51 protein-coding genes (2 of these 51 only partly in view) are annotated in these 56,687 nt (G+C 62.2%); 24 read left to right on the top strand and 27 right to left on the bottom strand.

Going from position 1 to position 56,687, the window contains the following annotated elements; all coding sequences use genetic code 11:
- The 10 genes from J9870_RS17270 to J9870_RS17225 form a co-directional block, all read left to right on the top strand.
- Nucleotides 1-341, top strand: the 3' portion of a protein-coding gene (locus tag J9870_RS17270; RefSeq protein ID WP_210639201.1) for a TIM barrel protein. The gene continues 481 nt to the left of window position 1, outside the view; the window shows 341 of its 822 coding nt (coding positions 482-822); its start codon lies off the left edge, out of view; the stop codon is at nt 339-341.
- A 166-nt stretch (nt 342-507) separates the two neighbouring features.
- Entirely contained in the window at nt 508-2,439 is a 1,932-nt protein-coding gene (gene iolD / locus J9870_RS17265; protein ID WP_210639200.1) for a 3D-(3,5/4)-trihydroxycyclohexane-1,2-dione acylhydrolase (decyclizing), read from the top strand.
- 29 nt (nt 2,440-2,468) lie between these two features.
- On the top strand, nt 2,469-3,479 hold the full coding sequence (locus J9870_RS17260; protein WP_210639199.1) for a Gfo/Idh/MocA family oxidoreductase: 1,011 nt from the start codon (nt 2,469-2,471) through the stop codon (nt 3,477-3,479).
- 261 nt (nt 3,480-3,740) lie between these two features.
- Nucleotides 3,741-4,793: a Gfo/Idh/MocA family oxidoreductase gene (locus tag J9870_RS17255; protein WP_210639198.1), complete on the top strand. Its 1,053-nt coding sequence runs from the start codon at nt 3,741-3,743 to the stop codon at nt 4,791-4,793.
- 143 nt (nt 4,794-4,936) lie between these two features.
- Entirely contained in the window at nt 4,937-5,089 is a 153-nt protein-coding gene (locus J9870_RS17250; protein WP_186710408.1) for a hypothetical protein, read from the top strand.
- A gap of 51 nt (nt 5,090-5,140) precedes the next feature.
- On the top strand, nt 5,141-6,067 hold the full coding sequence (locus J9870_RS17245) for a sugar ABC transporter substrate-binding protein (protein ID WP_210639197.1): 927 nt from the start codon (nt 5,141-5,143) through the stop codon (nt 6,065-6,067).
- Nucleotides 6,068-6,140: 73 nt separating this feature from the next.
- Nucleotides 6,141-7,694 carry a sugar ABC transporter ATP-binding protein gene (locus J9870_RS17240; RefSeq protein ID WP_210639196.1) on the top strand — a complete coding sequence of 518 codons (1,554 nt, stop codon included), beginning with the start codon at nt 6,141-6,143 and terminating at the stop codon, nt 7,692-7,694.
- Between the two features lie 34 nt (nt 7,695-7,728).
- On the top strand, nt 7,729-8,751 hold the full coding sequence (locus tag J9870_RS17235; protein WP_210639195.1) for an ABC transporter permease: 1,023 nt from the start codon (nt 7,729-7,731) through the stop codon (nt 8,749-8,751).
- A gap of 327 nt (nt 8,752-9,078) precedes the next feature.
- Nucleotides 9,079-9,483, top strand: a complete 405-nt coding sequence (locus J9870_RS17230) for a TraR/DksA C4-type zinc finger protein (RefSeq protein ID WP_003202859.1) — start codon at nt 9,079-9,081, stop codon at nt 9,481-9,483.
- 181 nt (nt 9,484-9,664) lie between these two features.
- On the top strand, nt 9,665-11,272 hold the full coding sequence (locus tag J9870_RS17225) for a methyl-accepting chemotaxis protein (RefSeq protein WP_210639194.1): 1,608 nt from the start codon (nt 9,665-9,667) through the stop codon (nt 11,270-11,272).
- 195 nt (nt 11,273-11,467) lie between these two features.
- Here the strand turns inward: J9870_RS17225 and J9870_RS17220 are convergent, their stop codons facing one another.
- The 3 genes from J9870_RS17220 to J9870_RS29555 form a co-directional block, all read right to left on the bottom strand.
- Entirely contained in the window at nt 11,468-11,704 is a 237-nt protein-coding gene (locus tag J9870_RS17220; protein ID WP_210639193.1) for a DUF2789 family protein, read from the bottom strand.
- Nucleotides 11,705-11,791: 87 nt separating this feature from the next.
- Complete coding sequence (locus J9870_RS17215) at nt 11,792-12,022, bottom strand: hypothetical protein (protein WP_210639192.1); 231 nt, start codon at nt 12,020-12,022, stop codon at nt 11,792-11,794.
- A 132-nt stretch (nt 12,023-12,154) separates the two neighbouring features.
- Nucleotides 12,155-12,391 (bottom strand): hypothetical protein, encoded by a 237-nt coding sequence (locus J9870_RS29555; RefSeq protein WP_246883015.1) that lies wholly within the window; start codon nt 12,389-12,391, stop codon nt 12,155-12,157.
- A gap of 427 nt (nt 12,392-12,818) precedes the next feature.
- Here J9870_RS29555 and J9870_RS17210 point away from each other — a divergent pair, with 427 nt between their 5' ends.
- From J9870_RS17210 to J9870_RS17200, 3 genes are all read left to right on the top strand, one after another.
- Nucleotides 12,819-13,268 (top strand): hypothetical protein, encoded by a 450-nt coding sequence (locus J9870_RS17210; protein ID WP_210639191.1) that lies wholly within the window; start codon nt 12,819-12,821, stop codon nt 13,266-13,268.
- Nucleotides 13,269-13,450: 182 nt separating this feature from the next.
- On the top strand, nt 13,451-14,461 hold the full coding sequence (locus tag J9870_RS17205; protein WP_210639190.1) for an ABC transporter substrate-binding protein: 1,011 nt from the start codon (nt 13,451-13,453) through the stop codon (nt 14,459-14,461).
- A 126-nt stretch (nt 14,462-14,587) separates the two neighbouring features.
- Complete coding sequence (locus J9870_RS17200) at nt 14,588-15,025, top strand: DUF3995 domain-containing protein (protein WP_210639189.1); 438 nt, start codon at nt 14,588-14,590, stop codon at nt 15,023-15,025.
- Nucleotides 15,026-15,125: 100 nt separating this feature from the next.
- Here J9870_RS17200 and J9870_RS17195 read toward each other — a convergent pair whose 3' ends face one another.
- The 7 genes from J9870_RS17195 to J9870_RS17165 all read right to left on the bottom strand — a co-directional run bounded on the left by J9870_RS17195 (nt 15,126) and on the right by J9870_RS17165 (nt 22,412).
- Complete coding sequence (locus J9870_RS17195) at nt 15,126-15,479, bottom strand: Na+/H+ antiporter subunit G (RefSeq protein WP_210639188.1); 354 nt, start codon at nt 15,477-15,479, stop codon at nt 15,126-15,128.
- A complete protein-coding gene (locus J9870_RS17190) occupies nt 15,476-15,754 on the bottom strand; it encodes a K+/H+ antiporter subunit F (RefSeq protein WP_003202841.1) in 279 nt (92 codons plus the stop codon). Before J9870_RS17190 ends, J9870_RS17195 begins: the two co-directional genes overlap by 4 nt.
- The gene (locus tag J9870_RS17185) at nt 15,751-16,239 is read right to left on the bottom strand and encodes a Na+/H+ antiporter subunit E (RefSeq protein WP_210639187.1); all 489 of its coding nucleotides are present in this window, start codon (nt 16,237-16,239) and stop codon (nt 15,751-15,753) included. The genes J9870_RS17190 and J9870_RS17185 overlap by 4 nt, the downstream gene beginning before the upstream one ends.
- Nucleotides 16,236-17,921, bottom strand: a complete 1,686-nt coding sequence (locus tag J9870_RS17180) for a monovalent cation/H+ antiporter subunit D (protein WP_210639186.1) — start codon at nt 17,919-17,921, stop codon at nt 16,236-16,238. The genes J9870_RS17185 and J9870_RS17180 overlap by 4 nt, the downstream gene beginning before the upstream one ends.
- A complete protein-coding gene (locus J9870_RS17175; protein WP_003202835.1) occupies nt 17,918-18,262 on the bottom strand; it encodes a Na+/H+ antiporter subunit C in 345 nt (114 codons plus the stop codon). The genes J9870_RS17180 and J9870_RS17175 overlap by 4 nt, the downstream gene beginning before the upstream one ends.
- Entirely contained in the window at nt 18,262-21,186 is a 2,925-nt protein-coding gene (locus J9870_RS17170) for a monovalent cation/H+ antiporter subunit A (protein ID WP_210639185.1), read from the bottom strand. The genes J9870_RS17175 and J9870_RS17170 overlap by 1 nt, the downstream gene beginning before the upstream one ends.
- A gap of 221 nt (nt 21,187-21,407) precedes the next feature.
- Nucleotides 21,408-22,412, bottom strand: coding sequence for a DMT family transporter (locus tag J9870_RS17165; protein ID WP_210645313.1), 1,005 nt, complete (start codon nt 22,410-22,412; stop codon nt 21,408-21,410).
- 12 nt (nt 22,413-22,424) lie between these two features.
- On the opposite strand from J9870_RS17165, the gene J9870_RS17160 reads away from it, so the two are divergent.
- A complete protein-coding gene (locus tag J9870_RS17160; protein WP_210639184.1) occupies nt 22,425-22,988 on the top strand; it encodes an XRE family transcriptional regulator in 564 nt (187 codons plus the stop codon).
- A 15-nt stretch (nt 22,989-23,003) separates the two neighbouring features.
- Nucleotides 23,004-24,452 (top strand): FAD/NAD(P)-binding protein, encoded by a 1,449-nt coding sequence (locus tag J9870_RS17155; RefSeq protein WP_210639183.1) that lies wholly within the window; start codon nt 23,004-23,006, stop codon nt 24,450-24,452.
- Nucleotides 24,453-24,495: 43 nt separating this feature from the next.
- Here J9870_RS17155 and J9870_RS17150 read toward each other — a convergent pair whose 3' ends face one another.
- From J9870_RS17150 to J9870_RS17140, 3 genes are all read right to left on the bottom strand, one after another.
- Nucleotides 24,496-25,611: a Gfo/Idh/MocA family oxidoreductase gene (locus J9870_RS17150; RefSeq protein WP_210639182.1), complete on the bottom strand. Its 1,116-nt coding sequence runs from the start codon at nt 25,609-25,611 to the stop codon at nt 24,496-24,498.
- 220 nt (nt 25,612-25,831) lie between these two features.
- A complete protein-coding gene (locus J9870_RS17145) occupies nt 25,832-26,599 on the bottom strand; it encodes an SDR family oxidoreductase (RefSeq protein ID WP_003180553.1) in 768 nt (255 codons plus the stop codon).
- A 24-nt stretch (nt 26,600-26,623) separates the two neighbouring features.
- On the bottom strand, nt 26,624-27,691 hold the full coding sequence (locus J9870_RS17140; RefSeq protein ID WP_210639181.1) for a phosphotransferase family protein: 1,068 nt from the start codon (nt 27,689-27,691) through the stop codon (nt 26,624-26,626).
- Nucleotides 27,692-27,877: 186 nt separating this feature from the next.
- On the opposite strand from J9870_RS17140, the gene J9870_RS17135 reads away from it, so the two are divergent.
- Complete coding sequence (locus tag J9870_RS17135; RefSeq protein ID WP_109755997.1) at nt 27,878-28,273, top strand: DUF4280 domain-containing protein; 396 nt, start codon at nt 27,878-27,880, stop codon at nt 28,271-28,273.
- Nucleotides 28,274-28,557: 284 nt separating this feature from the next.
- Here the strand turns inward: J9870_RS17135 and J9870_RS17130 are convergent, their stop codons facing one another.
- The 10 genes from J9870_RS17130 to tssB form a co-directional block, all read right to left on the bottom strand.
- A complete protein-coding gene (locus J9870_RS17130) occupies nt 28,558-29,100 on the bottom strand; it encodes a toxin-antitoxin system YwqK family antitoxin (protein WP_210639180.1) in 543 nt (180 codons plus the stop codon).
- Between the two features lie 13 nt (nt 29,101-29,113).
- Nucleotides 29,114-31,123, bottom strand: a complete 2,010-nt coding sequence (gene tssI / locus J9870_RS17125) for a type VI secretion system tip protein VgrG (RefSeq protein WP_210639179.1) — start codon at nt 31,121-31,123, stop codon at nt 29,114-29,116.
- A gap of 35 nt (nt 31,124-31,158) precedes the next feature.
- On the bottom strand, nt 31,159-31,728 hold the full coding sequence (locus J9870_RS17120; protein ID WP_210639178.1) for a hypothetical protein: 570 nt from the start codon (nt 31,726-31,728) through the stop codon (nt 31,159-31,161).
- A gap of 56 nt (nt 31,729-31,784) precedes the next feature.
- The gene (gene tssH, locus J9870_RS17115; protein ID WP_210639177.1) at nt 31,785-34,328 is read right to left on the bottom strand and encodes a type VI secretion system ATPase TssH; all 2,544 of its coding nucleotides are present in this window, start codon (nt 34,326-34,328) and stop codon (nt 31,785-31,787) included.
- A gap of 1 nt (nt 34,329) precedes the next feature.
- Nucleotides 34,330-35,355 (bottom strand): type VI secretion system baseplate subunit TssG, encoded by a 1,026-nt coding sequence (gene tssG, locus J9870_RS17110; protein WP_210639176.1) that lies wholly within the window; start codon nt 35,353-35,355, stop codon nt 34,330-34,332.
- Nucleotides 35,319-37,109, bottom strand: coding sequence for a type VI secretion system baseplate subunit TssF (tssF, locus tag J9870_RS17105; RefSeq protein WP_210639175.1), 1,791 nt, complete (start codon nt 37,107-37,109; stop codon nt 35,319-35,321). Before tssF ends, tssG begins: the two co-directional genes overlap by 37 nt.
- Entirely contained in the window at nt 37,093-37,536 is a 444-nt protein-coding gene (gene tssE, locus J9870_RS17100; protein ID WP_210639174.1) for a type VI secretion system baseplate subunit TssE, read from the bottom strand. Before tssE ends, tssF begins: the two co-directional genes overlap by 17 nt.
- A gap of 12 nt (nt 37,537-37,548) precedes the next feature.
- Nucleotides 37,549-38,046 carry an Hcp family type VI secretion system effector gene (locus J9870_RS17095; protein ID WP_210639173.1) on the bottom strand — a complete coding sequence of 166 codons (498 nt, stop codon included), beginning with the start codon at nt 38,044-38,046 and terminating at the stop codon, nt 37,549-37,551.
- A 228-nt stretch (nt 38,047-38,274) separates the two neighbouring features.
- Nucleotides 38,275-39,756 (bottom strand): type VI secretion system contractile sheath large subunit, encoded by a 1,482-nt coding sequence (gene tssC / locus J9870_RS17090; RefSeq protein ID WP_210639172.1) that lies wholly within the window; start codon nt 39,754-39,756, stop codon nt 38,275-38,277.
- Nucleotides 39,757-39,786: 30 nt separating this feature from the next.
- On the bottom strand, nt 39,787-40,347 hold the full coding sequence (gene tssB / locus J9870_RS17085; protein WP_210639171.1) for a type VI secretion system contractile sheath small subunit: 561 nt from the start codon (nt 40,345-40,347) through the stop codon (nt 39,787-39,789).
- Between the two features lie 224 nt (nt 40,348-40,571).
- On the opposite strand from tssB, the gene J9870_RS17080 reads away from it, so the two are divergent.
- From J9870_RS17080 to tssA, 5 genes are read left to right on the top strand one after another with little or no spacing between them, the layout of a single operon-like run.
- Nucleotides 40,572-41,021: a type VI secretion protein gene (locus J9870_RS17080; RefSeq protein WP_210639170.1), complete on the top strand. Its 450-nt coding sequence runs from the start codon at nt 40,572-40,574 to the stop codon at nt 41,019-41,021.
- A 51-nt stretch (nt 41,022-41,072) separates the two neighbouring features.
- Entirely contained in the window at nt 41,073-42,404 is a 1,332-nt protein-coding gene (gene tssK, locus J9870_RS17075) for a type VI secretion system baseplate subunit TssK (protein WP_210639169.1), read from the top strand.
- Between the two features lie 18 nt (nt 42,405-42,422).
- Nucleotides 42,423-43,184, top strand: coding sequence for a DotU/TssL family secretion system protein (locus J9870_RS17070; RefSeq protein ID WP_210639168.1), 762 nt, complete (start codon nt 42,423-42,425; stop codon nt 43,182-43,184).
- Entirely contained in the window at nt 43,181-47,005 is a 3,825-nt protein-coding gene (locus J9870_RS17065; protein WP_210639167.1) for a type VI secretion protein IcmF/TssM N-terminal domain-containing protein, read from the top strand. The genes J9870_RS17070 and J9870_RS17065 overlap by 4 nt, the downstream gene beginning before the upstream one ends.
- Nucleotides 47,002-48,090, top strand: coding sequence for a type VI secretion system protein TssA (gene tssA / locus J9870_RS17060; protein WP_210639166.1), 1,089 nt, complete (start codon nt 47,002-47,004; stop codon nt 48,088-48,090). Before J9870_RS17065 ends, tssA begins: the two co-directional genes overlap by 4 nt.
- Here tssA and J9870_RS17055 read toward each other — a convergent pair.
- Entirely contained in the window at nt 48,087-49,040 is a 954-nt protein-coding gene (locus J9870_RS17055) for a 2-hydroxyacid dehydrogenase (RefSeq protein WP_210639165.1), read from the bottom strand. The genes tssA and J9870_RS17055 overlap by 4 nt on opposite strands.
- A 392-nt stretch (nt 49,041-49,432) precedes the next feature.
- On the opposite strand from J9870_RS17055, the gene J9870_RS17050 reads away from it, so the two are divergent.
- Nucleotides 49,433-50,713: a serine/threonine transporter gene (locus J9870_RS17050; protein WP_210639164.1), complete on the top strand. Its 1,281-nt coding sequence runs from the start codon at nt 49,433-49,435 to the stop codon at nt 50,711-50,713.
- A gap of 257 nt (nt 50,714-50,970) precedes the next feature.
- Here the strand turns inward: J9870_RS17050 and acnB are convergent, their stop codons facing one another.
- Nucleotides 50,971-53,571 carry a bifunctional aconitate hydratase 2/2-methylisocitrate dehydratase gene (acnB, locus tag J9870_RS17045; RefSeq protein ID WP_210645311.1) on the bottom strand — a complete coding sequence of 867 codons (2,601 nt, stop codon included), beginning with the start codon at nt 53,569-53,571 and terminating at the stop codon, nt 50,971-50,973.
- A 408-nt stretch (nt 53,572-53,979) separates the two neighbouring features.
- Between acnB and J9870_RS17040 the strand changes: the two genes are divergently transcribed.
- Nucleotides 53,980-54,450 carry a DUF1289 domain-containing protein gene (locus tag J9870_RS17040; protein WP_210639163.1) on the top strand — a complete coding sequence of 157 codons (471 nt, stop codon included), beginning with the start codon at nt 53,980-53,982 and terminating at the stop codon, nt 54,448-54,450.
- Nucleotides 54,451-54,558: 108 nt separating this feature from the next.
- On the opposite strand, the gene J9870_RS17035 is transcribed toward J9870_RS17040, so the two are convergent.
- Nucleotides 54,559-55,422 (bottom strand): universal stress protein, encoded by an 864-nt coding sequence (locus tag J9870_RS17035; RefSeq protein WP_210639162.1) that lies wholly within the window; start codon nt 55,420-55,422, stop codon nt 54,559-54,561.
- Nucleotides 55,423-55,581: 159 nt separating this feature from the next.
- Between J9870_RS17035 and miaE the strand changes: the two genes are divergently transcribed.
- On the top strand, nt 55,582-56,187 hold the full coding sequence (gene miaE, locus J9870_RS17030) for a tRNA isopentenyl-2-thiomethyl-A-37 hydroxylase MiaE (protein ID WP_210639161.1): 606 nt from the start codon (nt 55,582-55,584) through the stop codon (nt 56,185-56,187).
- A gap of 135 nt (nt 56,188-56,322) precedes the next feature.
- Here miaE and J9870_RS17025 read toward each other — a convergent pair whose 3' ends face one another.
- On the bottom strand, nt 56,323-56,687 hold the 3' portion of the coding sequence (locus J9870_RS17025) for a GFA family protein (RefSeq protein WP_210639160.1). It continues 124 nt past the right edge of the window; the window shows 365 of its 489 coding nt (coding positions 125-489); the start codon falls outside the window, past its right edge — the gene reads right to left on this strand; the stop codon is at nt 56,323-56,325.

Below are 56,687 nucleotides of genomic sequence, written 5' to 3'. Positions count from 1 at the left end.
TCAAGAGCATTGGCGGGCTTGATGTGTTTCGCCTGGTGCATGACACCTTCCACCATCATCTGGCGGGCGAGCGGGAATTCTTCCCCGAACTGACCGGGCTGGTGCACATCTCCGGTGTCGAGGATGCCCAGGCGCCGTTGGCAACGATCCGGGATGGTCATCGGGTGCTGGTGGGCGAGGCCGACATCCTCGGCAATGCCGCACAGATCGAGGCGTTGCGGGTCGGAGGCTATGAGGGCTACCTGTCCTTTGAGCCGTTCGCCGAGAGCGTCCATGAGCTGGCCGACATTCGCCAGGCGTTGGGGGCAAGCATGAATCACCTGCAGAGCTCCCAGGCCTGACCTGATTTCCTGAACGATGGAGAACCCCCTGTGGGAGCGAGCTTGCTCGCGATGGCGGCAGCACATCCAACATCAAAGCCGCCTGACCCACCGCTATCGCGAGCAAGCTCGCTCCCACAGGGGACTGAGCCAGCCGCTGAATTTGCATTCCAGACAAGGTGCAAGCATGACCACAACACGACTGACCATGGCCCAGGCCCTGGTGAAATTCCTCGATAACCAGTACATCGAGGTCGATGGCGTCCAGAGCAAGTTCGTCGCCGGGGTCTTTACCATCTTCGGCCACGGCAATGTATTGGGCCTGGGCCAGGCGCTGGAGCAGGACAGCGGCGACCTGGTGGTCCATCAGGGCCGCAACGAGCAGGGCATGGCCCACGCCGCCATCGGCTTCGCCAAGCAGCACCTGCGTCGCAAGATCTACGCCTGCAGCTCGTCGGTCGGCCCCGGCGCGGCGAACATGCTGACCGCCGCCGCCACGGCGACGGCCAACCGTATTCCGTTGCTGCTGTTGCCCGGCGACGTCTACGCCAGTCGCCAGCCGGACCCGGTGCTGCAACAGATCGAGCAGTTCCACGACCTGAGCATCAGCACCAACGATGCCTTCAAGGCCGTGAGCAAATACTGGGACCGCATCAACCGCCCCGAGCAATTGATGACCGCCGCGATCCATGCGATGCGCGTGCTGACCGACCCGGCCGAAACCGGCGCGGTGACCCTGGCGTTGCCCCAGGACGTACAGGCCGAAGCCTACGATTACCCGGATTACTTCCTGCAAAAACGTGTTCATCGCATCGACCGTCGCCCGGCCACCGAGGCGATGCTCGGCGATGCCCTGGCGTTGCTCAAGGGCAAGCGCCAGCCGTTGATCATCTGCGGTGGCGGCGTGCGGTATTCCGGAGCGAATGCCGCGTTGCAGGCCTTTGCCGAGCGCTTCGACATTCCCTTCGCCGAGACCCAGGCCGGCAAGAGCGCCGTGGTTTCCAGCCACCCGCTGAACGTTGGTGGCGTCGGCGAAACCGGTTGCCTGGCGGCGAACCTGTTGGCCAAGAAGGCCGACCTGATCATCGGTATCGGCACTCGCTACAGCGATTTCACCACAGCATCGAAATGGTTGTTCCAGCACCCTGATGTGCAATTCCTCAATTTGAACATCAGTCCGTGCGATGCCCTGAAACTCGACGGCGTGCAACTGCTGGCCGACGCGCGTTCGGGCCTGGAGGCTCTCTCGGCCGCGATGGGCGACTATCGCGCCGAATGGGGCGGGCAGGTCGCCGATGCCAAGGTCCAGTTGGACGCCGAAGTGGACCGCGTCTATCAAGCCGACTTCCAGACCGAGGATTTCGTCCCGGAAATCAACGATCACATGGACCCGGCGGTGTTTCGTGAATTCATCGAGCTCACCGGTTCCTGCCTGACCCAGAGCCGCGTGTTGGGCACGCTCAATGAAACCCTGGAGGATGACGCCATCATCGTCGCCGCCGCTGGTAGCTTGCCCGGCGACTTGCAACGCAGTTGGCGCAGCAAGGGCGTGAACACCTATCACCTCGAGTACGGATATTCATGCATGGGTTACGAGGTGAATGCGGCACTGGGGGTCAAACTCGCCGAGCCCGACAAAGAGGTGTACGCCTTGGTGGGCGATGGCTCCTACATGATGCTGCACTCGGAATTGGCGACCTCGATCCAGGAGCGCCGCAAGATCAATGTGGTGCTGCTGGACAACATGACGTTCGGTTGCATCAACAACCTGCAAATGGAACACGGCATGGACAGCTTCGGCACCGAGTTCCGCTTCCGCAACCCTGACACCGGCAAGCTCGACGGCGGTTTCGTGCCGGTGGACTTTGCCATGAGTGCCGCGGCCTACGGTTGCAAGACCTACAAGGTGAAGACCCTCGACGAGCTACACGCGGCCCTGGCCGATGCGCGGTTGCAGACGGTTTCCACGCTGATCGACATCAAGGTCCTGCCCAAGACCATGATCCACAAATACCTGTCGTGGTGGCGGGTCGGCGTGGCGCAAGTCTCTACCAGTGCCCGCACCGATGCGGTCGCCAAGACCCTTAACGAACGACTGGCCAAGGCCCGTCAATATTGATTGCCCCACCAATACGAAAGGAGTTTTCCATGTCTTTGAAGCTGGGCGTCATCGGCACCGGGGCCATCGGCCAGGACCACATCCGTCGTTGCAGCCAGACCTTGCTCAACAGCCAGGTGGTGGCGGTGACCGACATCAACCTGCAACAAGCGGCCAAGGTCGTTGCCGATCTCAAACTGACCGCCGAGGTCTACCCCGACGGTCATGCGCTGATCAAGGCGCCGGACGTGGAGGCGATCCTCGTCACCTCCTGGGGCCCGAGCCACGAAGAGTTCGTGCTGGCGGCGATTGCGGCCGGCAAACCAGTGTTCTGTGAAAAGCCCCTGGCCGTCACGGCCGAAGGCTGCCGCAAGATCGTCGAGGCCGAAATCGCCCACGGCAAGCGCCTGGTGCAGGTCGGTTTCATGCGCCCATACGATGAAGGTTATCGGGCACTCAAGGCGGTGATCGACAGCGGGCAGATCGGTGAACCGCTGATGCTGCACTGCGCCCACCGCAACCCGAGCGTGGGGGAAAACTACAAGACCGACATGGCCATTACCGACACTTTGATCCATGAACTGGATGTGCTGCGTTGGCTGCTGGCCGATGACTATGTTTCGGTGCAGGTGGTGTTCCCGCGCAAGACCAGCAAGGCCCACGCCCATTTGAGAGACCCGCAGATCGTCCTGCTGGAAACCGCCCGGGGCACGCGCATCGACGTGGAAGTGTTCGTCAACTGCCAGTACGGCTACGACATCCAGTGCGAAGTGGTGGGGGAGACCGGCATCGCCAAACTCCCGGAACCGTCCCAGGTGCAACTGCGCAGCGGCGCCAAGCTGTCCAATGCGATCCTGATGGATTGGAAGGACCGCTTCATCGCGGCCTACGACGTCGAATTGCAGGCCTTCATCGACGGCGTGCGCGCCGGGCAGGTGGGCGGGCCGTCGGCCTGGGATGGTTTTGCCGCGGCGGTGGCGGCGGATGCCTGTGTTGAAGCGCAGCAGAGCGGGCAGATCGTCAAGGTCGAACTGCCTGAGCGGCCGCGTTTCTACGGCTAACCACAATCCCCCTGTGGGAGCGGGCTTGCTCGCGAAAGCGTAGTGTCAGTCGACCTCAAGGTTGAATCTACCGCCATCTTCGCGAGCAAGCCCGCTCCCACAGTCGACCGTGTTGCCTCGAAGGTACTCGGTCAATTGTGGGAGCGAGCTTGCTCGCGATAGCGGTGGGGCAGGCGACATTGATGCTGGCAGGCCTGACGCCATCGCGAGCAAGCTCGCTCCCACAGGGGCTGTATTCCAACCGTGATCTAAGGAGCTTTCATGCGAATCGGACTAGTGGGCTACGGCAAGGGCGGGCGGTTTTTTCATGCTCCGCTGATCAGCAGCCTGCCGGGGGCTACGTTCGTCGGTGTGGTGACCCGGTCCGCTGAGCGGCGCCAGCAACTGGCGAGTGATTACTCGCACGTCCAGGCCTTTGACTCCCTCGAACAACTGGTCAAAGCGGGCGTCGATGCGGTGGTGGTGTCCACGCCGCTGGACGCGCGCCCGGCCGTGGTGATGCAAGCCATCGAACTCGGCGTCGCCGTGGTCAGCGACAAGCCGTTTGCCCCTGATGCCGCCCAGGCCGAGGCGATGGTGCTGGCGGCCGAACAACGCAACGTGCCCTTGAGCGTGTACCAGAACCGTCGCTGGGATTCGGACTTCCTCACCCTGCGCAAACTGCTGGCGTCCGGTGCCCTGGGGCAGGTCGTTCGTTTTGAATCCAGCGTCGAGCGCTATTCGCCAGCCTCGGTGGGCAAGGGCAGCGGGGGGGGATTCCTGCGCGACCTCGGCAGCCACTTGGTGGACCAGGCGCTGCAACTGTTCGGGCCGGTGACGCGGGTTTATGCCGAGCTGGACTACCGGCAGCCAGGCCAGGTGTTCGACAACGGCTTCTTTATGTCCTTGACCCATGCCAACGGTGTGATTTCCCACCTGAGTGGCAATTGCGTGCAAAACGCCCCGCGTCCGCGTTTTCGGGTCAGTGGCACCCAGGGCTGCTATACCGTCGAAGGCCTGGACGGCCAGGAGGCCCAGGCGCTGGCGGGATTGAGCCCGGCGACCGAGGGCGAACGCTGGGGCGCTGAAGAGCATCGGCGTTGGGGCTGGTTCGAACACGGCACCGAGCGCGAGCGGGTGACCTCGGAGCGCGGCTGTTGGCTGGCGTTCTATCAGCGTCTGCAAATTGCGTTACAGGGCTCTGGTCCACTGCCGGTGGAGGCCCGTGATGCCTTGGCGACCACGCGCATCCTGGACGCTGCAAGGCACAGCGCCGAGCAGGGCGAAGTGGTGATTCTGGCCACGCCAATCGGCCATGGAACAAAAAACGAATAAAATTCTAAAATGAGTTGATATGGAAAATATTTTCCAATAAAGTCGATTCCAGGTTACCGACAATCCTGTCCGCCTCCTGCCAGGCTCAGCCTTGAATGGATGAAGGACGAAACAAAAACAAGAAACACAGCTAGGTACCGTCGATGAAAACCTTCAGCCGCTCTGCGTTTCACCTGCCACATCTGCTACGCCTGTCCGCAGTCCTTCCCCTGTTCGAATCCCTGTGTATCCAGCGCAAGGGCGCCATGGTGTGTTGCATGCCCGGCGCGCCCATCGTGCGCTTGCCCCGTTCCTGATCCGCTACGCCTTATCCATAAGACCAACAAAAAAGTGGAGAAAGACCGTTCATGAAGACCAAGACCCGTATCGCCTCGTTGGCCCTGTCGTTGATGCTCACCAGCGGCGCTGCCCTGGCGGACCTGAAGATCGGCGTCAGCATGTCCCAGTTCGATGACACCTGGTTGACCTACCTGCGCGAATCCATGGACAAGAAAGCCAAGTCCCTGCCGGACGGCGTCACCCTGCAGTTCGAAGACGCCCGCAGCGATGTGGTCAAGCAATTGAGCCAGGTGGAAAGCTTTATCAGCCAGAAGGTCGACGCGCTCATCGTCAATCCGGTGGACACCGCCGCGACTCAGCGCATCACCAAGGCCGCCGTGGCCGCCGGTATCCCCCTGGTCTACGTCAACCGCCGCCCGGATGATCCGAAGTTGCCGGAAGGGGTGGTCACCGTGGCCTCCGATGACCTGGAAGCCGGTCGCATGCAGATGCAATACCTGGCCGACAAGATGGGTGGCAAGGGCGACATCGTGATCCTGCTGGGTGACCTGGCCAATAACTCCACCACCAACCGTACCAAGGGGGTCAAGGAAGTACTGGCCAAGTACCCGGGCATCAAGATCGAACAGGAACAGACCGGCACCTGGTCCCGCGACAAGGGCATGACCCTGGTCAACGACTGGCTGACCCAGGGGCGCGACTTCCAGGCCGTGGTGTCCAACAACGACGAGATGGCCATCGGCGCCGCCATGGCCCTCAAGCAAGCGGGTACCAAGAAAGGCAGCGTATTGATTGCCGGGGTCGATGGCACGCCGGACGGCTTGAACGCCATCAAGAAAGGCGACATGGCGGTCTCGGTGTTCCAGGACGCCAAGGGCCAGGCCGATGGCTCGATCGACACGGCGGTGAAAATGGTCAAGAAACAGCCGGTCGAGCAGGCCGTCTGGGTGCCGTATCGCCTGATCACGCCGGAAAACGTCAATCAGTTCAAGTGACGTTTAACGTACTGCTACCACAACAATAAACAGGCAAGGTCGCCCGCTGACCTTGCCGAGGGAGTACCTGATCATGTTCGCTTCAGCGACTGCTTCGAGCGCCCCGGCGATGACCTTCCGGCCGGACGTAATACCTGATGAACCGTATCTGCTGGAAGTCGTCAATGTCAGCAAAGGCTTTCCCGGCGTGGTGGCCCTGTCCGATGTACAGCTGCGAGTACGCCCCGGTTCCGTGCTGGCCCTGATGGGCGAGAATGGCGCGGGCAAATCCACCTTGATGAAAATCATCGCCGGCATCTACCAGCCGGACGCCGGTGAACTGCGCCTGCGTGGCAAGCCGGTGACGTTTGACACGCCCCTGGCGGCCTTGCAGGCCGGCATCGCGATGATCCATCAGGAACTGAACCTGATGCCGCACATGAGCATCGCCGAAAACATCTGGATCGGCCGCGAGCAGCTCAACGGCCTGCACATGGTTGATCATGGTGAAATGCATCGCTGCACCGCCAGGCTGCTGGAACGCCTGCGGATCAACCTCGATCCTGAAGAGCAAGTGGGCAACTTGAGCATTGCCGAGCGGCAAATGGTCGAGATCGCCAAGGCCGTCTCGTACGATTCCGACATCCTGATCATGGACGAGCCGACCTCGGCCATCACCGAGACGGAGGTCGCCCACCTGTTCTCGATCATCGGCGACCTCAAGGCCCAGGGTAAGGGCATCATTTACATCACCCACAAAATGAACGAAGTGTTCACCATCGCCGATGAAGTGGCGGTGTTTCGCGACGGTGCCTACATCGGCCTGCAACGGGCCGACAGCATGGACGGTGACAGCCTGATTTCGATGATGGTCGGGCGCGAATTGAGCCAGTTGTTCCCGGTTCGGGAAAAACCCATCGGCGAGTTGGTGCTGTCGGTGCGCGACCTGAGCCTGGACGGCATCTTCAAAGGCGTGTCCTTCGACCTGCATGCCGGGGAGATCCTCGGTATCGCCGGGTTGATGGGCTCTGGCCGGACCAATGTGGCCGAGGCGATTTTCGGCGTGACCCCGAGTACCGGCGGTGAAATCCTGCTGGACGGCCAACCGGTACGCATCAGCGACCCGCACATGGCCATCGAGAAGGGCTTCGCGCTATTGACCGAGGATCGCAAGCTCAGTGGCCTGTTTCCGTGCCTGTCGGTGCTGGAGAACATGGAAATGGCCGTGCTGCCCCATTACGTCGGCAACGGCTTCATCCAGCAGAAAGCCTTGCGCGCCTTGTGTGAGGACATGTGCAAGAAACTACGGGTCAAGACCCCGTCCCTTGAGCAGTGCATCGACACCTTGTCCGGCGGCAACCAACAGAAAGCGCTGCTGGCCCGTTGGCTGATGACCAACCCGCGCATCCTGATCCTCGACGAGCCGACCCGCGGCATCGATGTCGGTGCCAAGGCCGAGATCTACCGGCTGATTTCCTACCTCGCCAGCGAAGGCATGGCGGTGATCATGATTTCCTCGGAACTGCCGGAGGTGCTGGGCATGAGCGACCGGGTCATGGTGATGCACGAAGGCGACCTGATGGGCACCCTCGACCGCAGCGAAGCGACCCAGGAACGAGTCATGCAATTGGCTTCAGGCCTGTCCTGATGCCCGTCAGTCCAGATAAAAAAGGTGAATGGCTATGAACGCGATACTGGAAAACAAACCTGCGGCCGCACCGGCCAGGGCGCGTCGGCGATTGCCGACGGAACTGAGTATCTTCCTGGTGCTGATCGGTATCGGCCTGGTCTTCGAGATGTTCGGCTGGATCATGCGCGACCAGAGCTTCCTGATGAACTCCCAGCGCCTGGTGCTGATGATCCTGCAAGTGTCGATCATCGGCCTGTTGGCCATCGGCGTGACCCAGGTGATCATCACTACCGGTATTGACCTATCGTCCGGCTCGGTGCTGGCGCTGTCGGCCATGATCGCCGCCAGCCTGGCCCAGACCTCGGACTTCGCCCGCGCGGTATTTCCTTCCCTGACGGATTTGCCGGTGTGGATCCCGGTGGCGGCCGGGCTTGGCGTTGGCCTGCTGGCCGGGGCGATCAACGGCAGCATCATCGCCGTGACCGGCATCCCGCCGTTCATTGCCACCCTTGGCATGATGGTCTCGGCCCGGGGCCTGGCGCGTTATTACACCGAAGGCCAGCCGGTGAGCATGTTGTCCGATTCCTACACCGCCATCGGCCATGGCGCGATGCCGGTGATCATCTTCCTGGTGGTGGCGGTGATCTTCCACATTGCCCTGCGCTACACCAAATATGGCAAATACACCTACGCCATTGGCGGCAACATGCAGGCGGCACGTACGTCGGGCATCAACGTCAAGCGCCATCTGGTGATCGTCTACAGCATCGCCGGGTTGCTGGCGGGGCTCGCCGGGGTGGTGGCCTCGGCGCGGGCGGCGACCGGCCAGGCCGGCATGGGCATGTCCTATGAGCTGGACGCGATTGCAGCAGCGGTGATTGGTGGCACCAGCCTGGCCGGTGGAGTGGGGCGCATCACCGGGACGGTGATCGGTGCACTGATTCTCGGGGTGATGGCCAGCGGTTTCACCTTCGTCGGGGTCGATGCCTATATTCAGGACATCATCAAGGGGCTGATCATTGTGGTGGCCGTGGTCATCGACCAGTACCGCAACAAGCGTAAACTCAAGCGCTGAACGTGCCCGTCCTGCGACAAAGCGCCACGCCTGACCCGCGTGGCGTTGCCATTTGTCTTCTTAATACAGCTATTGCACCGAATTTCTTGTTATAAACGCACTCCGATGACCGCCGAAAGCCTGTCAGAGAACATTTGAAGGGGGTGTCGGACATTTTCCCTATGTTTTCAGTTGCTGAGGCCTCGACTCGGCCTTAGACTGCCGCCCCTCGTAAATTGAGTGCCGGGTGGCGCTTGGAAGAGACGGCGCCTTCTCGATGAGCGTGGCAGCTGCGCTGCGAGACGCTCCATAATTCGCCTTAATGCACGTTTTTTTATAGAGATATCAATGACAAAGGAAAAGTTGCTGGCCATGCCGGCGGATGACTACATGAATGCCGAGCAGCTGGCTTTCTTCACCAAGCTGTTGCAGAACATGAAAGTCGAAACCCACGAGCGCATCGAACAGAACCGAATCGCCATTGAGAGCCTGGACACCCCGGCTGACCCTGCAGACGCTGCTTCCGTAGAAGAAGAGCGGACCTGGCTGGTCAACGCCATCGATCGCGACCAGCGCATGCTGCCTCAACTGGAGCAGGCCCTGGACCGCATCAACGACGACAGCTTTGGCTGGTGCGACGACAGCGGCGAGCCAATCGGCCTCAAGCGCCTGCTGATCAGCCCGACCACCAAGTACTGCATCGAAGCTCAAGAACGTCACGAGCAGATCGACAAGCACCAGCGTCAGGCCTGACCCAGCGGTTCAAACAAGGATCGCAGCCTTCTTACCAAAGGCTGCGATCTTTTGTTTTCGTCTATCGGCTGTTTGTCGACTACCGTTGATTTGCTGCAAGAACACGACTAATGGACCATGGATAATGGCTAGGTAGTGGCGTTTAATGCAGTCATAACAACGAGAAGTGTGGGTGACGAACATGGCGACAGACGGATCTCTGGCGGGTGCGGTGCCTGCCTCGGTGCCTGGGACAAAAAACGCAGCACGCTGGCTGACACCGACCCTGCAAAGTCTCGCCTTGACCTTGCTGCTGTGCGGCATGGCCCTGGGCGGCTGGTCGTTGTACCTGGTCCTGCCCCTGGTGATGTTGATCGTCTGGTTGCCGCGCTTGCGCTCGCGCATGAGTACGACGGCGGAACCGGCGGCGGTCGACAAACTGGCTGAATTGACCCGCGATTTGTCCTACACCACCAGCCATAACGCATTGTCGGCGGCCGGTGTTGCCTATTCGGTCAAGCAACTGGCCGGCAAGGTCCAGTCGCAACTCGACGCCGCCGCGCAAATCGTCAGCAACGCCGAATCGATGATCGCCACCGAGCAAGCCACCTCGCAGCTCAGCCAGCAGGCCCTGGGCGCCGCCAGTGAGGCTCATCGCAGCAGCGTGGCCGGGCGCAGCGAACTGGTGGAGTCCATCAGCCGCATGCACCAGCTCAGCCAGCGCGCAAACGACAGCCGCGAGTTGATCGAGGCCTTGAGCGTGCGCAGCGATGAAATCCAGCGGGTCAGCCTGGTGATCCAGTCCATTGCCAGCCAGACCAACCTGCTGGCACTGAACGCGGCCATCGAAGCGGCACGCGCCGGTGAGCATGGCCGTGGATTTGCGGTAGTGGCCGATGAGGTGCGCGGCCTGGCCGGGCGCACGGCGGCAGCGACCGGTGAGGTCGGGGTGATGGTGGCGGACATCCAGCAGCGCACCGCGCAGGTGGTGGAGCAGATCCGGCAATTGGCCACCGACCTGGACAGCGGTGTGCAACAGGTCGAGCACACCGGCCAGCATCTGGAAAACATTGCCCGGCTCGCAGAGGGGGTGGAGACTCAGGTCAGCGCCATCGCCCAGGGCACCGATACCAACCGCGAACAACTCGACAGCCTGTTCCATGCCATCGAGCAGATGCGCGGTGACCTGTCCATCAGCGATCAGCAGACCCAGCGCCTCGCCGAGGCGGCGGTACAGATGGAAGGCCAGGCCGAAACCATCAGCGAACGCCTGGCCGAGGTTGGCCTCGACGATTATCACCAGCGGGTCTATGACCTGGCACGGGAAGGGGCGAGCCAGATCGCCGCGCAGTTCGAGGCCGACATCGACCAGGGCCGTGTCAGCCTGGAGGATCTGTTCGACCGTAATTACCAGGCCATCCCCAATACTCAGCCAGCCAAATACCAGACTCGTTTCGACCGCTACACCGACCAGGTGCTGCCGGCAATCCAGGAGCCATTGCTCGCCCGCCATGAGGGCCTGGTGTTTGCAATTGCCTGCACCCAGCAGGGTTACGTACCGACTCACAACAAGGTCTTCAGCCAGCCGCTGACCGGCGATCCCCAGGTGGACACGCTGAATAATCGGACCAAGCGCAAATTCTCCGATCGCACCGGGATTCGCTGCGGCAGCCACCAACAGCCGGTGCTGTTGCAGACCTACACTCGGGACACGGGGGAATTGATGCACGATCTTTCCGTACCGATCATGCTCAAGGGGCGTCACTGGGGTGGTTTGCGGTTGGGTTATAAACCGGAGAAGCCGCGGTAGCTCAACTCGAACAAACCTGCAGGTGTGCAGGCTATCGATCGTTCCCACGCTCCTGCGTGGGAATGTCGCCAGGGACGCTCCGCGTTCCGCTTCTGGAAGGTGACGCAGAGCGTCACGGGATGCATTCCCACGCAGAGCGTGGGAACGATCAACCCATAAATCCCCTTGCCATCGGGGACTCATGGGGTTTGGATGCTATTTCCCGTCGTGCAGGCGCACGTTCAGTTGATCCACCAGTACCGCTTCTTCGCCGTCGGCGAGGAGCCATTCCTGAAGCAGGTCTTTCTGCTGGTCCGACCAGAAATCGGCTTCCACCAGTTTGATCTCCGGCGCCAGCGGGTGCGCCATGATGAAATCGTCGATGGCTTTGCCTTCCGAGGGCAGGCCTAGTTGGTCGAACAGGGTATTGAGTGCGTAGGATGGCTGTTCCATGGGGGACTCCTTTGGGCGGGCGCCGTCATGGCGCCTCGGTTGCTTCCCTCTATCTGAGGCACGCGCCCGTCAGGAGTTCGATCGGACTCAGGCTTTCAAGGCCCCTTCATCCACCGCAGTCTTCAGCGCCTTGGCCGCTTCCCTGGCGGCCTCGGCGGCGATGTCCGCGGTCTTGAACCAGCGATCCTTTTCCACCTGGTGACAAGTGACGGTGGTCAACGGTGGTTTGGCGCGCATCACAATGACGGCCTGGAACTCGCCTTCGACCTCTCTGGCTTCGCCCCGGATAAAAAATTCGCCAATATCAAATTCCGTCACGTCGCGCCTTCTCTTCAAAAGTCATGGTGTTGGTGCGCGATCCGCCGATAGGAGACGGTCTTCGCGGGCGGGCAGTATGGCAGCAGTTGCCTGTCGGCGGCTGAGTTAAGTCATGGACGGGCGTATATGAACTCAGGCGCTGCGTTCCAGACGCCTGGCCAGGAAACAAGCTTCGTTATGATCGGTGCGGAATCCTCTTACGCGTCCAGTCGACGTTTCCTCAATATGAAAGAAGCACTTGCCGGCCAGAACGACCCGATAGCGCGGTTGAATCAACGAGACTGGAAGGCAATCGACCCTGTCGGACGTGTCGTGGGGGGGCACGATGCAAGGGGCTACGGGTTGGTCCAGGGGGGTGAAAGTGGCCATGTGAATTCCTTTTCTATGGTTTACCGACGAATTGTCGAGTACTTCGGGTAGTCTCCACGCCTGCGGCTGCTCTAGAATCGGCAGCACCGTGTAGACGGTTGTGCCTATCTAAAGCAATTTTTTTTGGGCTCGATGTCAGAAAAATGCTTTTTTAAGTGGGAAATTTCCCTAAAGTTAGTAGTCCCATCTTTTCCGATGCTCAGAGTGGCGTTTTCCTTCAGCCTCTGACGACCCCTCGGGAAAGACGGCGAGAGCGGCAATCCTTTAGTCTCTTCTCGCCTGGGGCAGGGCGCGCCGTTTACCTCGAATTTCAGTTACAGGTCCATTGCGACAATACAGTCGGCACGGGTTCTCGTGGTCCGTCCTTTTCCGAGGGCGGGCCGTTTTCAAAGATGGGGATGTTTCCTTGGCAGTAAGTAATCTCGACATGCATGCGTTATTTGTACTTGGTGACCTGCGGGCAAAACTGGTCAAACAATTCCAGTCACGTTTCGTCTACATCACCGAGCAGACCGCCGAAGGTATCTATGTTGCCGAAATCGACACCGAGTCGGCCCTGGTGGTCGATGACAAGCCCAGGCTTGAACTCAAGGTAGGTGATCACTTTCGCGCAGCGGTATTGCCCAGTCGCGAGGGCGGCAAGTTTGAAATCAGGTTTCGTGAAATCAAACTGACGGTCTACGGTCTTGGGGACTACGCCTTCGTCACCACCCCCGCAGGCCATGCGATCCTGTTCAAGGAAGGCCATAGCGTGGTGACCGTGTTCGCGGCCAATGAACAGCTGCAAGAAGGCTTGACCAAGACCTTGAAGGCGGTCACCGCCAAAGCCGCCAAGTGGCGCAAGGGCGAACTGGTGACGTTCAAGGCCAGCGAGTGATGTCTGCTGTGTACCGGTGAGTGTCGGGTTTGCAGGGGCTTCGGGCGCTCAGGACTGGTAACAGTTTTAACAAGATATCGCTGGAACCTCGGCTACAGTCAGTTGACTGAACTATTCAGAGGCTTGCGTTCGCTGACGCAGGGCCGTTCAGCTATTGCTGTGTCTGGTACGAGGTACAAAGCATGAAACGAGTTCGACAATGGCTGGCTGCCTGGGCCACCCTCGCTGCGTTGGTTTCGCCACTTCCGGCGTCGGCCGCTTCAGCGCCGATCCACTTTGCCGACTTGAACTGGGAAAGTGGCAGCCTGATCACCGATATCCTGCGGATCATCGTTGAAAAGGGCTATGGGCTTGCGACCGACACATTGCCGGGTACCACCATTACCCTGGAAACCGCCCTGGCCAATAACGACATACAAGTGATCGGTGAAGAGTGGGCCGGGCGCAGCCCGGTGTGGGTCAAGGCCGAGGCCGAAGGCAAGGTGATTGCCCTGGGCGATACGGTCAAGGGGGCGACCGAAGGCTGGTGGGTGCCGGAATACGTGATCAAGGGCGACCCGGCCAAGGGCATCAAGCCCCTGGCACCGGACCTGCGCAGCGTTGAAGACCTGGCGCGCTACAAGCACGTGTTCAAGGACCCGGAAAGCCCCGACAAGGGCCGCTTCCTCAACAGCCCCATCGGCTGGACGTCCGAAGTGGTCAACAAACAGAAACTCAAGGCCTATGGCCTGTCCGACAGCTATGTGAATTTCCGCAGCGGCTCGGGGGCGGCGCTGGATGCGGAAATCAGCTCGTCGATCCGCCGGGGCAAGCCGATCCTGTTTTATTACTGGTCGCCCACGCCGTTGCTCGGACGTTTCAAGCTGGTGCAACTGCAGGAGCCACCGTTCGATGCCGAGGCCTGGAAAACCCTGACCGACGCCGACAATCCCAATCCGCGGCCGACCCGTTCATTGGCCTCGAAGTTGTCTATTGGCGTCTCCGCGCCGTTCCAGAAGCAACACCCGGACATTGCCGAATTCTTCAGCAAGGTTGACCTGCCCATCGAACCGCTGAACAAAGCCTTGGCCGAGATGAGCGAGAAGCACACGCCTCCCCGTGAAGCTGCCGAGGCGTTTCTCAAGGCTCACCCGCAGGTCTGGCAGGCCTGGCTGCCCAAGGATGTGGCCGACAAGGTGTCTGCCAGTCTCTAGCGTTGAGGAGAACTCTTGATCCTGGGCAATGAGTCAGTGGCTGGGATCTGGCAATCTGCGCCGGTCCCAGCGAAATGCCAAATTCCAGCTAGGATGATTGTTCTACCTTTCTCAGGAGGCTGGCGAATGACGCTTTTATTGGCTCGGTCGCTGGTTGCAGTGTTTGCAACCATCAGCTTGATTCATTTGTATTGGGCCCTCGGCGGGCGATGGGCAGCCAAGGCAGTGGTGCCTCAGGTGCCGGTGAAGCAGGGGGAAGCGCTGCGACCGGCGTTCGACCCCTCCGGCTGGCTGACCCTGCTGGTGGCGCTTGCGCTGCTGATGATTGCAGTGTTGGTGAGCCTGCGGGTTGGCCTGCTGGCGCCGCCGGTCACTCATCGGGCATTGCAGTGGCTGATCAGCGCGATTGCCTTGCTGATGTTCGCCCGGGCCATTGGCGAGTCGGAGCTGGTGGGTTTTTTCAAGGAAGTCAAAGGCTCGACCTTCGCCAGGCTTGATACCTGGGTCTACTCGCCGTTGTGCGTCGTACTCGGGGCTGGGTTGCTGGCGGTGGCCTGGGCCTGAGCCACTCAATCATCAGCCGATCACAATTGTGGCGAGGGAGCTTGCTCCCGCTGGAGGGCGCAGCCCTCGCCACAAAAGCTGTACCGGTTCGAAGTATCTGTCAGTCGGTTCTGCGGCTACTCACCTCCGCAGGCACATCATCCCCCGCCATGCGCTTGCGAAACAACGCCGCCCGGGCCAGCAGCAGGGTGGTCACCGGTACGGTGATTGCCAGCAGGATCGGGATCAACCAGGCGTGCAGCACCGGCCCGGACTTGAGCGCCGAGAAGTAAATGATCGAGGCCAGCGCTACGCACCAGGCGCCCAGCGTGGAAGCCAGGGCCGGTGGGTGCATGCGTTGGAAATAATCCTTCAAGCGCACCAGGCCGATCGCCCCGATCAAGGCGAACAGGCTGCTGAGCACCAACAGGATCGCCACTGGGATTTCGACCCACAACGACAATTCACCGATCATTCGATCACCTCGCCACGCAGCAGGAACTTGGCCAGGGCAAACGAGCCGACAAAGCCGAACAAGGCAATCAGCAACGCTGCCTCGAAATAGGTGTCACTGGCATAACGAATGCCCAGCACCAGCATCATCAGCATCGCCACGATGTACAGGTAGTCCAGGGCCAGTACCCGATCCTGCGCCGAAGGCCCCTTGAACAGCCGCCACAGGGTCAACACCATTGCCAGGGAGAACAGGAACAGGCTCAACAGGATCGCATTGGACAACAGCGGGCTCATTCGAAAATCTCCGTCAACGGGCGCTCGTAGGTGGCTTTGAAATGCGCGATGAATGACGCCTCGTCTTGCAGGTCGAACACATGCATCAGCAGGATGCTGCGATCCAGCGCCAGTTCCGACCAGACCGTCCCGGGCACCACCGTGGTGATCATCGACAACGCCGCCAGGCCGTTGGCATCGCGCAGGTCCAGCGGCACCTTGATGAACCGCGAGCGAGGTGGGCGGCGCCCGGCGTTCAGCACGCCCCAGGCCACTGTCAGGTTCGAGGCCAGCACGTCGCGGCCTACCAGCAAGAACAAGCGCAACACCACCCATGGCCGCCGGATGCGGATGGGCCGCGGGCGCAGCGGGCGCATCATCAAAGGTGCCAGCAAGCCCAGCGCGGCACCGAGCAGCAAGTGTCCGGCGCTGAGGGACAGGTTCAATACCAGCCACAGCAACCAGAGCGCCAGGGACAGCCACGGCGCGGGAAACAGGCGCTTCATGGTTGCACCTGCGGCAATGCGGTGCTGGCCTGGGGATTGGGCACGGCGCGGGTGGCCAGAACCGCCATCACATAGTGTTCAGGGTTGTTCAGCGCATCGGCGGCGGACTGGGTATAGCGCAGCAACGGCTCGGCCTTGAAGGTCAAGGCGATGCCCAGGCCCAGCAGGACGATGATCGGCAGGCATTCGAACGGCCGCAGCAACGGCGACGGACGCTCCTGTGGCGTCCAGAAGCGCTGGATGCCCAGGCGCGAAAATGCGATCAACGAGGCCAGCCCCGACAGGATCAACAGCGCCAGCAGGCCCCACGCCTGGTTCGACACCGGCGCCCCGGCGCTGGCCCCCAACCCCTGGGGATTGAGCAACGCGCTCAGCAGCCCCAGCTTGCCGATGAACCCCGAGAGCGGCGGCATGCCGATAATCAACAGTGCGCAGAAGATGAAACTCAAGCCGAGAAAGGCCATGGTCCAGGGAATCACTTGGCCGACCACGGCTTTCTGCTCGTCGTCGAGGTTGATGCCCTTGGGCGGTTGCAAGGACTCCAGCGGTCGCGGCAGCGTGTCGAAGTCGTCGTCCAGGCCCGCTTCATTGGCCGAGCGCGAGCGTTCGACCAACTCGGCCAGCAGGAACAGTGCGCAAAGCGCCAGGGTCGAGCTCACCAGATAAAACAGCGCCGCGCCCACCAGGTTCGGCTGGGCAAAACCAATGGCCGACAGCAAGATTCCGGCCGAGACCAGGATACTCAGACTGGCCATGCGCTCCAGGCGTTGCGCCGCGAGAATGGCGATGGCCGCGCAGACGATCGTCGCCATGCCGCCGTAGACCAGCCAGTCGGCGCCAAAAAACGCCGAGGCACCGGCCTGGCTGGAGAACAGCAACGTCCACAGGCGCAGGATCGTGTAGACGCCGACCTTGGTCATGATCGCGAACAGCGCCGCCACCGGCGCACTGGCGGCACTGTAGGCCGGCACCAGCCAGAAGTTCAGCGGCCACATGCCGGCCTTGGCCAGAAATGCCACCGCGAGGATGCCTGCCCCGGCGTGCAGCAGGCCGCGGTCGGCTTCCGGCACCAGCGGCACCTTCAAGGCCAGGTCGGCCATGTTCAAGGTGCCGGTGACGCCATAGATCAGCGCCGCGCCGATCAGAAACAGCGACGAGGCGAGCAGGTTGATGGAAATGTAATGCAAGCCCGACGACACCCGCGCCCGGCCCGAGCCGTGCAGCATCAAACCGTAGGAGGCCGCCAGCAGCACCTCGAAGAACACGAACAGGTTGAACAGGTCCGCCGTCAGGAAGGCCCCGTAGAGGCCCATCAGCTGGATCTGGAACAGGGCATGGAAACTCGCCCCGGCGCGGTCCCAACGGGCGGTGGCGAACAGCAGGGCGCTGACGCCGATGATGCCGGTCAGCACCAGCATCAGCGCTGACAGACGATCGACCACCAGGACGATGCCGAACGGCGCTTGCCAGTTGCCAGGCAGGTACACGCCGATGGAGGCGGGCAGGGCCTGGTCCTGGGTCCAACGCAGCAACAACACGGCGATGCCCAGGCCCAGCAGGCTGGAGAACAGGTTGATCCGCGCTTTGAGTGGGCGGTGCTTTTCACCGAGCATCAGCATCAGCGCGGCGGTCAGCAGCGGCAACAGGATGGGCGCGGCGATCAGATGGGGCGTCAACATCATTCCTTGGGCTCCCGGCCGTCCACGTGGTCGGTACCGGTCAGGCCCCGGGACGCCAGCAGCACCACCAGGAACAGCGCGGTCATGGCGAAGCTGATGACGATAGCGGTCAGCACCAGGGCCTGGGGCAGCGGGTCGGTGTAGTGCAGCAGGTCCTGGGGCACGCCGTCCTTGATGATCGGCTCCTTGCCGATGAACAGGCTGCCCATGCTGAAGATAAACAGGTTGACGCCGTAGGACAGCAGGCACAGGCCCATGACCACCTGGAAGGTCCGAGGCCGCAACACCAGCCAGACACCGGAGGCGGCCAGTACGCCGATAGCGATTGCGATGACTTCTTCCATCAGGCGGTGGCTCCTTTGACGGGGGCGACGGGTTTGGCTTGCAGGCCCGGCTTATGGGCTCGTACCGACTGGTGAGCCAGGGCGGTAAGGATCAACAGTGTCGAGCCGACCACCACGGCGTACACGCCGATGTCGAAGAACAGTGCGCTGGCCAGGTGAATGTCGCCCAGCAGCGGCAAGTGGAAATGCCAGGTGTGGGTGGTCAGGAACGGATAACCCACCACCATCGCCCCAAGCCCCGTGGCCGTGGCGAACAACAGCCCAGTGCCCATCCAACGCAGTGGTCGCAGGCTCATTTGCGCCTCGACCCACTGGGTGCCGGCGACCATGTACTGAAGGATGAACGCCACCGACATCACCAGCCCGGCCACGAAGCCGCCGCCGGGTTGGTTGTGTCCGCGCATGAACAGGTAGAACGACACCACCAGGGCAATCGGCAGCAGCAGGCGTACCAGCACCGACGGCACCATCATGAAGCCCAACGCGGTGTCGCTGGCATGGCGTGGGTTGACCAGGTCGGTGACCACGTCCGGCGCCAGCAGGCGCTGTTGCGCCGGCAGTTGCATGCTTTCCTTCGGTGGACGAAACCGTCGTAGCAGGGCGAACACCGCCAGGGCCACCGCCACCAGCACGGTGATTTCTCCCAGGGTGTCGAAGCCACGGAAGTCCACCAGCATCACGTTCACCACATTGCTGCCGCCACCTTCGGGCAGGGCACGGCTGAGGTAGAACGAAGAAATGTCGTTGGGCGTCTGCCGGGTCAGCATCGCGTAGGCCAGCAGCGCCATGCCACCCCCCACCGCGACGGATAACAGCAAGTCTCGCAAGCGCCGGATGCGTGCGCGCCGTTCGCTATTGGGCCGGGGCGAGGCATCCTCGATCCGCCGTGGCAGCCAGCGCAAGCCGAGCAGAATCAGCACCGTGGTCACCACTTCCACCACCAGTTGCGTCAAGGCCAGGTCGGGCGCGGAGAACCAGACGAAGGTCACGCAGGTCATCAGGCCGCAGACGCTGACCATGGTCAGGGCCGCGAGCCGGTGATACTTGGCCTGCCAGGCCGCGCCCAGGGCACAGGCGATCGCCAGCAGCCAGAGGCAGACGAAGACGATGGAGCCGGGGATTTTCGGCCGGTCACCCCAGACCAGCGTGCTGTGCAGCATCGGGATCAACCCGGCGAGCACCGCAGCCAGCACCAGCCAGAACAACTGGGCCTGCAGGCGACGGGTGCTGATCAGCCGTTCCAGCCGCCGGCTCTGGCGCATCATCAGCACCAGGCAGCGTTCGAACAACCGCTTGCCGCTGAGCCGGCCAATGAACGGAGGGTGCTTGATGTGCCCTTGCCTGAACTGGTTACGCAACAGCAGGTACAGCACGATGCCGCCGGACATCGCCACCAGGCTCATGATCATCGGCGCGTTGAGGCCATGCCAGATCGCCAGGCTGTACTCGGGCAAGGTGCCGCCCACCACCGGCAACGCCGCAGCGGCGAGCAACGAGCCGACCACCTGGGCCGGGAAAATCCCCACCACCAGGCAGGTGAACACCAGCAACTCCACCGGCGCGCGCATCCAGCGCGGCGGCTCGTGGGGGGTATGGGGCAGGTCGGTGGCGGTGGGGCCGAAGAACACGTCCACGGTGAAGCGCAGGGAGTAGGCGACGCTGAAGGTCCCGGCGATGGTGGCGATGATCGGTAGCGTCAACTCGACCCAGGCCGTGGCGGAAATGAACACGGTCTCGGCGAAAAACATTTCCTTGGACAGGAAACCATTGAGCAGCGGCACCCCGGCCATTGCCGCGCTGGCCACCATCGCCAGGGTCGCGGTGAACGGAATCAGCCGCACCAGGCCGCTGAGCTTGCGAATGTCGCGGGTACCGCTTTCGTGGTCGATGATCCCGGCGGCCATGAACAGCGAGGCCTTGAAGGTGGCGTGGTTGAGGATATGAAACACCGCCGCCACCGCCGCCAGTGGACTGTTCAGGCCCAGCAGCAGGGTGATCAACCCGAGGTGGCTGATGGTGGAGTAGGCCAGCAGCCCTTTGAGATCGTTCTGGAACATTGCGCAGTAGGCGCCCAGCAGCAAAGTACAGGCCCCCGCGCCGCCGACGATATAGAACCATTGTTCACTGCCCGACAGCGCTGGCCACAACCGCGCCAACAGGAACACCCCGGCCTTGACCATGGTCGCCGAGTGCAGATAGGCCGACACCGGCGTCGGCGCGGCCATGGCGTGGGGCAGCCAGAAATGGAAAGGGAACTGGGCGCTTTTGCTCAGGGCGCCGATCAGGATCAGCGAGAGCAGGGTGGGGTAGAGGGCATGGGCGCGGATCAGATCGCCAGCGGCGAGGACCTTGTCCAGGTCATAGCTGCCCACCACATGGCCGAGCAGCATCACTCCGGCCAACAGGCACAGCCCGCCGGCCCCGGTCACCATCAAGGCCATGTAGGCACCGCGCCGGGCGTCAGCGCGGTGGTGCCAGTAGCCGATCAGCAGGAACGAGAACAGGCTGGTCAGCTCCCAGAAGAACACCATCTGGATCAGGTTGCCGGAGATCACCAGCCCGAGCATGGCGCCCATGAACGCCAGGAAAAAGGCAAAGAAGCGCGGCACCGGATCGTCCGGCGACATGTAGTAGCGGGCGTACAGCGACACCAGTGTGCCGATGCCCAGCACCAGCAAGGAAAACAGCCAGGCAAAACCATCCAGGCGCAGCACGAAATCCAGGCCGAGGCTGGGCAACCAGGAATATTGCTCACGGATCACGCCGCCGTCGGCGATCTGCGGGTACAACAAGGCCACCTGAACGGTGCCGACCAGGGCCACGAGGCCCGCCAGCAATGATTCGGCGTTACGGGCGTTATGCGGCAGCAGCGCCGCGACACAGCTGCCGATGAAGGGCAAAAGCAATAGAACTATCAGTGACATAGGCTTCTATTCGGCGGGTGAGTAGCAGGGATCATACGTGGCGTATCCCCGATCACCAACCGCGAGGGTGTCGCAGAATCCTACAAAGTGGACGGAGTTTTCTGACTTTGCGTTATTTTGGCGAGGAGACGCGGAGTCAGAGCTAGCCACAAATACCGCGTGATACACATCACCTGTGGCGAGGGGATTTTGCTCGCCGCTATTGCGCTGGTCCACCGGCCTCACTGCTCGCGCTCTAGCACCTCATCCACTTCGACAGCACCTTTGCTGCGGGTCTTCAGTTCACTGACAATCACCGCCGCGACGATCAGCGCTGCGCCGAACAAGGCAATCGCTGGCAGGCGCTCGCCCGCCAGGCGCCCGGCGATGCCGGCCCACACTGGCTCGCCGGCATAGATCAGCGTGGCGCGGGTCGGCGAGACGCTTTTCTGCGCCCAGTTCATCGCTACCTGGATCGCTGCGCTGGCGGCCCCCAGGCCGACGGCGCTGACCAGCAGCAACCAGGAAAAATCCGGAATGGTTTCCTGGGTCGGTACTACCATCAAGAATGCCAGCACCGCCGTGCTTGCCAGTTGCACCACGGTCACCCGGCGCACATCGACCTGGCCGGCATAGGCGCTGATCAGGATGATCTCGGCGGCAATCGCGATGGCGCTGATCAGCGTGGCAATTTCGCCGGCACTGAAATTCAGCGAAGCACCCGCAGGACCTGACACCAGCATCAGCCCGGTGAACGCCAGCATGATGCCGATGCTCGGCATCAGGCCAGGCCGGCGGCCCAGCACCAGCCACTGCAACAGCGGCACGAAGGGTACGTACAGCGCGGTGATGAACGCCGACTGGCTGCTGGGAATGGTTTGCAGGCCGACCGTTTGCAAGCCATAGCCGAGCATGATCGCCACGCCGATGAAGCTCCCGGCCTTGAGCTCGAACAGGGTCAGGTCCCGCAGATGCCGCCAGGAGAACAGTGCGACAAACCCCGCCGCGGCGGCGAAGCGCAGACCAACGAAAAACATCGGCCCGCTGACGGTCATGGCGTGCTGCACCAACAAGAAGGTTCCGCCCCAGATCATGGTGATCAACACCAGCACGCATTCAGCTTTGCTGAACCTTGAGAAGCGGGAGGAAGCTTGAGGGGAGTTCACCGGTGTCATGACCTTGCGCGCCACTTGAGGCGGACGCACAATGCGCCCGAAGTTGGGCAGTATAATGCGCAGCCCTAGCATGTGAGCAATATAGTGCACAAAGAAAACGGCCAGCGGGCGTCCGTCCTGCAACACGTCAGCCAGAACGTCCGCCGCCTGCGGCATGCCGCGCAGCTCAGCCAGACCGCGCTGGCGGAACTGTCCGGGGTCAGCCGGCGCATGCTGGTGGCTATAGAAGCCGGGGAAAAAAATGTCAGCCTGACCACCCTGGACCGTGTCGCCGAGGCCCTAAACGTGGCCTTCAGCGACTTGATCCAGGCCCCCGACGCCCGCGATCCGAGCCGCATCAACGAGTTGGCCTGGGCCGGCACCATTCCCGGCAGCAAAGCCGTGCTGCTGGCAAAAGCCACTGCCAGTCGCGAAGTCGAACTTTGGGAATGGCGCCTGGAGCCCGGCGAGCATTACCATTCCGAACCCGACGCCGACGGCTGGAGCGAGCAGCTCTATGTGTTCGAGGGCTGCCTGACCCTGTTGTTGGGCGACGAAGAGCGCCGCATCAGTGCTGGTGAGTTTTTCATGTTCGCCAGCAACCAGCCCCATGCTTATCGCAACGATGGCCCGGTGGCGGCGAGATTCGTACGCAATGTGGTGATTTGATTCCTGGAGAGCGGTATGGACACAGCGCTGGATCGACATGAGCGTGACATCACCCGCGAGGCGGACATCCTGATCATCGGCGGCGGCCTGAGCGGCGCCATGCTGGCGGCGCAGTTGCTGCGCCTGCCGGGCCGACGCGAGGTGTTGATTGTCGAGCCTCGCAGCGAATTGGGTCGGGGCGAGGCCTACAGCGCTGTGGAGTTGGGCCATACCTTGAACGGCAACGCGGCGCGCATGAGTGTCGATCCGGACAACGCCGATGACCTGACCCAATGGCTCACCGCGTTCGTCGAAGCCGGCGGCTGGCCCGAATCGGATCAGCAGCACGTGCCGATCAGCGAGTTGTTCCCACCCCGGGGGATGTTCGGCCTCTATGTGCAGCAACGCCTGGCCGAGGCTCGCGAGTTGGGTGCACAAAACGGTTCGACCGCCGAGCATGTGCGCGGGGAGGCCGTGGACCTGCGGCTTGCCGACGATGCCGTGATGGTGACACTGGACGATGGCCAAATCTTGCGTGGCCGTTTCGCGGTGCTGGCCACCGGCATGTTCCCGGCGGCGCGCACCCCGCAGACCGAATCCAGCGGCTTGAATGCCGCGGCCCTGGATCCTTGGGATGTGGCTGCGATGCGCCAGCTCGACCCGCAGTCCACGGTGTTGATCATCGGCTCGGGACTGACCATGGTCGACGCCGTGGTGTCGCTGGAACAGGCCGGGCATCGCGGGCCTATCGAAGTATTTTCCCGTCATGGACTGCTGCCCCACGTGCGTCGCCAGCCGCCGGCCTGGGTGGATTTCCTCGCCGAAGATCACAGCCTGCGTTCGCCGCGCCAGTTGATGCGGGCCCTGCGTGAGCAATGCCGCCAGGCCCAGACCCAAGGCATCGATTGGCAGGCACCGCTGGACACCGTGCGCGCACACATCGGGCGTTTGTGGAACCAGGCCAGCGATGTGCAACGTCGGCAGTTCGTCCGGCATGTACGGCCGTGGTGGGAGAGCCATCATCATCGCTCGCCACCGTTGAGCGCGGAACTGGTGACGCGTTTGCATGGGGAAGGGCGGTTGCGGATCCAGGCGGCGTCGTTCAAGGGCCTGGCGTCATCCGCCGAAGGGGCGCTGGCGATTCACATCCGCCGACGAGGCGAGGCTGGCCTGACCGTGGTGCAGGGCGCGGCATTGATCAACTCCAGCGGCATCGAATATGACTGGCGCCGGGTGGCGCGACCGTTGCCGCAGCAGTTGCTGGCCCGTGGTCTGATCCAGCCCGGCCCATTGGCCCTGGGCATCGCCGCGCGGCGTGATGGGGCGGTGCTGGACGCCCAAGGCGAGCCTGCCGAGCGGCTGTTCGCCATGGGCCCGCCACTGCGCGGAATGTGGTGGGAAAGCACCGCCGTGACCGACGTTGCGAGCCAGGCCAAGGCGTTGGCGGGGCGGTTGGTTGAGTTGCAAACCCTAAATCGAAACTGAACACCTCGCCACAGAGGGCTTACAAGGTGCAGCGAACGAGCGGTTACAGCTCGCTGATTTTCACCCACCGCTGCTCCCGCGCCGCCAACCGAATCGCCGTCGCCAGCCGCTCCACTTCCCAGGCTTCGGCAAAATCGGTGCCGTTGCCACCTTTGCCTGCGAGGGCCATGACCAGTTCCTGCACCTCCAGCGTCTTCAATTCGTTGTACCCCAACTGATGCCCGGCCGCCGGACTGAACGCGGCATACCCCGGTAAATCCGGACCGGCCAGCAGCCGCTGGAAACCTGCCTGACCGACGCGGCACAGGCGCAGTTCGTTGAGCCGTTCCTGATCGAACGCCAGCGTGCCGAGGGTGCCGCTGATCTCGAAGCTCAGGTGGTTCTTGTAGCCGTGCTTGAGCCAACTGCTGCTCACCGTACCTCGGGCGCCATTGGCGAAACGCAGCAGGGCGTGGACCTGGTCGTCTACCGCGATGGCGCGTTGTTCGGCGTTGCCGGCGCTGGCGGGGCGTTGGTGGTGCACGGTCTGGCTGTCGGCGCATACCGCTTGGACATCGCCCAACAGGTGACGAGCCATGGCCAGCAAGTGACTGCCCAGGTCGGCCAGTGCGCCACCGGCGTGGGCGGCTTCGCAGCGCCATGACCACGGCGAGCTCGGGTCGGCCATGAAGTCTTCGCTGAATTCGCCCTGGAAACTGATGATCTGCCCCAGTTCGCCGCGTTGGATCATGTCCCGCGCCAGTTGGATGATCGGGTTGTGCTGATAGTTGTAGCCGACCCGTGTTACCACGCCGGCGGTCTTGGCCGCCTGCTGCATCTGCTCGGCTTGCTCCAGGGATACCGCCAGGGGTTTTTCGCAATAGACCGGCTTGCCCGCCGCCAGGGCAGCCATGGCCATGGGGAAGTGCAAATGGTTGGGGGTGGTGATGGCGATCAGATGGACCTTCGGGTCGTCGATCAGTTGTTGCCAGTCACTGTGGGCCGTCGCGAACCCCCAGCTCTGGGCGCATTGCCGGGCACGCTGGGGATCGGCGTCGGCCAGGGCCGCCAGTGTCAGGTTCAGGGGGAGGTCGAAGACCGCCTTGGCGTTGTGGAACGCCAGCGCATGGGCACGGCCCATGAAGCCGGTGCCAATCAGACCGATACCGAGTTCACGCATGAGAAAGAGCCCTTTGAATTGTTATTTTCAGGAGGGCTATTTATGGAATAAATATTCCTAAATTGCAAATATTGGAATAAATATTCATTTTTGCAGTCGCTGCTATTCCCTGTGGGAGCGAGCCTGCTCGCGATAGCGGTGGGTCAGCAGTACTTGTGTCACTGATGCAATGCTATCGCGAGCAAGCTCGCTCCCACAGGGGCTTTCACAGAATTCGCTATCAGGACAGGAACCCGCCATCCACATTCAGCGCCACACCCGTGGTGTAGCTCGATGCATCACTGGCCAGGTACAACACCGCGCCGGCCATTTCGCTCGGGTCGGCCACGCGCTTGAGGGGGATCTGCGCCAGGGCGGTTTTCAGGATCGCGTCGTTCTTGACCAGGGCCGAGGCGAACTTGGTGTCGGTCAGGCCCGGCAACAGGGCGTTGCAGCGGATACCGAACTGCGCGCATTCCTTGGCGAACACCTTGGTCATGTTGATCACGGCGGCCTTGGTCACCGAATAGATGCCTTGGAAGATTCCCGGCGAGATGCCGTTGATCGACGCCACGTTGATGATGCTGCCGCCGCCGTTTTCGCGCATCAGCTTGCCGGCTTCCACCGACATGAAGAAGTAGCCGCGAATGTTCACGTCGACGGTTTTCTGGAATGCCCCCAGGTCGGTGTCCAGTACGTTGCAGAATTGCGGGTTGGTGGCGGCGTTGTTCACCAGGATGTCCAGGCGCCCGAACTGCTCGCGGATGCCAGCGAACACTTGGCTGATCTGCTCCATTTCACCGATGTGGCAGGCAATGGCGGTGGCCTTGCCGCCAGCGGCGATGATCGCGTCGGCCACGTGCTGGCAACCGTCGAGTTTACGACTGGACACGATCACATGGGCGCCTTGCTGGGCCAGCAGTTTGGCGATGGCCTCGCCGATGCCACGGCTGGCGCCGGAAACGAAAGCGATTTTACCGTCGAGGTCGAACAACTGAGTCTTGGACATGCTGTTTCCTTGTTATAGGTGTGCTCAGAGCGTGGATTTGCCGATGACCTGCAGGCTCATCTGCTCCAGCAGCTTGTTCATCTGAACGAACTGCGCGAAGCGTTTGTCCTGGGTCTGGCCGTGGAAAAAACGGTAGTAGATCTGCTGGACAATCCCGGCCAGGCGGAACAGGCCGTAGGTGTAATAGAAATCGAAGTTGTCGATGCGGATCCCGGCGCGCTCGGCGTAGTAATCGACGAACTCGCGGCGGGTCAGCATGCCGGGCGCGTGGCTTGGCTGGCGGCGCATCAACTGTACCGGCGCCGGGTCGTCGGCCTCGATCCAGTAGGCGAGGCTGTTGCCCAAATCCATCAACGGATCGCCGATGGTGGTCAGTTCCCAGTCCAGCACGCCGATGATCTGCATCGGGTTGTCCGGGTCGAGAATGACGTTATCGAAGCGGTAGTCGTTGTGCACGATGCTCGAAGTCGGGTGGTCGGCGGGCATCTTGTCGTTGAGCCAGGCCTTGACCGCTTCCCACTTCGGCGCGTCGGGGGTCAGGGCTTTTTCGTAGCGATCGCTCCAGCCGCGGATCTGCCGGGCCACGTAGCCTTCGGGCTTGCCCAGGTCGGCCAGGCCGCAAGCCTTATAGTCGACCTGATGCAGTTCGACGAGTCGGTCGATGAAGCTCTTGCACAGTGCTTCGGTGCGGGCGGCGTCGAAACCCAGTTCCGGCGGCAGATCGGAGCGCAGGATGATGCCCTTGACCCGTTCCATCACGTAGAACTCGGCGCCCATCACTGACTCATCGGTGCAGTGCAGGTAGGCTTTTGGGCAGTAGGGGAAACCTTCGCGCAATTGATTGAGGATGCGGAACTCACGGCCCATGTCGTGGGCCGATTTGGCCTTGTGGCCGAATGGCGGACGGCGCAGGACGAATTCCTGCTCTGGGTATTCCAGCAAGTAGGTCAGGTTCGACGCACCACCGGGAAACTGGCTGATCCGCGGCACGCCGGTGAGGCCTGGAATGTGGGCCTTGAGGTATGGGTCGATCAGGTTGGCATCGAGTTCTTCACCGTCGCGCACGCGGGTGGACTGATCAGTAAACGCCATGCTTATCCCTTCTGCTTATTTTGGAGGCCATCGATCATTGGCTAATCTAATGGCGCGAGGGAGGCGTCACAAGCACGCCAGGGTCTTATAGGTTAGCGTGTTGCAGGATAATCAGCGGGCCTGATGCACGACGGCCATGGGCGAGCTATGGTTGTGAAGCCTGCAGCTTTCAAAGGAGCAATCGCGATGGGATGCCCGCAAGTGTGTGGCACCGCAACCTTGCAATGCAGCTTCGGCGTCGCCCCGGCGGTGCTCAATGTACTGCCGGTCAATCGCCTGCTGACCGGCGGCATGCCAGCGGCGAACATCATGGATCACATCCCGCTGGTGAACATCACCACGTTCGGCATGTGCCAGAGCCTGGCCAACCCGACCGTGGCCGCCGCGACTGCGGCGGCATTGGGTGTGCTGACCCCCATGCCGTGCATTCCCGCCACCGCGACCCCCTGGATCCCTGGCGGCGCGCCCACACTGTTGCTCGGTAACATGCCGGCCATCGACGCCAACAGTACCCTGATGTGCACCTGGGCCGGGGTGATCAAGATCGTCGTGCCGGGGCAGGTGCAGATGCTTATCCCTTGATGGTTGCGTGGTGGACGCAGGCTAGCTGCCCACCTCCAATCCCTGTGGGAGCGAGCTTGCTCGCGATAGCGGAGGGTCAGTTGATGGTGATGTTGACTGTGAGGCCGTCATCGCGAGCAAGCTCGCTCCCACAGAGGACTTACTAGTGGCCATAAAATCTGCGACCACCTCGAAAACACTGTGGGAGCGAGCTTGCTCGCGATAGCGGTGGGTCAGTTGGTGGTGATGTTGGTTGTGCTGCCGTCATCGCGAGCAGGCTCGCTCCCACAGGATGGACGGGGTAGTCAGGCCTGCGCTGGATCATTCCAACGCCTGAACCACCAGCGCACCCGGGAGATCGGTTTGCCCTCGGCATCCAGCGGCCGGCCGTCTTCAGCGTAGGCATGGGCCGGTTCCAGCAGTTGGCCATTGAGGTAGCGGGCTTCGACCGCCGGGTTGCCGTTAGGGTGCAGGCGGCGATAGCGGCCGTCGCGCACACCGTCGCGATAGAACTCGGCCTCGGCCAGTTGCCCGTCGGGGAAGTAGTTGCTGGCCTCACCGTGCAGTAACCCATTGCGATACGTGGCCTGGCGCTGCAAGCCACCCTCTGCGGCATAAAAACTCGCCACCCCCTGCAATTTACCTTTCACGAACGGCATCACTGCCGAGACCCTTCCATTGGGGTGATACAGGGTGCTGGTGCCTTGCAGTTCACCCTGGCTGTAGTTGAGTTTTGCTTGCGGGCGCTGGGCCTCTTCAATTTGCAGCGGGCCGTCGAGCCGACCATCGACCAGTTGACCGCTCAGCTGGCTGTCGCCACGCTCCACGTCGAGTTTTTTCGAGGCCATCGGGGCGCTCCTGTCAGTTGACCTTCACCAAACCGCCCTTGATCGTCAGCATGCCGCCGCCGTCCACGGTCTGTTCGGCGGCGGCCTTGTTCACCAGGCTGATGCCGGCGTCGTTGGTCAGCGTGGTGCCGGCCTTGTTTTCCAACGACGTACCGGCCTGGTTGCTCAGGGCCGTGCCGGCCTTCTGGCTGATGGAGGTGCTGGCCTGGGCCGCCAGGTCCGCGCCGCTCTTGATCGCGAAACTGCCGCCGCTTTGCAGGGTCAGGGTGCCGCTGACCTTGATGGTCAGGTTGCCGTCCACCGTCAGGTCGTAGTTGCCGGTGACCTTGTGCGTGTAGTTGCCGCCGGTGCTGTGGTTCTGGTCCGAACCGACGGTGACGGTGCGGGTGTCTTTCACGTCGAGGCTGTCGCTGCCGGTCTGGATGGTCACGCTACGTTTGCCTTTTTCCAGGGTGATGGTTTCGTCGCCTTCCTTGACCGTGCGGGTGCGGGCGTTCTGCACCGTGAGGGTTTCATCGTGGCCGACGGTGGCGGTGGTGTCGTTGAGCACATTGATGTTGAAGTCTTTCTGGGCCTGGAGAAACACCTCCTCGGCGTCCTTCTTGTCTTCGAAACGCAACTCGTTGAAACCGCCGCCACCCTTGGACGAGTTGGTCTTGATCCCGGACTGGGTCTGGTTCGCCGGCAACGCGTAGGGCAGGGCGTTGTCGCCGTTGTAGACGCAACCGGTCACCAGCGGACGGTCGGGATCGCCGTCGATGAACGTGACGATGACTTCCTGGCCGATGCGCGGTACGAATTGCATGCCAAAACCCTTGCCGCTCCAGGGCAACACCACGCGTACCCAGCAGGACGAGGTTTCGTCGTTCTTGCCGGTGCGGTCCCAGGGGAACTGCAACTTGATCCGGCCGTATTCATCGGTCCAGATTTCTTCGCCGGCCTTGCCCACCACCAGCGCGGTCTGGGTGTGCATGCGCGGTTTGGGCGTGAGGCGGGCCGGTCGATAGGCCGTGGCCTTGGGGATCGCTTCGAAGCGATTGCGATAGCCGTCGTGGCTGGCTTCGTGGCGGACCGAGGTCACGACCCAATCGATATTCAGTGTCGTGTCTTCATGGCCGGCGAGGGTGAACCAATACCCCGGCACCAGCCAGCGGCAGTCGCTTTCGCCGACAAAACGTTTCTCCTGGCTGCGCAGGCCATCCACCCGCTGCGTGGTCAGGGCATCGCCTTGGGCCTTGACGGTATAGCCGCCCGGATGTTCGTACATCGAACTTGCTCCGGCCACGGCCTCGGCCTGGCTGAAGAGTGATGTCGTCGGCGTAGTGAATTCATAATCGATGGCCTGGTAAACCCCGCTCACCGCCTGCAGGCACACTTGCCCGCTGCGGATGCCGTGCAGTTCCCGCTCACCCAGTTTCTGCCCGAGATAATTCACCGTCGGCCCATTGGGAATGGGCGCAAAGGCGTCGTTGCTGTCGGCCAGTACCAGTGTGTGCTTGCCTGCTTCGTGGGTGAAGAACCAGAAGATCCCATCCTCTTCCATCAGGCGCGAGACGAAGGCCAGATCGGTTTCGCCATACTGCACGCAGTATTCGCGTGGCGTGTAGCTGCCGGTGAGTTTGAGCTGGAAATCGGTGAAACCATGGGCCTTGAAAATCGTCGTGACGATGTCCGACGTGGCGAGGTTCTGGAATACGCGGTTGTTGCTGGCAAGGCTCAGCCACCACAGCCAGGGACGCAGCAAGAGTTGATAACGCTCGGCGGTGGCATCGGCAGGGAGCTGGCGGATTTCGGCCACCAGAAAGTCCATGGGGCGCTGCAGCGCGTCCTTGTGCAGGGTGGTGGTGACGTGGCTGGCAACGGCAGTGGTGAGGGTTAATGAGGCGCCGTCGTTGATGCCGTTGAGGATGTGCGAGCCCAATGCGTTGAGGCTTTCTTCGCCCGACAGCGATTCAGGGTACAGCGCCGACAGCGTGGCGGCGGTGAGCGATAGCGTGGTGTTGCTGTCGGTGGAGCGGGGCATTGAAAGGCCTCACGACTTCAAGAAAAACGCAGGCGTCAGCTGTAATGAGTGGTGATGAAATTGTACGGCGCGCTTAATTCGTTCGATCGACTGATAGGAAGGCCATGGGGGTACGTGTCTATGTTGCACAGATAAGCGGTAAAGGACCCCTCGACGTCGAAGACCCATGAATCACCACGGTTCAATGTCTTGTCCAGCAACTCACGATTTTTCTGGCTTGTAGCGACGATAACGACCCAGCGATTATCAGCCTTGAACCCGTTGAGCTTGTTGACATCCCGGGTGATGGACTCCTGAAGGTTCGCACCGCCGAAATCTCCGTTTGTGCTCTCTACCTTGATTTCCACTGCATAACTCTTTCCCAGAAGAACGAAATAGAAATCCACCTTCTCTGCGCTGTAAGGCCAGGGGTAACTGATCTCCCTGACCTTGGCAGTGATCCCGTAGCCACGTTGGAGGTGGTAGGAAATCTCAACTTGGGCGGCGCTTTCCCACGGGCCGTTCGAAGCCCAGCTTTTATTGAACTGGCTGGGCGTGCCGGAGAAGTCTTGCGGATGGACGCCAGCCGCTTGCAAGACAACGTTTAAAAATTCTTCTTCCGTCATGATGCCTGTCTCCGCTGAGTAAGAAGCTGTTGTAAAAGTCGGCCGGTTTAGCAGTATTACTCCAACACCCACTCCGCCAACTTCCCGGTCACCTGCGTCATCAACACATTCTCGACATCCCGCGCACCCGCCGCGCTGCACTTGGCCAACACCGCCTTGACAATCCCCGCATCAAACTCGAATTGCTTACCGGTCGCGGCCTTGTAGCGCCCGCGCAATTTCTCCAGTTTCGCCAACACAATCCCCTCCAGCGTCGCCTCATCCAGTGGCCGATAGGCCACCACCGTCATGCGCGCCAAAAACGCCGGGCGAAACGCTTGTAGCAGCACTTTGTGCAAGGCTTCGTTGAAGGCGTCGCTGCCCAGTTGCGCGACGGGCGTATCCAGCAGCAGTTCGGCGCCGACGTTGCTGGTGGCGAGCATCACGGTGTTCTTGAAATCCACCACCAGGCCGGTGCCGTCCTCCATCAGGCCTTTGTCGAAGACGTTGTAGAACGCCTCGAGCACATCCGGGTGGGCCTTTTCGATTTCATCCAGCAGCACCACCGAATAGGGTTTGCGCCGCACCGCTTCGGTGAGCACGCCACCGCTGCCATAGCCGACGTAGCCGGGTGGGGCGCCTTTGAGTTGGCTGACGGTGTGGGCCTCCTGATATTCCGAGAGGTTGATGCTGATCAGGTTGCGCTCACCGCCGTACAGGGCATCGGCCAGGGCATAGGCGGTTTCGGTCTTGCCCACGCCAGTGGGGCCCACCAGCAGGAACACGCCGACCGGTTTCTGCGGATCGGTGAGGCCGGCGCGATAGGCTTGCAGGCGCTGGGCGATGGTGTTCAGTGCCGTGCTCTGGCCCATGACCCGCTGCCCCATGCGCTGGCCGAGGGTGCGCACGGCGTGGGCTTCGTCGGCGAGCATCTTGCCGACGGGAATGCCGGTCCAGCCGGCGATCACGGCGGCCACGGTCTTGCTGTCCACTTGTTCGGGGACCAACGGATCGTCCTGGCGAATGGCATCGAGGCCGGCTTCCAGGCGCAGCAGCTCGGCGGCCAGATGATCGATGCGGTTATCGATCTCGGTGTCGGGTTTTTCGCTGTCGGCGCGTTCGCTCAGGGCGAGCAGTTCGCGCCGAGTGTCGAGCAGTTCGCGTACCGCTTCGCGCTCTTCGCCCCAGCGGGTTTCCAGCTCGCGGATGGCCTGCACGTTACTGGTCGATTCGCCTTCGAGCAGGGTGATACGTTCGCGGTGATCCAGCCCGGTGGCCTGTTCCCGGCGCAGGCGTTCGACCTCGTCCTTGAGACTGTTTTGCCGGTGGCGCAGGCTTTCCAGGGGCGGCGGCACGTCGTGCTGGCCGAGGGCGACCCGGGCGCAGGCAGTATCGAGCACGCTGATGGCTTTGTCCGGTAACTGGCGTCCGGAGATGTAGCGGTGAGACAACTTCACGGCTTCGTGGATGGCTGCGTCCAACACCTGCACGCCGTGGTGTTGTTCCAGTTTGCTCGCCACGCCACGGAGCATTTCCACGGCGGTGAGTTCGTCCGGCTCCTCGACTTGCACCAGTTGGAAGCGGCGCGCGAGGGCCGGGTCTTTCTCGAAGTATTTTTTGTACTCCAGCCAAGTGGTGGCGGCCAGGGTGCGCAGCTCGCCCCGGGCCAGGGCCGGTTTGAGCAGGTTGGCCGCGTCGCTGCCGCCTTCTGCGCCACCGGCACCGATCAGGGTGTGGGCTTCGTCGATGAACAGGATGATCGGTTTTTCGGCGCTGCGGACCGCGTCGATCACGCCTTTGAGGCGCTGTTCGAACTCGCCTTTGACACCCGCGCCGGCCTGCAACAGACCCAGGTCCAGTACGCGCAGGGTGACTTCCTGCAACGACGGCGGCACATCCCCGGCGGCGATGCGCAGGGCCAGGCCTTCCACGACGGCGGTCTTGCCCACGCCGGGCGCGCCCACCAGGATCGGGTTGTTCTGCCGGCGGCGAAGCAGGATGTCGATGCACTGACGGATCTCGCCATCGCGGCCGACGATGGGGTCGATGCGTCCGGCCCGGGCGTCGGCGGTCAGGTCCTGGGTGTACTGGTCCAGCACCGGGGCCTGTTTCTGTGGTGCCTCGCCGGGCCTGGCCGGACGCATGCCACCGACATGTTCACGGGAGCTTTCGGTCCATTCCAACAGGTGCGCGCGCAAGGCGTCCCGGGGGATGCGCAGCAACGATGAGGCGCTGTTGAGCAGCAGGCTGCGGCGCTCATCGCGGTCCAGCAGCGCCAGCAACAACAACCCGGAGCGGATACTGTCCAGGCCCAGCACGCTGGCCTGCACCACGGCATCTTCCAACAGGCCGATGGTCTGTGCCGACAGGGCGGGCGTGCGGGTGCTACCGGATTTGAACAGGTCCAGGGCTTTGTTGGTTTCCGCTGCCACCGCATCACGCTCCAGGCCGAAGCGCGGCAGCAGACAGGCGAAATCGCCACCCTCGATGTCGAGCAATTCCAACAGCAGGTGTTCGATTTCCACGTAATGATGGCTGCGTTGCATGCAACGTTGTGCCGCCCTTTCCAGGGCGCGACGGTTGTCCGGGTTGAGGCGTCCGATCAGGCTGGCCAGTTCCATTTCAGGCGATCTCCGGCTGACGAAGGCGGGTTTCGATCCGTTGCACGGCCAGGCTCGGCTGGCGTTGCAGGCCGCCGTTCCAATTCAACCGTGGCGGTGCCTGGCGACCCAGTTGCAGTGGGCTGGCGCCACGGACCAGCAGCACCAGGGTGCAGTCCAGGTCGGGGCCGAAATACAAGGCATACAGGCTGGCGAGCAGCGGATGGGTTTCGCCATTGGGCAGCAGTCCAGCGGCCTGGGCGACAGTCAGCGGGCCGAGGGTCAGGCGCACCCCGGCGTGTTCGTCCCAGACCCGGGTACCGGCCACCGCGCTACGGCCCAGGCGCAGGTTGCGCCCGCCCAGTTGTAAGCGGCTGCGGCTGGTCGGTGGTATTTCCCGCCAGCCCCCTTCATAGGCGGTCAGCTCCACCGGCAGTGCGAACTGTTCACGGACAATCGCCGCGAACCCGGCCAGGGAGCGGCGGCCATCGGCATACAGCGCCGTGCAGGCCAGTACCGCTGAGTCAGGCGCGGCCTGGCGTTCTTGCAGGGCTTTGGGCAGCAGGCCGGTCAGCGCGCGCAATTGCGCCTGGACGGCGGATGCCGCCGGGGCAGTGAAACCCAGGGCGATGCGATGCTTGCGCATCACCTTATAGAGCAGGCTGAGCAGTCGATGCTGGAACAGGTCGAGAAATTCCGCCGGCGCATGATCCCGCGCACGCGCCCGTTGTTGCAGCCACTCCTGATAGGCGTAGGGCAGCGGACCGTCCGGGCCGCCGAGGCCAAAGATGGGCGTGGTCAGGGTTGGCGGCGAGCCAGGTTCCTGGCTCAGGCTCTCGACTTCACTGGCAGCGAACAGCGGCGTCAATGGCCCGCGCAAGCGTAAAGCCTCGGCGTGTGGCGCGGTACCGCTGCCCAAGGTTTCGGCCTGGGGGTGTTCGCGTTCCAGTAACAACAAGGCCTGGAGCCATTCGAAGCGCTGTGGATCGCGCCGCAGCCGTTGGCTCAGGTTCAGAGCGTCAGGGGCTTGCCGGCTTGGGGTTGCCATGTTTTCACCTCCTTGTCGGACTGAACCAGTACGGTGCGCACGAAACGATTGGCGGTGGCATACAGGGAAAAGAACTGCGCCAGTACCCCGGAGAACAGCACGGCGCTGCTGCCGACGAAGTGTTGTGGATCCAGCTGCAAGCGCACTTCCAAGCCGTTACGCCAACCGCGCCAGGCGTCTTCGCCGACGTGGGCGATGACCCGTTCGCAGCCCAGCCCCGAAACCCCTTCGATCTGGCGCCGGGCGCTGGCCTCGTCCCGCAGGTTGTGCAGTTCGAGAATCTCGCGCAACGCGTCCAGGGCCTGGGGGCCTTCGACCAGGGACAAATGGTTGAGGGTCAGTTGCGACACCAGTCGCCAGCGCGACTCACCGTCCAGGCGTGGCAGGCTCTGTGGGCTGGGCGGGTTGCGCAGGCGGGCCCAGGCCACCGGCCCCGGTCGCTCGAAACCCAGCGGAGTGCCGGCCGGCAGGCTTTGGGCCAGGTGACGGTTGGTGCACAGCAGTTCAGCGGTGAGGCTGTAGCCATGGGTCTCGGCCAAGGGGTCGAGTTGGGTGTCCACCAGGCTGATCATCAAATCGGTGCCCAGTCGGTTCGGGCTCATGCCGCTGACCCGCCGTGCATGCCAATAGCATGGCTGGTCGCTGCCGTGCTGGCTGCCGTAATAGGCCGGCACCTTGCGTACGCCTTGGCTGGAGGTGGTGCGCATGCCGCGGATGCTGTGGATTTCGACGCTGTTTTCCCGATGACTGTCGGCCACCAGTCGGTATTCGCTGCGAGTGCCGTCCGGGCGCAGTGGCTCGGAGGTCCTGGGAAACAGATTGATCACCGGCGCGCAGCCCAAGGCGATGTCGCTGGCCTGGAGCGGCAGGCGGCTGGCGGGTGCGCAATCGAACACGATGTACAGGTACAAGGATGGGCTATCGCTGCTTGCACCGGCCAGTGGCAGGTCGAAAAAACCGAACTTGTCGGGGAAGGCGAAGTACTCGGCCAGCAGGCGCATGCCGGGGTGCACGCCGTCTTCATCCGGCAACAAGGCCTGGTCACTGGCGAAACCGACGATCTGCGGCAAACCTGTCAGTGGTTCCGGTACGCTGCCCGGCGCGCCAGCCAGGACCTTGACGGCGTGGGCGCCAAGCAAGTCATACAGCCAGGCATTGATCATCGGCGAGGCCGCCAGGTGCACTCGCAGATGATCGATCCCCAGGGTCGCCCACTGGCTCTCTCCCAGGCACCGCAGGTTCAGGCGCAAGGCCGAACGGGCCTGGACTACGCCGGTCAACGCCTGGGCTTCGTCGCTGCCCAGCAGCAGCGCTTCGCTGACTTCCAGCGGCCACAGGTGCACGGCGGCGGTGGTGCGAAAGTGGATGCTCTGGCCCTTGTCGGTGGTGACGAACAACGGTGTGTCCCGGGGCAGGGGGTAGCCCTCGTTGAGGTTGCCTTTGCTTGGGTCGGGTTCGAACTGCACGATGGCGCACGATGGCAATGGGCGCATGGCCAATGGGTAGAGCTGTTCGAGCAGGGCATCGCTGAACTCGGCGTAGTCGTCGTCGAGCCTGCGTTGCAAACGCGCGGCCAGCAGTGCGAAGCCTTCCAGAAGGCGCTCGACGTGCGGGTCGGGGCATTCGCCGGGGGACAACTCCAGGCGCCGGGCGACCTTGGGGTAACGCTCGGCGAACAGGCTCCCGGCATGTCGCAGCCAGGTCAGTTCGCGTTGGTAATAGTCCAGCAGTTGCGGGTCAATCGAGTCGCTCATGTCGTACCTCAAGGCCGTCACCGGCGTGCTCGATGACAAATGCCACGGGCCATGGGTGCGCGTCGCCGCGCAGCTCGCCCAATAACCGTATGCTCAGTTGCTGTGGATGGCCCGGCACCGGGGTGACCTCAACCTCGCCAAGATGCAGGCGAGGTTCGAAGTGGGTGATGGCTTGGCGAATCTCCCGGGTCAGTTGCCGGCGGTCATCGCTGCGCTGCTGTTGCAATGCGGTCCAGTCGGCGATGCCGTAGTCCAGGATGCTCGGTGGATCGGTCAGCGCCCGCGGGCCGCGCCGGGTATTGAACAGACGTTGCAGTTCGGCGTGGACCGAGTCCTGCAGCGCCTGTCGATCGAACGCCCGGCCAGCATCGTCCGCCGAGCTGGCCAGGCGATCGAACAGCGGTGGGCGAAGCCCGAAGCCTGCCATGGGCGCGCTCCGTCACTTGGTCATTTTGTTGGCCGCCAGGTCCCAGGTCGTGCCCGCGGTGCCTTCCTTGGTGCCGTCGTCTTTCTGGGCGGTGAGCTCCCATTTGATTTTGGTGAAGTTCAGCGACAGGGTTTCCACCGGTTTGCCGCCTGTACCGCCACTGACGCTGACGTTAGACAGCACCACGTTGGTCAGGGTGTAGATGATGAACGGCATGAGTTTGCCGCTGCCCTCGGCGGCGTTGCGGCCAATGGTGATGACCGCTTGCGGGATCGGTTTACCGGCGCAGCAATATTCGTTGAGTGTGGGGGTGGAGCTGTCGATGAACTTGGTCAGGGTGAACTCGCCGATGTGGGGCCGGCCGGAGGTGCGCTCCGAGTTGCTCACGTCGTTGGTGACTTGCATCGACACGTTGTGGCTATAGGACATGACCTCGATCTTGTCCGTGAAGCCCTCCAGCAGGCTGTCGCCCTTGATGTCGCCGCCGAGGTCGAGAATTATTGCATCCATTGTGTGGAACTCCTGAAGTCGAGTGGGGTGTTACCCGATACCGATCCGTTAAAGACGAACGCCGAACCTGTGGCGAGGGGATTTATCCCCGTTGGGCTGCGCAGCAGCCCTAAACAGTCAGCTCAATCTGCTGACACACCGGGTTGCTGGTATTCAGGGCCGCTTCGCGCCCCAACGGGGATAAATCCCCTCGCCACAACAAGCCCTCTCGCCATAGGTTTTTATTGATCAGGCGGCTACCGGTGGCGGCAGGGTCGCCACCAGGCGGATCGAGGCGGTCAGCTCCTCGAGCTGGAAGTGCGGCCGCAGGAATACCGTGGCCTTGTAGGCTCCCGGCTTGCCTGCCACCTCCGTCACGTCCACCCGCGCTTCGCGCAACGGGTATTGCGCCTTGATCTCTTGCGGCGCGTTGTCGTTGATCAGCACGTAGTCGGCGATCCAGTTGTTGAGGTAGGTCTGCACGTTGTCGCGGGTCATGAAGCTGCCGACCTTGTCGCGCATGATCACCTTCAGGTAATGGGCGAAACGCGAAGCCGCGAGCACATACGGCAACATCGCCGAGATCCGCGCGTTGGCGTTGGCCTCGTTGGTGTTGTAGAGCTTGGCCTTGTTGGTGGTCTGGCCGCCGAAGAACACCGCCACGTCGCTGTTTTTCTTGTGGCACAGGGCGATGAAGCCCAGGTCATTGAGCTCTTTCTCGCGGCGGTCGGTGATCGCCACTTCGGTCGGGCATTTGAGCGACAGGTCCCCGGAGCTGGTGCGGAAGGTATGGGCGGGCAGGCCTTCGACCGCACCACCGCCCTCGGCCCCGCGAATCGCGGCGCACCAGCCATATTTGGCAAAGGCTTCGGTGATGCGTTGCGACAGCGCCCAAGCGGCGTTGCCCCACAGGTATTTGCTGTGGTCGGTGCCGTTGACGTCTTCGACGTAGTTGATGCCCTCCACCGGCAAGGTGTCCGGACCGTAGGGCAGTCGCAGCAGGAAATGCGGCAGCACCAGTGACACGTAGCGCGAGTCTTCGCTTTCACGGAACGAGCGCCATTTGATCAGTTCCTGGCTCTCGAAAATCTTCGACAGATCCCTGGGTATCGCCAGTTCGGTGAAACTGGTCATGTCGAACAACCGCGGGCTGGCGGCGGCAATGAACGGGGCGTGCGCCGCCGCCGCGACGTTGGAGAGTTTTTCCAGCAGGCCGATGTCCTGCGGGTGGCGGCCGAAGGTGTAGTCGCCCACCAGCAGGCTGAACGGGTGCCCGCCGAAGGTGCCGTATTCTTCCTCGTAGATTTTCTTGAACAGCGCGCTCTGGTCGAACTCGACGGCTTTTTCCAGATCGTTCTGCAGTTCTTTCTGGGTGACGTTGAGCAGGCGCAATTTGAGCCGCGTGCTGGTTTCGGTGTTCTGCACCAGCAGGTGCAGGCCGCGCCAGGAGGCCTCGAGTTTCTGCAGGTCGGGGTGGTGCAGCACTTCGTTGAGCTGGGCGCTGATCAACTGATCGATCTGGCTGATGCGGTCATTGATCATCGCCACCGTGTCCTTGTCGATGGCCATGCCTTCGTCGAGGACCTGGGTGGCAAATTCGGCGAGCATGTCACGGGCATAGTCCTGCTGGCTGTCGTCGTGGGCCATGCGGCCTTCGGCGATGATCTTGTCCAGCAGGGACAGGGTCTGGGTCGTGCTCTCGCTGGTTTGAGCGCTGGATGAAGCAGGCATGGCTTTATCTCCCTTGAATGATGAGCACGATCAGGCCTGAGGTTCGGTCGGGGCCGGGTCATCGTTGGCGGCCACCGTCGGTAGCTCTTGCGGTGCATCCTGGGGCCGGGCCGACTTGATCTCTTGCAGGCCTTCGGTATTGGCGATCACGTCCCGCAGCAGCTTGTCCAGGTCGTCGTTGCCATCGAGCTTGGTCAGCAGGTCCCGCAGGCGTTGACGGGCTTCGAACAGCCGGCGCAGCGGCGTGACCTGCTCCACGACCTTGACCGGGTCGAAGTCATCGATGTGACGGAAGTTGAGTTCGATGTTGAGCTTGCTGTCGTCGCCGCTGAGGGTGTTGTTCACCTGCAGCGTGGCGCGGGGGGAGATGGAAGCGAGTACCTCGTTGAAATTATCCCGATCGATTTCCGTGAAGCGCCGCTCGTTGAGCTTGGGCAGCGGGTCCAGTGGCTTGCCCGAGAGGTCGGCCAGAATGCCGACCACCAGTGGCAATTCTTTTTTCTCGATGGCGTTGCCGATTTCCACGTCATAGGTGATCTGGACGCGGGGAGGACGGACTCTGTCGAGCTTGTGCTGGGTACTTTCTGCCATGGCGGCCGACTCCGATGCATGTGGGGGAGCAATGCATCGGGAGGCCCGCTCATCGCATTCCCTTGCTGATCCGCAGGTTGCAAATGGACGGCAGAAAACCTGTCATTCCCTTGACGAACCTGGTCCATTCGACCGTGCTGGTCGAACTATCCAAGACGCTAGAACAGGTCTATAAAAATGCAAGCAAAAACAATTTTTGACCGCTGAGAAAAGGAAGATTCATTTTGCGTGTCTTTTTTTCCGGATTTTTTTTGAGCCTGGCGCTCACCGGTTGCTCGCTTTTTGCGCCCAGTGTCGACCTGGACAGCTTGACCCTGGACGTCGCGCCGCGGGCCAATGACGACACGCCGATCGCAGTGGACTTCATCGCCGTGAACGACCCGGACCTGCTCAAGCAGCTGTCGGGTATCACTGCCAGCCAGTGGTTCGCCGAGCGCGAACAGTTCCAGCGCGACTATCGTCAACTCATGTCGGTGTGGGGGCTGGAGCTGGTTCCGGGGCAATTCATCGACCGCCAACCCTTCCCGCTGGAGGGCCGGCGCGCCGCTGGACTTTTGGTCTTCGCCAGCTATAACACTCCCGGAGCCCACCGGCTTCGGCTGGACGATCAGCGCGAGGCCTGGCTGAAGTTCGACAGTCGCGAGATGACCCTCGTGAATGACAACCAGCCTTGAGTGACCGCGGGCCGCCATGCGCGGCGACATTGGGATGTCGAAGGGAGTCGTATGAGTCTGTTACCTGACGCGGTGTGCTGGCATGAGGGCATGCAGTTGTTGCCCCAGCATTTTCAATTGCAAGGGCTGCGGGCCGAGGCTCTGGCTGCGCATTTTGCCGGGGCCTGCAATCCCTGGTTCTGGGGCGTCAGCCAGTTGGAAGTCGACCCTTCGGCCCTCAGCGCCGGCCAGGTGCGGCTGTTGCAACTGCAAGGTACCTTGCCGGATGGTTTGCCGGTCAACCTGCAGGCTGGCGTCGGGCCGACCCTGGAGCTGGACATCAGCGAGGCGGTCAACCAGACCGACGATGCCACCGTGACCGTGTACCTGGCCGTCAGCCCGCTCTGGCGCGCCGGGCAATTGCTGCCGCTCAAGGGCCGCTTGCAATCGGTGGTCGGCGAGGCGTTGCCGGATCTCACCAGTGGCGAGTTTCCCGAGTCGATCACCGTCTGGCGTCCGAACCCGCGGCTGTGCACCCAGCTGAGCAAGGCCGATTCGATCTGCTTGCCGCTGTTGCGCATTCGCAAGGAGGGCGGTGGCTTTCTGCGGGTGCCCTACACGCCGCCTACCTCCGTGCTGCTGCCGGAGTCGGTGCTCGGTCGGCGCGTCGCCGGGCTGTGTGCCCGGGCCCGGGAAAAGTGCCTGTTTCTCGCCGGTCGGCTGCGTCAGGCCCAGGCCGCCGGGAATCAGGACGATGCCATGGAAATCCGCCGGCAATTGACCGCGTTGTGGGCACGGTTGCCGGAAATCGAAGGTGCGTTGAACACCCGGGTGGCGACCCCGCAAGCGCTTTACGGTTTGCTGCTGGGGTTGGCCGGTGCTTGGTCGGCCCTCGATCCACTGGCGGGCGTGCCGGCCTTCGCCCCCCTGGATTTTTTGGAGTTGCAGCGCGGCTACGAGCCGCTGCTCGACTGGTTGGAAGACACCCTGGAGCTGGTTCGCGCCGGCTATCGCAGCCTGGCCTTCGAGCGCAATGACCAGGTGTTCTCGATCCAGTTGCCCGACGATCAGCCCAGCCAACGCCTGGTGATCGGCCTGCGCATGCCCAATGGTGCCAGTGAGCAGGCGGCGGCCGAGTGGCTGCGCGGGGCGATCATCGCGTCTGCGCCGCACGTGGCGCTGTTGAGCCGCCAGCGCATGAGTGGCTTGCCCCATCAGGCCATGAGTCGCAACGAGCAGGTGGCCTACAGCGTCGGCGACGACACCCGGTTATTTGTGGTGGCCGCCAGCGGGCAATGGTTTGACGGGCAGTTGCCATTGCACATTGTGGCGCCGGCGTCGGCCCAGGCCAGCACTCCGTGGCAAGTGGTGTTGTTTGTGGCGCAAGCCGGTGAAAGTGCCTGATTGCAAAAGGGGAGTCGTATGCCTGATGGAAGTGGCGGGGCGGTTCGGGGTCTGCATGAGGCGCCGCTGAGCAGCGCATTTCGTCAGGCCTGGCTGAAGTGGTTCCAGCAATGGCAGGACTTGCCCAAGGACAGCGACCCCGCGGTACTGGTCAGCCGAGTGGTGGAGTTTTCCGGGCGCAGCGCCCAGCGCTTGTGGCGAGCGGCCTTCGCCACCGTTGGCGATGCCGCCACCGAGCAGGTCAAGGCGCTGGTCTACGCGTTCGTCGCACTGGTGGACGAAACCTTGTTATTCACCCCCTGGCCGGGACAACTGGCTTGGCAGCAGCACCCACTCGAATCACGCATGTATGCCAGCCGCCAGGCCGGCGAGCGCCTGCCGGCAGCCATCAAGAAATTGCTGGAGGAGCAGATGCCCGGCACCCGAGACCTGGCGAACGTTTATCTGCAATGCCTGATCCTCGGGTTTCAGGGCCGGCTGCGCGGCGAGCCCGGTCAGGTCCAGCATGAGAAATGGCGCCTGGCGTTGTTCACCTTTGCCTGGCAGCACGAACCCGATTATGTCGATGTCAGTCAGCGCCTGGCGCTGTCTTCGGCGGCAGCGCCGGTGCGTATGCCGGGGCAGCAGTCACTGCCGGACGGGGTTCGCCTGGGGCTGGCGATCCTGGCCATGGTGCTGTTGCTGACCGGCTTGGGGCAGGTGTTCTGGCGTGACATTGGTTCGGCCCTTGAACCGGTCCTGCAACTGAACGAGTCGGTGGTCCAGGAGCAGGACTCATGAGCCCCCTGAGCATCTTCGCCCTGGTGTTGCTGGCCATCGTCCTGGTACTGCTGATCGTGGCCGGGATCTGGTGGCTGCGGACCCAGGGTGGAGTGGCAATTCGCAGTTTCTATGGGGCAGTGCGCCACATGGAACAGGAACAGGGCGTCCGAGACCGCTATCAGATGCCCTGGCTGATGATGCTTGGCAACGAAGCGGACAGCGCGCAGTTGTGTGCCCAGTGGCGTTTGCAACCCACTGACAAAGTTGCATGGTTCGGGCGCTGGTGGTCGGATACCGAAGGTGCGGTGCTGGTGGTGCCCCAGGCGTTGTTCCTGCCCGATGAGGGCATGAACCGGCAACGCGGCAACTGGTGGCGCTTGCTCGGATTGATCCTGCGGCTGCGCAGCCGGCGGCCCCTGGACGCAGTGATCTGGACTGTCCCATTCGGCCAGCTCGACGACATCGAACACACCACCGAGTTGAGCCTCAAGGCCCGGCGCGGTTTTATCGACCTTCTGCAACGGTTCGGCCTCAGCCTGCCGGTGTACGTGGTGATCACCGGGATGGAACAGTTGCCCGGGTTCCAGGAGCTGGTCAGCGCATTGCCTGCCGAGGCCCGGGAATCGACCTTGGGCTGGTCTTCACCCTACCTGCCGGATGCGGCCTGGCAATCGCAGTGGAGTGACCAGGCGTTGGATCAGGTGAATGCTGCGCTGTCGCAGTCGATCATCGAGGTCGGCGCGCTGTCGGGGCAACTGAGTGCCGATCTTTACGGGTTGCCCGAGCGTTTCGAAGGTTTGCGGCGGCCCCTGCAGATCCTGCTGGAGCCGGTTTTCCAAGGTAACACCCAGGGCGAGGCACCGCGTTTTCGGGGTGTCTATTTCACCGCCAGCCAAGCGCCGGCGGTGACAGGGGATGGGTTCGCGGCCACTGACAACCTCCTGCGGCAAACGGTTTTCGCCCGGCAACTGTGGTCACGTCGCTTGGTGGCCGAGCGTGGCCTGGCCCAGCCGGTGCCACGTCTGTTGCGCTTGCGCCAGCGCTGGCATCGGCTGGCCGGAGCGGTCGCGCTGGTGGTCGGCCTGGTCTGGCTGGGGGGGATGTTGTGGGTCTGGCACGATTCGGTGGAGGAGGCCGAGGAACTCTCGCGGCTGATCCTCAGTGCCCATAAGAACCATCTGGTGGTTGACTCGGACGAGCCGCAACTGGAACCGACCCGGCACAACGTGCAGAACTACTGGAACATGTTGGAAAAGGCCCCGCGCTGGCGCTTCGTCTCGGTGGTCTTCCCCACTTCGTGGTTCTCCTCGGTGGACACGCAACTGGAGGAGGGCTTGCGCCTGACCGCCCGGCATCATTGGGTGTTGCCGCTGCGTGATCTGCTGAACTGGGACCTGGAACAGCTCAAGTCCATCCGCAACACCGAGCGCCGGGGCAACGTGGAAAGTGAAGACCCGGCGCAATGGCAAAGCTATGTGAAGGCCAAGGACCTGGTGGAGCGAGCCGTGCGCCTGGAACAACACAATCAGCTGTTCAGCCAGGCGATAAACAACCCCAAGGCGCCACTGGATGAACTGGTGCAGCTGAGTAACAACGCCCTGTCGTTGAACCTCAATACGGGAACCTTGAGCCGGGCACGGTTCTACAACCGGGTGCTGTTCGATGCACAAAACACCGACCTGAAAGGATTGGACCTGAACGCCGCGCGTCCGGCGATTTCCGATAACTTCACCGGCCTGATGCAGCGCTGGCTCGATCATTATTTCCTGGCCGATAACTTCGTGCGCCAGGCCGGCTATCTCAAGCTGCATCTGCAGCGATTGGAGTCCGGTGGTGGCAACTCATTGAGTGAGCTCGAAGACCTGATGGCGCTGATCGATGACTTGCAGACGCTGGTCAGCCTGACCAATTCGGCCTGGGGGCGCGGTAAGGGGCAGGACCTGGTGCCCGGTTACACCCAGATGATGGACAAGGTCAGCCATAGCACCTTGCTTGGCCCGGATATCGAACAGGACCTGGAGAGCCAGGCGGCGAAGCTGCAACAGAGCTTCAGGGACCAGTGGATCGTCCAGTCCGGCTCCCGGGACAATCTGCTGGTGCAGCAGGGCAGTGGCCTGCTGGTGCTGCAAGACCATGTCACGGCGCTGGACGGTGCGGTGCAAGCGCTGTTCAAGCGTGATTTCGTGGCATTGGCGTTGCAGAAGGATCCATCGGGCAGCAACACCAATTCGATGAGCCAGGGCGACGGCAGCGATGATTTCAGCGGCGCCCTGAACTACTTCGCCAGCTACAAGAGCTACGCCAACGAAGAGCTGCCGCGCATCCCGCCGGATTACCGTGATGCGCTGATGCAGGCCGCTGAAGGCGCGGCGGCGCAAGCCATGTGGTTGAGCCTCAATGAAAGCGACGAGCAGTTGCCCGGCATGGGCTTCAATGTGCAAACGGCCCAGGCCGTTGCGCTGCAAAAGGCTTTCATGGATGTACACCGGGGCGACCTGGCGATACGTTTCCAGCGTCTGCTCAATCGCCGGGCATTGGCGCAGATCAAGAGCGGCCTGGACGAAATCGATGCCCAGCCGTTATTCAGCCAGCGGGCCGATGTCCAGCGTTGGGACGGTTCGAAGAACTTCGGCTTGCAGCTCTACGGTGCCAGCGATCCGCAGGACCTGAAGTTGAACCTGAACCAGCAATTCGGCGCCATGTTGCAGATCGCCGAGCAACGGATGCCGGCGCTGGAGTGGCTGATCGTCCAGCAGGACAACCTGTCGGCCCTGGAGCACGATCAGGTGGCGCGGTTCATGGCCATCAACGATGAATTACTCAAGTACAAGAACCAGAACCCGGCCAGTTCGGCGGCCCAACTGGAGCAGTTGGTGAGCCGGGACTTCATCGAGATGGACACCACTACCTGCGCGCAGATCCTGCAAACCGCCAGTCTTTCAGCCGGGCGCGGTGACCTGGCCCAACGCACCGTCGCGTTGCAGCAAAGCGCCCTGCAAAGGTGCCTGTATCTGCAGCAGAACCAGGCAGCGACTGCCTGGAATGACCTGGCTAACTATTTCAATCAATACCTGGCCGGGCGCTTCCCGTTTTCCCAGGATGTGCGGGCCAGCGACGCTGACCCGGCGCGGGTCCAGCGCCTGCTGGAGTTGATCGACACGCGCTTGCCCCTGGCCCAGGCCGGGCTGACGTTGAGCCAGACGCCGGATCGGCTGGCGGCCGAAGACTTCCTCAATCGCTTGAAACAGGCCAGCACCTGGCTTGGGCCGTTGTTCGTGCGGGACAAGAGCGGCATTCTCGGCGTGGAAATGGACGTGCGCTGGCGCACCGATCGCGATGAAGAGCGCGGCGCCGACCAGGTGATTGCCTGGGGCTTGAACGCCGGCAACCAGCAGATCAGCTACCCCGGTGGCGCCCAACAGAACCTGCGCTGGATGGTCGGACAACCGGTGCGCCTGACCTTGCGCTGGGCCCGCAACGGCTACCAGCGTCCGGCCAACGACCCCTTGCAACCGAACCTGGTGGTGCGTGACTTGGAGGCTGGCTGGGAATATCAGGGGCCTTGGTCGTTGCTGCGCCTGATGCGCTCGCTGGTGTCGGTCCAGCGCCAGCCGAATGTCGACTACACCGATTTTCCATTGACTCTGCAACTGCCGGTGACGGCCCAGACCCAGGCCAGCACGGCACAGCAAACGTTGATGTTCCTGCGCCTGTCGTTGATGAGCCAGGGTTCGAAGCTGCCGCTGTCGATCCCGCCGCTGCCGACCCGGGCACCCCGTTCACCTTTCATGGCGACCTCATCGAGCCCCGCCATCGCCACGCGTGAGGAGGGCCTGTGAGCTTGCCGATAACCCCCATGCCGGAATTGATCACTCAATTGCTCGAACCGATCAGCGCCGAGTCCCCCTGTGGCCAGGACCTGCGCTATGACCCGGCATTTGACCAGTTGCGCGAGCTGCGCCGGGAGGATGACACCAGCCTGCCCACCGGTGTCTGGCAGTCCTCGATCAAGCGCGCCCAATGGCCGGAGCTGGAAAGACTCGCCACCACGCTGTTGCTCGAGCGCAGCAAGGACCTGATGATCAGTGCCTGGCTGGGCGAGGCCTGGTTGCACTTGGCGGGGCTGGACGGCTTGCCGGGCAGCCTGGCCTTGGTCGCTGGCCTATGTGAGCGTTATCCGGAACAGTTGTACCCCCAGGCCGACGAGGGTGACCAGGCGTGGCGGGTGATTCCGCTAGAGTGGCTGGCCCGGCGCTACAGCGAAGTGCTGCTGACGCGGGTGCCGTTGTTCGATGGCCGGGACCCGGCTTTCGCCGGTTTCAGCCTGGATGACTGGCAACGTTTGCAGCGCCAGCAAGTGTTGGGCAACGACAGCAAAAACGCCAAGGCATCGGCCGAAGCTGCACGCAGCGATCAAAAGAAACTCACTGAGCTGATTCGCACCACGCCGCTGTCGTTCTGGTTGCATCGCCAGGGCAGCCTGATGCTGAGCCAGCAGCACTTGCAACGGCTCGAAGCCTGGAGCGACGCTTACCTGGGCAATCTGGCGCCAGGTTATAAAGCCCTGCAGGACGTGATACAGGCCTTGCTGGCCCTGGTAGAGGAGTTCATCGCAATGAATCCGCAGCAACCCACTGTCGTGCCGATGCAAACTTCCCCCACGGTTGCGCCTCAGCCTGACCTGGCGCAGGCGAACGCTGCGCCGGCCCAGGTCTTCCAGGAGCCGGCCAGTCGCGAAGAAGCCTATCGACAGCTATTGGTCATCGCCGGGTACCTGTCGCGCACCGAACCGCACAGCCCGGTGCCTTATCTGATCCGGCGCGGCGTGGAGTGGGGCAACAAGCCTTTGAGCGAGCTGTTGGGCGAGCTGATCAGTGCCGACGCCGAGTCCCGGCGTCTGTGGACGTTGCTGGGGGTTCTTTAATGCTGCGCGTCGGGTAATGGCACCGGTGTCAGCACCGGCTTGCCGGAAAAGAACGCGGTCAGGTTCTGGCCCACCAGCTCCACCGTGCCACGGGTGGCTTCCGGCGACAGGCCCGCCACATGGGGTGTCAGGACCACATTGGGCAGGTTTTTCAAGGCTGCGGGCACTTCAGGCTCGTGATCGAATACATCCAGTGCCGCGCCGGCGATTCGTCGTTGCTCCAGAGCATTGATCAGGTCGGCGGTGGCGACCACGCTGGCCCGGGCAATATTCACCAGAAAACCATTGGGTCCCAGGGCGTCGAGGGCCTGTTTGTTGATCAACTGTCGGGTGTCGAGGCCGCCGGGTGTGGCGACGATCAGGAAGTCCGAGACCCGGGCCAGTTCCGTTGGCGTGGCGCAAAAGGTGTAGGGCACGTCGCTGCGTACCCGGCGATTGTGATAGCTGACGCTCATGTCAAAGCCCAGGGCGGCCCGCTTGGCAATCGCCATGCCCACCGCGCCGAGGCCCAGTACACCCAGGCGCTTGCCGGCCAGGGAGGGGCGCATGACCTTCGCCCATTCACCCCGGCGCACACTCGCGTCGGCCCGAGGAATGTCGCGCACCAGCGCCAGCAGCAGTGCCATGGCGTGGTCGGCTACAGATGAGGCGTTGACCCCGGCACCGTTGGTCACCACGATACCGCGGTTGCTGGCGGCCTGGAGATCGACCTGCTCGTAACCGGCGCCGATCACGCAAATGATTTGCAGGTTGGGCAGGACGGCGATTTCGTCGGCCGTCAAACCCAGGGGGCCGCGGGTCAGCACCGCGCTGAAGCGTTCACCGTGTTCGAAAATCGCCGTCTTGCGTTCGGCAGGCGTTGGCGCCAATTCCAGGTGATAGCCCTGGCGCTCGAGAATTGGCAGGTAGTCATTGACGGTTTCAACCAGTACCAGAACGGTTGCGGTCATGCTGGGCTCCTGTGGGCGCTGGGGCGATTTCAAGTATTCAACCTGATTGTAGGAGCAGAGGGCAGGGGGTTCCGGCTTTTTATGTGCATTTCGGTTGTAGCGTCGTCCTTGTGGGGAGTGAACTTGCTCGCGAAGGCGACCTTACAGCTGGCCTGGCCCTGGCGGCTGTACTTTGATCCAACTGTGAGAACAAGCCCGCTCCCACATTGAGAATACGGTGGCCGTTGCTATTGAAATGCTCTGATCCGCACAACCGCTCCTCAGCTAAGCCTTTGCTTCTGCTCGTGAATCCCGGACAATCGCGCCCCTGTTTCGGCCAGGGCGCTGCCTGTCGGGTTTTTCCGACTCGTCCCGGCCGGGTGCATGTGACCGGAAAACGGAGATCCGACCGGATGAATGATCAGGCCAATAGCGTCGAAGAGCGCTTTGAAACGACTGTCCCAGCCACCCTCAGCCAATGGAGTCGCCATGACACCACCTGGATGCTGGGCCTGTTTGGCACCGCCATCGGTGCAGGCACGCTGTTTTTACCGATCAATGCGGGCCTGGGCGGTTTCTGGCCGCTGTTGATCCTGGCGTTGCTGGCATTTCCCATGACGTTCTATGCCCACCGGGGCCTGACCCGTTTTGTCCTGTCCGGTCGTGACGGCGCGGACATCACCGAGGTGGTGGAAGAGCATTTCGGCCTCAAGGCCGGGGCGCTGATCACCTTGCTGTATTTCTTTGCGATTTTCCCGATTCTATTGATCTACAGCGTGGCACTGACCAACACCGTGAGCAGCTTCCTGGAGCATCAACTGCATATCCAGCCGCCGCCTCGGGTCGTGTTGTCCCTGGTGCTGATTCTGGGTCTGCTGGCGGTGGTGCGTTGTGGCGAACAGGCAATCGTCAAGGCCATGAGCCTGATGGTCTATCCGTTTATCGTGGCGTTGCTGTTCCTGGCGGTGTTCCTGATCCCGCACTGGAACGGCGGCATCCTGACCACGGCCTCCACGCCACCTGAACCTTCGGCGCTGCTGCACACCTTGTGGCTGGCGATCCCGGTGATGGTGTTCTCGTTCAACCATTCGCCGATCATCTCGGCGTTTGCGGTGGACCAGAAGCGTCGGTATGGCGCTAACGCCGAAGAGCGCAGCGCTCAGATCCTGTCGCGCGCCCATGTGCTGATGGTGGTGATGGTGCTGTTCTTTGTGTTCAGTTGCGTGCTGACCCTGTCTCCGGCACAACTGGCCGAAGCCAAGGCGCAGAATCTGTCGATCCTGTCGTACCTGGCCAACCATTTCAGCAACCCGACCATCGCTTTTGCCGCTCCGTTGATTGCATTCGTGGCGATCTCCAAGTCCTTCCTTGGTCATTACATCGGTGCCAGCGAAGGCCTCAAGGGCCTGATCGTCAAGAGCGGCCGCCGTCCGGCGCCCAAGACCCTGGACCGTCTGACGGCGGCGTTCATGCTGGTGGTGTGCTGGATCGTTGCCACGCTCAACCCGAGCATCCTGGGCATGATCGAAACCCTCGGCGGCCCGGTCATCGCGGCCATCCTGTTCCTGATGCCGATGTACGCTATCCGCAAAGTTCCGGCCATGGCCCGCTATCGCGGCCTGACGTCCAATGTGTTCGTAACATTGGTGGGCCTGGTGGCGATCACCGCGTTGATCTACTCCCTTATGGCCTGACCGTCCCCTTGTGGGAGCGAGCCTGCTCGCGATGGCGGCGGTTCGGCTGGCAGTGATGTTGAATGTGCCGCCGTCATCGCGAGCAAGCTCGCTCCCACAGGTTTGCGGGGCGTTCATAGGCATTGCGTCCACCACGAATGCGCTGTGGGAGCGAGCTCGCTCGCGATAGCGGTTGCTCCGATTGCATCGAAACAGCAGGCATAAAAAAACGCCGCCCCTCGCAAGAAGGGCGGCGTTTTTAGTCGGGCGTTGAAGCGTTAGGCTTGAACGACCGGGATGTTGGCGTTTGCAGCTGCTTCACGGAACTCGGCGATCTGGTCGAAGCTCAGGTAGCGGTATACGTCCGCTGCCATGCTGTCGATCTTGCCAGCGTATTCCATGTACTCCTCGACGGTCGGCAGGCGACCCAGGATGGACGCAACGGACGCCAGTTCGGCCGAAGCCAGGTAGACGTTCGCGCCGTCACCCAGACGGTTCGGGAAGTTACGGGTCGAAGTCGACACCACGGTGGAGTTCGGCTCGACGCGTGCCTGGTTACCCATGCACAGCGAGCAGCCTGGCATTTCCATCCGTGCACCAGCCTTGCCGTAGATGCCGTAGTAGCCTTCTTCGGTCAGTTGGTGAGCGTCCATCTTGGTCGGTGGCGACAGCCACAGACGGGTTGGCAGCTGACCCTTGACCTGATCCAGCAGTTTACCGGCAGCGCGGAAGTGACCGATGTTGGTCATGCACGAACCAATGAACACTTCGTCGATCTTCTGGCCAGCAACGCTGGACAGCAGGCGGGCGTCGTCCGGGTCGTTCGGCGCGCAGAGCACAGGCTCCTTGACGTCGGCCAGGTCGATCTCGATGACTTCGGCGTATTCGGCGTCCTTGTCGGCTTCCAGCAGTTCCGGGTTGGCCAGCCAGGCTTCCATCGCCTGGGCACGACGCTCCAGAGTGCGGGCATCGCCGTAGCCTTCGCCGATCATCCAGCGCAGCAGGGTGATATTCGATTGCAGGTACTCGGCAATCGATTCCTTGGACAGCTTGATGGTGCAACCGGCAGCCGAACGTTCGGCCGAGGCGTCGGACAGTTCGAAGGCTTGCTCGACGGTCAGGGTTTCCAGACCTTCGATCTCCAGGATGCGGCCGGAGAAGGCGTTCTTCTTGCCTTTCTTCTCTACGGTCAACAGGCCTTTCTGGATCGCGTAGTAAGGGATGGCATGCACCAGGTCGCGCAGGGTGACGCCCGGTTGCAGCTTGCCCTTGAAACGAACCAGGATCGATTCCGGCATGTCCAGCGGCATGACGCCGGTGGCAGCGGCGAAGGCCACCAGGCCGGAACCGGCCGGGAACGAGATACCGATCGGGAAACGGGTGTGGGAGTCACCACCGGTACCGACGGTGTCCGGCAGCAGCATGCGGTTCAGCCAGCTGTGGATGATGCCGTCGCCCGGACGCAGGGACACGCCGCCACGGGTCATGATGAAGTCAGGCAGGGTGTGGTGGGTGGTCACGTCGATCGGCTTTGGATAGGCCGCGGTGTGGCAGAAGGACTGCATCACCAGGTCGGTCGAGAAGCCCAGGCACGCCAGGTCCTTGAGTTCGTCACGGGTCATCGGGCCAGTGGTGTCCTGGGAGCCGACGGTGGTCATTTTAGGCTCGCAGTAGGTGCCAGGACGGACGCCCTTGACGCCGCAGGCCTTGCCGACCATTTTCTGCGCCAGGGTGAAGCCCTTGGTGCTTTCGGCCGGTGCTTCCGGCTTCTTGAACAGGTCCGACGGTGGCAGGCCCAGCTCGGCGCGTGCCTTCTCGGTCAGGCCACGGCCGATGATCAGCGGGATACGGCCGCCGGCACGGACTTCGTCCAACAGGACCGGGGTCTTCATTTCGAAGGTGGTCAGGACTTCATCGGTACCGTGCTTGCAGACTTTGCCAGCATGCGGGTACAGGTCGATCACGTCGCCCATGTGCATGTTGGACACATCGAATTCGATCGGCAGGGCGCCGGCGTCTTCCATGGTGTTGTAGAAAATCGGTGCGATCTTGCTGCCGAAGCAGAAGCCGCCGGCACGCTTGTTCGGAACGAAAGGAACGTCGTCGCCGAAGAACCACAGTACCGAGTTGGTTGCCGATTTACGCGACGAACCGGTACCGACCACGTCACCGACGTAGGCGATCGGGAAGCCTTGGCCACGCATCTCTTCGATCTGCTTCATCGGGCCGGTCTTGCCTTGTTCATCAGGCACGATGCCGTCACGGGCCATTTTCAGCATGGCCAGGGCGTGCAGCGGGATGTCCGGGCGGGACCAGGCATCAGGGGCAGGGGACAGGTCGTCGGTGTTGGTTTCGCCGGTAACCTTGAATACCCGCAGGCTGATCTTGTCGGCCAGTACAGGGCGGTTCTTGAACCACTCGCCGTCGGCCCAGGATTGCAGCACGGCCTTGGCGTGAACGTTGCCGTTCTTGGCTTTTTCAGCCACGTCGTGGAAGGCGTCGAACATCAGCAGGGTGTGCTTGAGTTCCTTGGCCGCGACCGGCGCCAGCTCGGCGTCGTCCAGCAGATCCACCAGGGTCACGATGTTATAGCCGCCCTGCATGGTGCCGAGCAGTTCAACGGCGCGCTTCTTGTCCAGCAGAGGGGATTGGGCTTCGCCCTTGGCCAGGGCAGACAGGAAACCGGCCTTGACGTAGGCGGCTTCGTCGACTCCAGGCGGAACACGATTGGTGATCAGGTCAACGAGGAAAGCTTCTTCGCCAGCCGGGGGATTTTTCAGCAGCTCGATCAGGCCTGCGGTTTGTTCGGCGTTAAGCGGCTGGGGAACGATACCCAGTGCTGCGCGCTCTTCGATATGTTTGCGGTAGGCTTCAAGCACAGTTATTACCCTCATCAGTGGTCCCAAATGGGTGTCCGGGACGCTCATCCAGAAACCCACGGTACTCATGCGCGTCGGAGGCTTTTTGAGCCACCACGCCAGAGTTTCCGGAGTTCCTCACAGAAGCTGCTTTCAAAGTTTTACGCCTGCAGAACGGGGAGCTGATGAGGGTTGGCGTTGGGCTTTCCCCGCTGGAAAGACCCTTCGCCAACACCGCTCTGAAGGAACGACTGTGCTCGTGACGCTTTGAAAACAGCTTCTAACGGACATTGGCGCCTTAAAAGGCTGGCTGATTCTACGGCAAAAAAAAATTAAAGGTAAGTTGGACTATGAAGTTTGAAGGGGTGATCAATCTTAGACAAAGGGCTAACATGCCGGCCTGTCCTGCTTTTGCGTGCGTTTTTCCTTATGCCCAACCAGCTCATCAAGACCCCCTGTGTCGGCCTCTGCTCCACTGTCTACGGTGACCTGGTGTGCCGTGGCTGCAAGCGGTTCCACCATGAAGTGATTCACTGGAACGGCTACAACGAGGAGGAGAAACGCGCGGTGTGGATGCGTCTGGAGCAACTGTTGGTCCAGGTGATGGTGGCCAAGTTGGAGGTTTTCGACCCCGGATTGCTGCGCCAGCAATTGGAGGCACGCAAGATCCGCTTTGTGCCGCATCAGTCGCAATATTGCTGGGCGTATCAGTTGATCGCCCGGGGCGCGCGGGTGATCAACAACCTGGAAGCCTACGGTATGGTGCTGATGCCGGAATTCCGCGACTGGGAACTGCCTGACCTGCGGGACGCCATTGATCGGGAATTTTTCCTCCTGTCCGAAGCCCATTACCAGCGCTACATCGCGCCGGGGTTCCTGAAGGATGCGATTGGCGGCTGAGCTTTAAAGGCATCGCGAGCAAGCTTGCCCCACACAGGGCTCGGAAACCCACAGATTTCCTGTGGGAGCGAGCTTGCTCGCGATGGCGATTCTGAGGAGAACGAAGCCTCAATCCTTGACCGCCAACTCCACCAGGTGATCCTCGACTTCCTGCGGCTTGAGCACCAGCACGTCGCTTTCCAGCGTATCGAGCACTGCTTCGGCGGTATTGCCGATCAGGACTCCAGACAACCCCGAGCGAGCCACGGTGCCGATCACTGTCACCGCCGCCTGCAGCTTGCGCGCCATATATGGAATCAGGACGTCCGCCGGACCTTCTTCGATGTGCAGGTGTTGGTCGTCGATGTCGAACTCAGCCTGGAACGCCTGGCATTGTTCGCGGTACTTGGCCTCGATGGTTTCCTTGAGCTGGAACGTCGGGTCGGCGGACGAGAGCATTGGCGTGGGGTGGGCACTGATCACGTGCAGGTGTCCCTTGGCCAGGATGGCAATGTCGTAGCCGTGATCGATGATGGTGTTGTGCAGGTGACGGTGCTCGCCATCGGTATTGCCGACGTCGACGGCCGCCAGAATCACCTTGTCTTTCCAGGAGCCGGCGGTTTTCACCAGCAGCACCGGGGTCGGGCAATGACGTAGCAGTTTCCAGTCCGCCGGGGTGAGCAGGGCTTTTTTCAGCGGGCTGTCGGGAAAATGTTGCTTGATCACCAGGCCGCAACCTTCGGCTTGCTGCACGTCGATGATGGTTTCGTACAGGCTTTCGTTCCAGGCCTGTTCGGTGGTGACACTGTAGCCGTCCGCCAGCAGCGCGGCCTTCAGCACGCTGAGCATGCCGGCATGGTCATGCTTTTTGTCACACACCAGCAGATGCAGGTGGGCCTGGGTGACACCGGCAATCAGCTTGGCGCGCTTGAGCGCCAGGCTTTCCGAGTGTTCGGGGTCGATGACCACCAGGATGCTGCGAATGGCTTGCATGATCGGCGTCTCCAGCAATGAAAAGGCATGGCGTTGCTCAACTATAGTTGTTGTGGCTCAGTCGTCGACTTGATGCATATCAACGGCGGTGACTGGTGGTCTGGGGGCAGGCCGGTATAATCGGCGCCCTTCGCTCGACTACCTTTTCCCGTGAGCCCCATGATCCTTCCCGAAATTCACGAATTCCTTGGTTGCCGCACCCCTGATGCCTGGGTCCAGGCCGCGCTGGCCGACCAGGAAACGTTGCTGATCGACCACAAGAACTGCGAATTCAAGGCCGCCAGTACTGCCCTGAGCCTGATCGCCAAGTACCACTCCCACGTCGACCTGATCAACTTGATGTCGCGCCTGGCCCGGGAAGAACTGGTGCATCACGAGCAGGTCATGCGCCTGATGAAAAAGCGCAAGATCGGCTTGCGCCAGCTCTCCGCCGGGCGCTACGCCTCAGGGCTGCGCAAGGTGGTACGCAGCCATGAGCCGGTCAAACTGGTGGATACCCTGGTGGTCGGGGCGTTCATCGAGGCCCGCAGCTGCGAGCGTTTCGAGGCCTTGGTACCGCATCTGGATGAAGAGCTGGGTAAATTCTATTTCGGTTTGCTGAAAAGCGAGGCCCGGCATTTCCAGGGTTACCTGAAGCTGGCCTACCAATATGGCGACGCCAAGGACATTGCCCAGGTGATCGACAAGGTGCGTGACGCTGAGCGCGAGCTGATCGAATCGCCGGATGTGGAGTTTCGGTTCCACAGTGGTGTGCCGACGACATAGGGTTGTTTGGCCTGACGCCATCGCGAGCAGGCTCGTTCCCACATCTGATCTTCAGTGTTCACAAGTAATGTGTACACAGAAAATCCCCTGTGGGAGCGAGCTTGCTCGCGATAGGGCCTTCTGCAGCGCCGCCTCTTAAACGGTCAGACCCAGGCGCTCATGCCACTGGGCAATGGACTCCTCGGGGTAGACCTCGAACTGTTGATCCCCTGGATGCGCCTCGACTTCCACCCACGGCGCCTTGGAGCCGAGCATCAGGTGAGTGTGCTCCGGCGCTACCGGCAACGGTGTGTCGATGGCTGAGGCGAAAGGGTGGATCAGCTCCGGCCATTCAGGGCTGAACAACCATAGCCCCGAGCCGCAGAGGGAACAGAAATGCCGTTCGGCGCTGCTGCGGTGGGCGCGTTTATCCCCTTCATCCTTGAGCCGTGCATGGTAGATCGAGATGTGCTTGCGACCGCGTACCCGCAGGCTCCGGGCGTCGCCCCCCAGGTTGATGG

Origin of the sequence: Pseudomonas sp. Tri1, assembly GCF_017968885.1 — a bacterium.
Lineage (GTDB): Bacteria > Pseudomonadota > Gammaproteobacteria > Pseudomonadales > Pseudomonadaceae > Aquipseudomonas.
The sequence above is the reverse complement of the archived record's forward strand: the minus strand, read 5'-3'. Positions and strand labels throughout refer to the sequence as shown.

What these genes read in the sequence shown, in the direction of transcription:
- iolD (WP_210639200.1), top strand. Translation starts at nt 508, where the DNA reads ATGACCACAACACGACTGACCATGGCCCAGGCCCTGGTGAAATTCCTC.
- J9870_RS17260 (WP_210639199.1), top strand. Translation starts at nt 2,469, where the DNA reads ATGTCTTTGAAGCTGGGCGTCATCGGCACCGGGGCCATCGGCCAGGAC.
- J9870_RS17255 (WP_210639198.1), top strand. Translation starts at nt 3,741, where the DNA reads ATGCGAATCGGACTAGTGGGCTACGGCAAGGGCGGGCGGTTTTTTCAT.
- J9870_RS17250 (WP_186710408.1), top strand. Translation starts at nt 4,937, where the DNA reads ATGAAAACCTTCAGCCGCTCTGCGTTTCACCTGCCACATCTGCTACGC.
- J9870_RS17245 (WP_210639197.1), top strand. Translation starts at nt 5,141, where the DNA reads ATGAAGACCAAGACCCGTATCGCCTCGTTGGCCCTGTCGTTGATGCTC.
- J9870_RS17240 (WP_210639196.1), top strand. Translation starts at nt 6,141, where the DNA reads ATGTTCGCTTCAGCGACTGCTTCGAGCGCCCCGGCGATGACCTTCCGG.
- J9870_RS17235 (WP_210639195.1), top strand. Translation starts at nt 7,729, where the DNA reads ATGAACGCGATACTGGAAAACAAACCTGCGGCCGCACCGGCCAGGGCG.
- J9870_RS17230 (WP_003202859.1), top strand. Translation starts at nt 9,079, where the DNA reads ATGACAAAGGAAAAGTTGCTGGCCATGCCGGCGGATGACTACATGAAT.
- J9870_RS17225 (WP_210639194.1), top strand. Translation starts at nt 9,665, where the DNA reads ATGGCGACAGACGGATCTCTGGCGGGTGCGGTGCCTGCCTCGGTGCCT.
- J9870_RS17220 (WP_210639193.1), bottom strand. Translation starts at nt 11,704, where the DNA reads ATGGAACAGCCATCCTACGCACTCAATACCCTGTTCGACCAACTAGGC.
- J9870_RS29555 (WP_246883015.1), bottom strand. Translation starts at nt 12,391, where the DNA reads ATGGCCACTTTCACCCCCCTGGACCAACCCGTAGCCCCTTGCATCGTG.
- J9870_RS17210 (WP_210639191.1), top strand. Translation starts at nt 12,819, where the DNA reads ATGCATGCGTTATTTGTACTTGGTGACCTGCGGGCAAAACTGGTCAAA.
- J9870_RS17205 (WP_210639190.1), top strand. Translation starts at nt 13,451, where the DNA reads ATGAAACGAGTTCGACAATGGCTGGCTGCCTGGGCCACCCTCGCTGCG.
- J9870_RS17200 (WP_210639189.1), top strand. Translation starts at nt 14,588, where the DNA reads ATGACGCTTTTATTGGCTCGGTCGCTGGTTGCAGTGTTTGCAACCATC.
- J9870_RS17195 (WP_210639188.1), bottom strand. Translation starts at nt 15,479, where the DNA reads ATGATCGGTGAATTGTCGTTGTGGGTCGAAATCCCAGTGGCGATCCTG.
- J9870_RS17190 (WP_003202841.1), bottom strand. Translation starts at nt 15,754, where the DNA reads ATGAGCCCGCTGTTGTCCAATGCGATCCTGTTGAGCCTGTTCCTGTTC.
- J9870_RS17185 (WP_210639187.1), bottom strand. Translation starts at nt 16,239, where the DNA reads ATGAAGCGCCTGTTTCCCGCGCCGTGGCTGTCCCTGGCGCTCTGGTTG.
- J9870_RS17180 (WP_210639186.1), bottom strand. Translation starts at nt 17,921, where the DNA reads ATGATGTTGACGCCCCATCTGATCGCCGCGCCCATCCTGTTGCCGCTG.
- J9870_RS17175 (WP_003202835.1), bottom strand. Translation starts at nt 18,262, where the DNA reads ATGGAAGAAGTCATCGCAATCGCTATCGGCGTACTGGCCGCCTCCGGT.
- J9870_RS17170 (WP_210639185.1), bottom strand. Translation starts at nt 21,186, where the DNA reads ATGTCACTGATAGTTCTATTGCTTTTGCCCTTCATCGGCAGCTGTGTC.
- J9870_RS17165 (WP_210645313.1), bottom strand. Translation starts at nt 22,412, where the DNA reads ATGCTAGGGCTGCGCATTATACTGCCCAACTTCGGGCGCATTGTGCGT.
- J9870_RS17155 (WP_210639183.1), top strand. Translation starts at nt 23,004, where the DNA reads ATGGACACAGCGCTGGATCGACATGAGCGTGACATCACCCGCGAGGCG.
- J9870_RS17150 (WP_210639182.1), bottom strand. Translation starts at nt 25,611, where the DNA reads ATGCGTGAACTCGGTATCGGTCTGATTGGCACCGGCTTCATGGGCCGT.
- J9870_RS17145 (WP_003180553.1), bottom strand. Translation starts at nt 26,599, where the DNA reads ATGTCCAAGACTCAGTTGTTCGACCTCGACGGTAAAATCGCTTTCGTT.
- J9870_RS17140 (WP_210639181.1), bottom strand. Translation starts at nt 27,691, where the DNA reads ATGGCGTTTACTGATCAGTCCACCCGCGTGCGCGACGGTGAAGAACTC.
- J9870_RS17135 (WP_109755997.1), top strand. Translation starts at nt 27,878, where the DNA reads ATGGGATGCCCGCAAGTGTGTGGCACCGCAACCTTGCAATGCAGCTTC.
- J9870_RS17130 (WP_210639180.1), bottom strand. Translation starts at nt 29,100, where the DNA reads ATGGCCTCGAAAAAACTCGACGTGGAGCGTGGCGACAGCCAGCTGAGC.
- tssI (WP_210639179.1), bottom strand. Translation starts at nt 31,123, where the DNA reads ATGCCCCGCTCCACCGACAGCAACACCACGCTATCGCTCACCGCCGCC.
- J9870_RS17120 (WP_210639178.1), bottom strand. Translation starts at nt 31,728, where the DNA reads ATGACGGAAGAAGAATTTTTAAACGTTGTCTTGCAAGCGGCTGGCGTC.
- tssH (WP_210639177.1), bottom strand. Translation starts at nt 34,328, where the DNA reads ATGGAACTGGCCAGCCTGATCGGACGCCTCAACCCGGACAACCGTCGC.
- tssG (WP_210639176.1), bottom strand. Translation starts at nt 35,355, where the DNA reads ATGGCAACCCCAAGCCGGCAAGCCCCTGACGCTCTGAACCTGAGCCAA.
- tssF (WP_210639175.1), bottom strand. Translation starts at nt 37,109, where the DNA reads ATGAGCGACTCGATTGACCCGCAACTGCTGGACTATTACCAACGCGAA.
- tssE (WP_210639174.1), bottom strand. Translation starts at nt 37,536, where the DNA reads ATGGCAGGCTTCGGGCTTCGCCCACCGCTGTTCGATCGCCTGGCCAGC.
- J9870_RS17095 (WP_210639173.1), bottom strand. Translation starts at nt 38,046, where the DNA reads ATGGATGCAATAATTCTCGACCTCGGCGGCGACATCAAGGGCGACAGC.
- tssC (WP_210639172.1), bottom strand. Translation starts at nt 39,756, where the DNA reads ATGCCTGCTTCATCCAGCGCTCAAACCAGCGAGAGCACGACCCAGACC.
- tssB (WP_210639171.1), bottom strand. Translation starts at nt 40,347, where the DNA reads ATGGCAGAAAGTACCCAGCACAAGCTCGACAGAGTCCGTCCTCCCCGC.
- tssK (WP_210639169.1), top strand. Translation starts at nt 41,073, where the DNA reads ATGAGTCTGTTACCTGACGCGGTGTGCTGGCATGAGGGCATGCAGTTG.
- J9870_RS17070 (WP_210639168.1), top strand. Translation starts at nt 42,423, where the DNA reads ATGCCTGATGGAAGTGGCGGGGCGGTTCGGGGTCTGCATGAGGCGCCG.
- J9870_RS17065 (WP_210639167.1), top strand. Translation starts at nt 43,181, where the DNA reads ATGAGCCCCCTGAGCATCTTCGCCCTGGTGTTGCTGGCCATCGTCCTG.
- J9870_RS17055 (WP_210639165.1), bottom strand. Translation starts at nt 49,040, where the DNA reads ATGACCGCAACCGTTCTGGTACTGGTTGAAACCGTCAATGACTACCTG.
- J9870_RS17050 (WP_210639164.1), top strand. Translation starts at nt 49,433, where the DNA reads ATGAATGATCAGGCCAATAGCGTCGAAGAGCGCTTTGAAACGACTGTC.
- J9870_RS17040 (WP_210639163.1), top strand. Translation starts at nt 53,980, where the DNA reads ATGCCCAACCAGCTCATCAAGACCCCCTGTGTCGGCCTCTGCTCCACT.
- J9870_RS17035 (WP_210639162.1), bottom strand. Translation starts at nt 55,422, where the DNA reads ATGCAAGCCATTCGCAGCATCCTGGTGGTCATCGACCCCGAACACTCG.
- miaE (WP_210639161.1), top strand. Translation starts at nt 55,582, where the DNA reads ATGATCCTTCCCGAAATTCACGAATTCCTTGGTTGCCGCACCCCTGAT.